At 63.2% G+C, this 56,518-nt stretch carries 52 protein-coding genes and 2 tRNA genes (1 of these 54 cut by a window edge); 25 read left to right on the top strand and 29 right to left on the bottom strand.

The genetic code is table 11. The features are described from left to right. Window positions 1–521, bottom strand: partial view of an acetylornithine deacetylase/succinyl-diaminopimelate desuccinylase family protein gene (locus tag NKH02_RS05410; RefSeq protein ID WP_352876943.1) — the beginning only. It extends 760 nt beyond the left edge of the window; only the first 521 of its 1,281 coding nucleotides appear in the window; it begins with the start codon at window positions 519–521; its stop codon lies beyond the left edge, outside the window. Window positions 522–743: 222 nt separating this feature from the next. Between NKH02_RS05410 and NKH02_RS05405 the strand changes: the two genes are divergently transcribed. Next, complete coding sequence (locus NKH02_RS05405) at window positions 744–1,172, top strand: L,D-transpeptidase (protein ID WP_352867562.1); 429 nt, start codon at window positions 744–746, stop codon at window positions 1,170–1,172. Window positions 1,173–1,242: 70 nt separating this feature from the next. On the opposite strand, the gene NKH02_RS05400 is transcribed toward NKH02_RS05405, so the two are convergent. The 10 genes from NKH02_RS05400 to NKH02_RS05355 all read right to left on the bottom strand — a co-directional run bounded on the left by NKH02_RS05400 (window position 1,243) and on the right by NKH02_RS05355 (window position 11,943). Then, window positions 1,243–2,226: a lipid A biosynthesis lauroyl acyltransferase gene (locus NKH02_RS05400; RefSeq protein WP_352877125.1), complete on the bottom strand. Its 984-nt coding sequence runs from the start codon at window positions 2,224–2,226 to the stop codon at window positions 1,243–1,245. 13 nt (window positions 2,227–2,239) lie between these two features. Next, window positions 2,240–3,268, bottom strand: coding sequence for a zinc-binding dehydrogenase (locus NKH02_RS05395; RefSeq protein WP_352867564.1), 1,029 nt, complete (start codon window positions 3,266–3,268; stop codon window positions 2,240–2,242). Between the two features lie 36 nt (window positions 3,269–3,304). Continuing rightward, window positions 3,305–4,582 (bottom strand): beta-ketoacyl-ACP synthase, encoded by a 1,278-nt coding sequence (locus tag NKH02_RS05390; RefSeq protein ID WP_352867566.1) that lies wholly within the window; start codon window positions 4,580–4,582, stop codon window positions 3,305–3,307. A 51-nt stretch (window positions 4,583–4,633) separates the two neighbouring features. After that, window positions 4,634–5,824 (bottom strand): beta-ketoacyl-ACP synthase, encoded by a 1,191-nt coding sequence (locus NKH02_RS05385; protein WP_352876940.1) that lies wholly within the window; start codon window positions 5,822–5,824, stop codon window positions 4,634–4,636. A 56-nt stretch (window positions 5,825–5,880) separates the two neighbouring features. Beyond that, on the bottom strand, window positions 5,881–6,162 hold the full coding sequence (locus tag NKH02_RS05380) for an acyl carrier protein (RefSeq protein ID WP_006335407.1): 282 nt from the start codon (window positions 6,160–6,162) through the stop codon (window positions 5,881–5,883). Window positions 6,163–6,393: 231 nt separating this feature from the next. Beyond that, window positions 6,394–7,536, bottom strand: coding sequence for a slipin family protein (locus tag NKH02_RS05375; RefSeq protein WP_352876937.1), 1,143 nt, complete (start codon window positions 7,534–7,536; stop codon window positions 6,394–6,396). Window positions 7,537–7,907: 371 nt separating this feature from the next. Then, window positions 7,908–7,975: transfer RNA gene (locus NKH02_RS05370), tRNA-Leu, on the bottom strand. A gap of 2 nt (window positions 7,976–7,977) precedes the next feature. Next, window positions 7,978–8,051 (bottom strand) — tRNA-Lys (locus tag NKH02_RS05365). A gap of 226 nt (window positions 8,052–8,277) precedes the next feature. Next, on the bottom strand, window positions 8,278–8,826 hold the full coding sequence (locus NKH02_RS05360) for a histidine phosphatase family protein (RefSeq protein ID WP_352876934.1): 549 nt from the start codon (window positions 8,824–8,826) through the stop codon (window positions 8,278–8,280). Window positions 8,827–8,922: 96 nt separating this feature from the next. Next, complete coding sequence (locus NKH02_RS05355) at window positions 8,923–11,943, bottom strand: caspase family protein (protein ID WP_352876932.1); 3,021 nt, start codon at window positions 11,941–11,943, stop codon at window positions 8,923–8,925. A gap of 145 nt (window positions 11,944–12,088) precedes the next feature. Between NKH02_RS05355 and NKH02_RS05350 the strand changes: the two genes are divergently transcribed. The 3 genes from NKH02_RS05350 to NKH02_RS05340 all read left to right on the top strand — a co-directional run bounded on the left by NKH02_RS05350 (window position 12,089) and on the right by NKH02_RS05340 (window position 15,790). Beyond that, complete coding sequence (locus tag NKH02_RS05350; protein WP_352867574.1) at window positions 12,089–13,036, top strand: AEC family transporter; 948 nt, start codon at window positions 12,089–12,091, stop codon at window positions 13,034–13,036. 189 nt (window positions 13,037–13,225) lie between these two features. Then, a complete protein-coding gene (locus NKH02_RS05345; RefSeq protein WP_352876929.1) occupies window positions 13,226–14,683 on the top strand; it encodes an NAD-dependent succinate-semialdehyde dehydrogenase in 1,458 nt (485 codons plus the stop codon). 84 nt (window positions 14,684–14,767) lie between these two features. Next, window positions 14,768–15,790, top strand: coding sequence for an aldose epimerase family protein (locus NKH02_RS05340; RefSeq protein ID WP_352876928.1), 1,023 nt, complete (start codon window positions 14,768–14,770; stop codon window positions 15,788–15,790). 145 nt (window positions 15,791–15,935) lie between these two features. Here NKH02_RS05340 and NKH02_RS05335 read toward each other — a convergent pair whose 3' ends face one another. Then, window positions 15,936–16,856, bottom strand: coding sequence for a sugar kinase (locus NKH02_RS05335; RefSeq protein ID WP_352877122.1), 921 nt, complete (start codon window positions 16,854–16,856; stop codon window positions 15,936–15,938). Window positions 16,857–17,006: 150 nt separating this feature from the next. On the opposite strand from NKH02_RS05335, the gene NKH02_RS05330 reads away from it, so the two are divergent. After that, window positions 17,007–17,456, top strand: coding sequence for a FixH family protein (locus NKH02_RS05330; protein WP_352876927.1), 450 nt, complete (start codon window positions 17,007–17,009; stop codon window positions 17,454–17,456). Between the two features lie 7 nt (window positions 17,457–17,463). Continuing rightward, entirely contained in the window at window positions 17,464–18,663 is a 1,200-nt protein-coding gene (locus NKH02_RS05325) for a cytochrome-c peroxidase (RefSeq protein WP_352876926.1), read from the top strand. Window positions 18,664–18,766: 103 nt separating this feature from the next. On the opposite strand, the gene NKH02_RS05320 is transcribed toward NKH02_RS05325, so the two are convergent. Further along, window positions 18,767–19,219 (bottom strand): Lrp/AsnC family transcriptional regulator, encoded by a 453-nt coding sequence (locus NKH02_RS05320; protein ID WP_352877120.1) that lies wholly within the window; start codon window positions 19,217–19,219, stop codon window positions 18,767–18,769. A 164-nt stretch (window positions 19,220–19,383) separates the two neighbouring features. Here NKH02_RS05320 and putA point away from each other — a divergent pair, with 164 nt between their 5' ends. Then, the gene (gene putA / locus NKH02_RS05315) at window positions 19,384–22,995 is read left to right on the top strand and encodes a bifunctional proline dehydrogenase/L-glutamate gamma-semialdehyde dehydrogenase PutA (protein ID WP_352876924.1); all 3,612 of its coding nucleotides are present in this window, start codon (window positions 19,384–19,386) and stop codon (window positions 22,993–22,995) included. Between the two features lie 114 nt (window positions 22,996–23,109). On the opposite strand, the gene hmuQ is transcribed toward putA, so the two are convergent. Genes hmuQ through NKH02_RS05295 form a run of 4 tightly spaced genes read right to left on the bottom strand, consistent with a single transcriptional unit; the run spans window position 23,110 to window position 27,216 of the window. Beyond that, entirely contained in the window at window positions 23,110–23,424 is a 315-nt protein-coding gene (hmuQ, locus tag NKH02_RS05310) for a heme-degrading protein HmuQ (RefSeq protein ID WP_352867692.1), read from the bottom strand. A gap of 54 nt (window positions 23,425–23,478) precedes the next feature. Next, window positions 23,479–24,558 (bottom strand): TonB family protein, encoded by a 1,080-nt coding sequence (locus tag NKH02_RS05305; RefSeq protein ID WP_352876921.1) that lies wholly within the window; start codon window positions 24,556–24,558, stop codon window positions 23,479–23,481. Between the two features lie 34 nt (window positions 24,559–24,592). Further along, window positions 24,593–25,036 carry a hypothetical protein gene (locus NKH02_RS05300; RefSeq protein ID WP_352876918.1) on the bottom strand — a complete coding sequence of 148 codons (444 nt, stop codon included), beginning with the start codon at window positions 25,034–25,036 and terminating at the stop codon, window positions 24,593–24,595. Between the two features lie 5 nt (window positions 25,037–25,041). Beyond that, window positions 25,042–27,216: a TonB-dependent hemoglobin/transferrin/lactoferrin family receptor gene (locus tag NKH02_RS05295; protein WP_352876915.1), complete on the bottom strand. Its 2,175-nt coding sequence runs from the start codon at window positions 27,214–27,216 to the stop codon at window positions 25,042–25,044. A gap of 198 nt (window positions 27,217–27,414) precedes the next feature. Here NKH02_RS05295 and hemP point away from each other — a divergent pair, with 198 nt between their 5' ends. From hemP to NKH02_RS05270, 5 genes are all read left to right on the top strand, one after another. Continuing rightward, on the top strand, window positions 27,415–27,621 hold the full coding sequence (gene hemP / locus NKH02_RS05290) for a hemin uptake protein HemP (protein WP_023757683.1): 207 nt from the start codon (window positions 27,415–27,417) through the stop codon (window positions 27,619–27,621). Window positions 27,622–27,644: 23 nt separating this feature from the next. Beyond that, window positions 27,645–28,706, top strand: coding sequence for a hemin-degrading factor (locus tag NKH02_RS05285; RefSeq protein ID WP_352876913.1), 1,062 nt, complete (start codon window positions 27,645–27,647; stop codon window positions 28,704–28,706). Window positions 28,707–28,777: 71 nt separating this feature from the next. Further along, on the top strand, window positions 28,778–29,644 hold the full coding sequence (locus NKH02_RS05280) for a heme/hemin ABC transporter substrate-binding protein (RefSeq protein WP_352876910.1): 867 nt from the start codon (window positions 28,778–28,780) through the stop codon (window positions 29,642–29,644). A gap of 11 nt (window positions 29,645–29,655) precedes the next feature. After that, the gene (locus NKH02_RS05275; RefSeq protein ID WP_352876907.1) at window positions 29,656–30,753 is read left to right on the top strand and encodes a FecCD family ABC transporter permease; all 1,098 of its coding nucleotides are present in this window, start codon (window positions 29,656–29,658) and stop codon (window positions 30,751–30,753) included. Window positions 30,754–30,793: 40 nt separating this feature from the next. Then, entirely contained in the window at window positions 30,794–31,585 is a 792-nt protein-coding gene (locus NKH02_RS05270; protein WP_352867610.1) for a heme ABC transporter ATP-binding protein, read from the top strand. Here the strand turns inward: NKH02_RS05270 and rirA are convergent. Beyond that, window positions 31,582–32,046 carry an iron-responsive transcriptional regulator RirA gene (gene rirA, locus NKH02_RS05265; protein WP_352627958.1) on the bottom strand — a complete coding sequence of 155 codons (465 nt, stop codon included), beginning with the start codon at window positions 32,044–32,046 and terminating at the stop codon, window positions 31,582–31,584. The genes NKH02_RS05270 and rirA overlap by 4 nt on opposite strands. 199 nt (window positions 32,047–32,245) lie before the next feature. Here rirA and NKH02_RS05260 point away from each other — a divergent pair, with 199 nt between their 5' ends. The 3 genes from NKH02_RS05260 to NKH02_RS05250 all read left to right on the top strand — a co-directional run bounded on the left by NKH02_RS05260 (window position 32,246) and on the right by NKH02_RS05250 (window position 34,769). Further along, window positions 32,246–33,541 carry a DUF445 domain-containing protein gene (locus tag NKH02_RS05260; RefSeq protein ID WP_352876905.1) on the top strand — a complete coding sequence of 432 codons (1,296 nt, stop codon included), beginning with the start codon at window positions 32,246–32,248 and terminating at the stop codon, window positions 33,539–33,541. 111 nt (window positions 33,542–33,652) lie between these two features. After that, window positions 33,653–34,081 carry a phasin family protein gene (locus NKH02_RS05255; protein WP_352876902.1) on the top strand — a complete coding sequence of 143 codons (429 nt, stop codon included), beginning with the start codon at window positions 33,653–33,655 and terminating at the stop codon, window positions 34,079–34,081. A gap of 190 nt (window positions 34,082–34,271) precedes the next feature. Next, window positions 34,272–34,769 (top strand): MaoC family dehydratase, encoded by a 498-nt coding sequence (locus tag NKH02_RS05250; RefSeq protein ID WP_352867617.1) that lies wholly within the window; start codon window positions 34,272–34,274, stop codon window positions 34,767–34,769. A 219-nt stretch (window positions 34,770–34,988) separates the two neighbouring features. Here NKH02_RS05250 and NKH02_RS05245 read toward each other — a convergent pair whose 3' ends face one another. After that, window positions 34,989–36,443 (bottom strand): MFS transporter, encoded by a 1,455-nt coding sequence (locus NKH02_RS05245; RefSeq protein WP_352876899.1) that lies wholly within the window; start codon window positions 36,441–36,443, stop codon window positions 34,989–34,991. A 129-nt stretch (window positions 36,444–36,572) separates the two neighbouring features. Here NKH02_RS05245 and NKH02_RS05240 point away from each other — a divergent pair, with 129 nt between their 5' ends. After that, complete coding sequence (locus NKH02_RS05240) at window positions 36,573–37,463, top strand: LysR family transcriptional regulator (protein ID WP_352876897.1); 891 nt, start codon at window positions 36,573–36,575, stop codon at window positions 37,461–37,463. A 7-nt stretch (window positions 37,464–37,470) separates the two neighbouring features. Here the strand turns inward: NKH02_RS05240 and NKH02_RS05235 are convergent, their stop codons facing one another. Continuing rightward, the gene (locus NKH02_RS05235) at window positions 37,471–38,874 is read right to left on the bottom strand and encodes an aminotransferase-like domain-containing protein (RefSeq protein ID WP_352867624.1); all 1,404 of its coding nucleotides are present in this window, start codon (window positions 38,872–38,874) and stop codon (window positions 37,471–37,473) included. 104 nt (window positions 38,875–38,978) lie between these two features. Between NKH02_RS05235 and NKH02_RS05230 the strand changes: the two genes are divergently transcribed. Then, entirely contained in the window at window positions 38,979–39,842 is an 864-nt protein-coding gene (locus NKH02_RS05230; protein ID WP_352876894.1) for a DMT family transporter, read from the top strand. A gap of 20 nt (window positions 39,843–39,862) precedes the next feature. Here NKH02_RS05230 and NKH02_RS05225 read toward each other — a convergent pair whose 3' ends face one another. The 3 genes from NKH02_RS05225 to NKH02_RS05215 form a co-directional block, all read right to left on the bottom strand. Then, window positions 39,863–40,903: a zinc-dependent alcohol dehydrogenase family protein gene (locus NKH02_RS05225; RefSeq protein ID WP_352876891.1), complete on the bottom strand. Its 1,041-nt coding sequence runs from the start codon at window positions 40,901–40,903 to the stop codon at window positions 39,863–39,865. Between the two features lie 117 nt (window positions 40,904–41,020). After that, on the bottom strand, window positions 41,021–41,671 hold the full coding sequence (gene maiA / locus NKH02_RS05220; RefSeq protein ID WP_352876888.1) for a maleylacetoacetate isomerase: 651 nt from the start codon (window positions 41,669–41,671) through the stop codon (window positions 41,021–41,023). A gap of 4 nt (window positions 41,672–41,675) precedes the next feature. After that, window positions 41,676–42,371, bottom strand: coding sequence for a fumarylacetoacetate hydrolase family protein (locus NKH02_RS05215; RefSeq protein ID WP_352876885.1), 696 nt, complete (start codon window positions 42,369–42,371; stop codon window positions 41,676–41,678). Between the two features lie 175 nt (window positions 42,372–42,546). Here NKH02_RS05215 and NKH02_RS05210 point away from each other — a divergent pair, with 175 nt between their 5' ends. Then, entirely contained in the window at window positions 42,547–43,230 is a 684-nt protein-coding gene (locus NKH02_RS05210) for a response regulator (protein ID WP_352876883.1), read from the top strand. Between the two features lie 35 nt (window positions 43,231–43,265). Here NKH02_RS05210 and NKH02_RS05205 read toward each other — a convergent pair whose 3' ends face one another. After that, complete coding sequence (locus tag NKH02_RS05205) at window positions 43,266–44,606, bottom strand: hybrid sensor histidine kinase/response regulator (RefSeq protein ID WP_352876880.1); 1,341 nt, start codon at window positions 44,604–44,606, stop codon at window positions 43,266–43,268. A gap of 14 nt (window positions 44,607–44,620) precedes the next feature. Then, a complete protein-coding gene (locus tag NKH02_RS05200) occupies window positions 44,621–45,727 on the bottom strand; it encodes an FIST N-terminal domain-containing protein (protein WP_352876878.1) in 1,107 nt (368 codons plus the stop codon). Between the two features lie 341 nt (window positions 45,728–46,068). Between NKH02_RS05200 and NKH02_RS05195 the strand changes: the two genes are divergently transcribed. The 4 genes from NKH02_RS05195 to NKH02_RS05180 all read left to right on the top strand — a co-directional run bounded on the left by NKH02_RS05195 (window position 46,069) and on the right by NKH02_RS05180 (window position 51,216). After that, window positions 46,069–46,569, top strand: coding sequence for a (2Fe-2S)-binding protein (locus NKH02_RS05195; protein ID WP_352867644.1), 501 nt, complete (start codon window positions 46,069–46,071; stop codon window positions 46,567–46,569). Between the two features lie 106 nt (window positions 46,570–46,675). Then, window positions 46,676–49,024 carry a xanthine dehydrogenase family protein molybdopterin-binding subunit gene (locus NKH02_RS05190; protein ID WP_352876875.1) on the top strand — a complete coding sequence of 783 codons (2,349 nt, stop codon included), beginning with the start codon at window positions 46,676–46,678 and terminating at the stop codon, window positions 49,022–49,024. A 116-nt stretch (window positions 49,025–49,140) separates the two neighbouring features. After that, a complete protein-coding gene (locus NKH02_RS05185; protein WP_352876872.1) occupies window positions 49,141–49,938 on the top strand; it encodes an FAD binding domain-containing protein in 798 nt (265 codons plus the stop codon). Window positions 49,939–50,193: 255 nt separating this feature from the next. Then, window positions 50,194–51,216 carry an acyltransferase family protein gene (locus NKH02_RS05180; protein ID WP_352876869.1) on the top strand — a complete coding sequence of 341 codons (1,023 nt, stop codon included), beginning with the start codon at window positions 50,194–50,196 and terminating at the stop codon, window positions 51,214–51,216. A 42-nt stretch (window positions 51,217–51,258) separates the two neighbouring features. On the opposite strand, the gene NKH02_RS05175 is transcribed toward NKH02_RS05180, so the two are convergent. Then, complete coding sequence (locus NKH02_RS05175) at window positions 51,259–51,756, bottom strand: GNAT family N-acetyltransferase (protein ID WP_352867655.1); 498 nt, start codon at window positions 51,754–51,756, stop codon at window positions 51,259–51,261. Then, on the bottom strand, window positions 51,753–52,511 hold the full coding sequence (locus NKH02_RS05170) for a copper homeostasis protein CutC (protein ID WP_352867658.1): 759 nt from the start codon (window positions 52,509–52,511) through the stop codon (window positions 51,753–51,755). The genes NKH02_RS05175 and NKH02_RS05170 overlap by 4 nt, the downstream gene beginning before the upstream one ends. A 274-nt stretch (window positions 52,512–52,785) precedes the next feature. Here NKH02_RS05170 and NKH02_RS05165 point away from each other — a divergent pair, with 274 nt between their 5' ends. Continuing rightward, window positions 52,786–53,241, top strand: a complete 456-nt coding sequence (locus NKH02_RS05165; protein WP_352876867.1) for a carboxymuconolactone decarboxylase family protein — start codon at window positions 52,786–52,788, stop codon at window positions 53,239–53,241. A gap of 83 nt (window positions 53,242–53,324) precedes the next feature. Here the strand turns inward: NKH02_RS05165 and NKH02_RS05160 are convergent, their stop codons facing one another. Together NKH02_RS05160 and NKH02_RS05155 are read right to left on the bottom strand one after the other, a co-directional pair. Next, the gene (locus tag NKH02_RS05160) at window positions 53,325–53,756 is read right to left on the bottom strand and encodes a cupin domain-containing protein (protein ID WP_352876865.1); all 432 of its coding nucleotides are present in this window, start codon (window positions 53,754–53,756) and stop codon (window positions 53,325–53,327) included. A gap of 127 nt (window positions 53,757–53,883) precedes the next feature. Beyond that, window positions 53,884–54,162: a hypothetical protein gene (locus NKH02_RS05155; RefSeq protein WP_352876862.1), complete on the bottom strand. Its 279-nt coding sequence runs from the start codon at window positions 54,160–54,162 to the stop codon at window positions 53,884–53,886. 517 nt (window positions 54,163–54,679) lie between these two features. Here NKH02_RS05155 and NKH02_RS05150 point away from each other — a divergent pair. Then, on the top strand, window positions 54,680–55,060 hold the full coding sequence (locus NKH02_RS05150; RefSeq protein ID WP_352867668.1) for a c-type cytochrome: 381 nt from the start codon (window positions 54,680–54,682) through the stop codon (window positions 55,058–55,060). Window positions 55,061–55,141: 81 nt separating this feature from the next. Further along, window positions 55,142–56,077 carry a heme o synthase gene (locus tag NKH02_RS05145; RefSeq protein WP_352876859.1) on the top strand — a complete coding sequence of 312 codons (936 nt, stop codon included), beginning with the start codon at window positions 55,142–55,144 and terminating at the stop codon, window positions 56,075–56,077. Window positions 56,078–56,518: the final 441 nt, after the last annotated feature.

Genomic DNA, 56,518 nt, shown 5'->3' with positions numbered 1-56,518 from the left:
AAATAGCCGAGCCTGGCCAGATGGGCGACGCCGCCGAAGCCGCCGGACTCTTCGTCGACGGTACCGGATATTTCGATGGCGCCTGGAAAGTCGGGGAAGACTTCCAGGAAGGCTTCGGCGGCGATGATCGAGGCGGCAAGTCCGCCCTTCATGTCGCAGGCGCCACGGCCGTAGACCTTGCCGTCCCTGACGACACCGGCAAAGGGATCGACTGTCCAGCCGTCGCCGGCTTCGACCACGTCGATATGCGAGTTGAAGTGGACGCAGGCGCCGGGAGACCTGCCGTCGAAACGGGCAACGACATTGACGCGCGGGTAGCGGTCGGTGTCGCCGGGGGTGCCTTCGGCTCGAATGAATTCGGTCTCGAAACCGCTCTTCTTCAGCCGCGCGCCGAGATATTCGGCGCATGGCCGGTAGGCCTCACCGGGCGGGTTGATGGTCGGAAAACGGATCAGCTCGGCGGTCAGCGCGACGATATCGTCGCGCCTGTTATCGATTGCCTGGAGGAGTCGCTCGTTCATGCGGCGGAGTTGAGAGCGATCGTCCCGATTTTGCAAGCCCGCTGGTGATCGAGCCCGTGCGGCGTGTCGTTGCGGCAACTATCGCGGGAAATCGTTCAAATTGGCTGCTTTGGATTGGCGAATTGGTCAAGGAGTGTGTGCTACCCCGTTCACCTGCCATTAAAAAGATGAAAAACAACGTGATGGCAGGCGAGTAAGGGGCAATCAAAGGGGTTTGATCGCATGAAAAAGACAGTTCTCATGGCGGCCATTTTTGTCGCGATGCTGTTCGGTGCTTCGGGGCAGGGCTGGGCGGCCAGCCTCGTTGCAAACATAGACGTGTCGTCGCAGACGATGACGGTCAGGTATGGCCTGTCGGTTTACCGGTGGAGTGTCTCCACCGCCCGCGCTGGCTATTTCACGCCGCGCGGCAGCTATCGGCCGCAGCGTACGGCGCGGATGTGGTATTCGCGCAAATACCATATGTCGCCGATGCCATACTCCGTCTTCTTCCATGGCGGCTATGCCATCCACGGAACCGGCGCCGTCAGGCAACTCGGCCGCCCGGCGTCGCATGGCTGCGTGCGGCTGCATACGGCCAATGCCGCAACCTTCTATTCGATGGTGCGGGAAGTGGGTTTCGGCAACACGCGGATTGTAGTGACGAACTGAGGTGATCCAGATTCGCTGAAGTCGGCATCATCGGCTGGTGTAGGACCAATCTCCCCGCCAGCGGCGAGGCTTAAGCGTTTGCGGCCGGAGCGGGCTTCGGCCGGCGCTTTGGTCGCCCGCCGCCGATCTCCCACCTTTTGTGGAACCACATCCACTGGCCGGGATCTTCGCGTACCCAGCGTTCGACCACGTCGTTGAGACGCTGGGTGGTGGCGTGGACATCGACACTGCCGTCAGCGGTGCGCGGCAACGTCAGCTTGTCCTCGATCTCGAGCCGGAAGCGATTGCCTGGCAGCCTGACGCAGCGCGCCGGATAGACGTCGCAGTCGTAGTGACGGGCAAGGGTGGCCAGCACCCGGTTGCTCTGGCAGGGACGGCCGAAGAAGGTCGTATCCAGGCCGTTGGAGAATTTCTGGTCGACAAGGATGCCGATGTTGCCGCCATTCTCCAGGACCCCCGCCAGCGCGAATGAGGCGCCGGCCATCGATGGCAGCAAAGAGCCCATGGTCGAGCGGCGCGTCGAGAGGATGTAGTCGGCGAGATAGGGATTGTTGGGCGGGCGAAACAGCGCCGTGATGTTCATGCCGAAGGTCGCCGCCGCCACCGGCAGCAACTCGAAATTGCCGAGATGGCCGGTGAAGACGATATGCGGCTTCTGTTCGCCCGCGATTTCGACGAAATGCTCTGTTCCCTTGACCTCGACGCGGCCGGGCTTGCTGGCCGCGGGATCGTAGTCGAACAGGGCGTCGAGAAAGATGTATTCGGCGGCAAGGCGGGCCATGTTGCCCCACATGTCGGAGGCGATCGCCTGGATTTCGGCTTCGCCCTTCTCCGGATAGGCCTTGCGCAGATTGTCGACGGCGACCTGATGGCGTCCCACCCAGGGGCCGACGCGGCGTGCGACGCGGTCGGCGAAATTCAGCGCGCTGTCGGCCGGCAGCAGACGCAGGATCGAGATGATCAACATCGCCGCGCGCGCAACCAGCCAGTAGTTGAGCTGGCGCAGCTGCCTGCCGTAGCGAAATTTGAGATCCCGGCGAAACTTCTTGAACACAGAGGTCAAGGCTCTAGCCGACGCGCAGAATGATCTTACCGAACACGTCGCGGCCTTCCATGCGCTTCAGCGCGGCATCGATACCGTCGAAGTCGACTTCGGTATCGATGACCGGTGCGACTTGTCCCGCCGCCATCTTCTGCATGGCGTTGGCCATGTTCTCCATGCGGCAGCCGAAGGAACCGAGCAGTTTCAATTGCTGCTGGAACAGCTGCATCAGGTTGATCTGCGTCGACACGCCGGAAGTCGAACCGCAGGTCACCAAGCGGCCGCCACGCTTCAAGCACAGCATGGAAGCGGCAAAAGTGTCGGCGCCGACATGTTCGAACACGACATCGACGCCCTTTTTCTTGGTCAGCTTGCGCACGACGCCCTCGAAACGGTCGTCACGGTAGTTGATGACATGGTCGGCGCCGAGCGCCTTGGCCTTGTCGATCTTATCGTTGGAGCCGACCGTGGTGATGATCGTGCAGCCCATCCGCTTTGCCAGCTGGATGGCCGCCGAGCCGATGCCGGATCCGCCGGCATGGATGAGAATGGTCTCGCCGGGCTGCAGCCTGGCATTGTCGAACAGCATATGCTCGACAGTGCCGAAGGTGACGGGCGCCACCGCTGCACCGATGTCGGTCACGCCGGGCGGGGCAGGAACCAGCAGGCGAGCCGGCAGGTTGATCTTTTCCTGCGCGAAGCCGTCGAGATGGAAGCCGTGAACGCCCGAAACATGCTCGCAGAGATTGTCTCGGCCTTCGCGGCAGGCTCGGCAAAGTCCGCAGGTGCGGGCGCCATAGATCGACACCAATTGTCCGGGCAGCAGGCTGGAAACACCGGGGCCGACCGCTTCGACCTCGCCCGAGGCTTCCGCGCCGACGACCAGCGGCAGCTTGCGCTTGGCGAAGGCCATGCCGCGCCAGCCCCAGACGTCGATATGGTTCAGCGCCACCGCCTTGATGCGTAGCGTGACTTCGCCGAGTGGCGGCGGTGGGGGAGGCGGCAGGTCCACCGTTTCAAGACGGCGGTCCTCGATAAGTTGCAATGCGCGCATGGGGCCTGTCGGTTCAGTCTGGCTGAGAAAGGTCGCTTAGACCGGTTCCCGCGCCATGACAAGGCAAGTATTCTGGCCGCCGAAGCCGAAGGAGTTCGACAGAACGGTGCGAACCTCGGCGTTGCGCTTCTTGTTCGGCACCACGTCGAGCACGATCGCTGGGTCGGGATTGTCATAGTTGATGGTCGGCGGAATGACGCTCTCGCGCATCGTCATCAGTGAGAACGCCGCCTCGACGGCGCCGGCCGCCGACAGCGTGTGGCCGATCATCGACTTGTTCGACGAGACCGGCATCGAGCCGATCCGCTCGCCGAATACCGTCGACAGCGCCAGATGTTCCATCTTGTCGTTCTCCGGAGTCGACGTGCCATGGGCGTTGACATAGTCGATCTCGTCTTCACTCAGGCCGGCATCGGCGAGGGCAGCGCGAACCGCGGCGATGGCGGGCGAAGCGTCCGGTTTCGAACGGGTGCGGTGGAAATCATCGGCCTTCTCGCCGCAACCGCCCAGGATGCCGAGGATAGTGGCGCCGCGAGCCAATGCCGTCTCAAGCGATTCCAACACCAGCGCCCCGGATCCCTCGGCCAGCACGAAGCCGTCGCGGTCCCTGGAGAAGGGCTTCGACGCCTTTTCGGGAATGTCGTTGTGCGTGGAGAGCGCCGAAAGCAATGAGAAACGGATCAATGCCTCGGCGGTCGCGGAACCGTCCGCGCCGATCGATAGCGCACGGTCGCATTCGCTGCGTCGGATCGCCTCGACACCGAGCTGGATCGCGGTGGCACCTGAAGCGCAAGCCGTCGACAGCGTGATCGGCAGACCACGTGTGCCAAGGCGGTCGGCAAGGCGGCCGGCGATCGAACCGAACTGGGTGGTCTCGAAAATATCCAGCTCTTTCAAGCTACGCGCGACCCGAAGCAGACTTTCGGCGGCGGTGTCATCCTTGTCCTTGCCGGAATTGTAGAGCGAGAAGCGCTCGGCCCAGTCGAGTTCGACCGGCGGTGATGCGAGGAAGAGCGGTCCGCCGAAATCGCTGGAATCAAGACCGGCTTCGGCCACCGCTTCAAGGCCCGCGAGCTCGGCCAACTCGTAGGTGAGGGGGCTGGAGCCTTTCGAACTCGACGGCAGGAAATCGACCATGCCGGAAATGCGGGTGTTCAGTTGATCGATGGGAAAGCGGGTGATCGGGTGGATGCCTGATCTTCCCGAGGTCAACGCCGCCCAATTGTCCGTCTTGCCGACGCCAAGCGAGGTCACCACGCCGATGCCGGTGACGGCGACAATCGGCCTGCCCATATGATCGTTCAGATTGGCCATCCGGGAGCCCTCGACCTTTTATCGTTACAGCATGGATCTCGGAGCGCCGCCTCAGGCGGCATTGACCAGCGCCATGCCCTCGAATTGGTGGTAGCCGATCGCCGTTGCAAGGACGGTTGCGGGAACGCCTTCGAACGGCGTCTCGGTTGCGGCATCAAAAACAGGGTAGGCGGCCTTGCGGTCGACAGCGAGTGCCGCCAACGCCACGGCGAAGGGAAACTGCGCTTCCTTCATGTGCCCGGTCAGCGTCGAAAAACCGCGCGCGGCGATCGCCGGATTGGCATCGAGCGCTGCTTTCTCGGCTGATGTCGCCGCATGGGCGCCCGATGCGCCCGACAGGGCCAGCAATTTGCCGTTCGGCAATGCAGCCTGCTTGAGCAGCGCGGCGATCTCGGCATCGAGTTCTCCCCGTGGCCGCCTGGCGCGGCCCGAGACGATCGGCCCAAGCTCGGCATAGATTTTCCGGCCCCGGCTTGTCGCGTGTTCGCGTTGCTCCAGCACCAGGAAGGCGCCGCCGGAGCCGGTCACAACGCCGCCGCCCTCAGCGCCTTGCCGTTGCCAGACCGGCTTCCACGGGCCGCGATGCAAATAGCCGGCAAGCTCATAGCCGAGCAGCATGTCGGAATGTTCGGTCTGGAAGGCGCCGCCGACCAGGATATGCGTCGACTGGCCCGAACGGATGCGCGCGGCGGCCGTCTCGACGGCGGCGACGCCGGCACCTTCCTCACCCATGAAAGTTCTGGACGATCCCGTCACCTTGTGGACGATGGAGATGTTGCCGGCGAGCAGGTTGGAAAGCTGGGCCAGGAACAAGGTCGGCCGCAATTCGGTGGTCAATTTCTCGTTGAGCAGCACATCGCGATCGTTGCGGCTTTCCGAAGCGGCGAGAATGGCGGCATCGACCGCCTCGTCGCGCTCGCCACCGCCGGCGGCCACGACCATGTCCATGGTCGTGCAGAGTTCGTCATTGCCCTTGATGCCGGCGTCGTCCAGTGCAAGCCCGGCGGCGTAGGTGCCGAGCCTCTGCCAGGTTTCCATCTGACGCTGATCGCCGCGTTTGGCGATCTGCAGGTTCCAGTCGATCTCAGGCAATGGATGGACGGTATAAGGCGCGAAGCGTGCCGCCTCGAGCACCGGTTCGAGACCCGGCTGCGCGAGCTTCTGCCAATGGGCGTCCGGACCTTCCCCCAGCGAGGAGACAAGGCCGATACCGGTGATGACGACGTCGCGGGGGCTGCTCATGTGCGGCTTTGTGGGTCAGGCGGCAGAGCGCGTCAAGATCGCGCGCTCAACTGACGTCAGGCGTTCTTGGCTGCGACCAGCGCGTCGATCTTGGCGCACAGGTTCTTCATGACGAAGTAATCGTCGGTCGAAGCCTTGCCGTCATTGACCTCCTGGGTCCACTTTTCCAGCGGCACCTTGATGCCGAATTCCTTGTCGATGGCGAAGACGATGTCGAGGAAATCGAGGCTATCTATGCCGAGATCGTCGATCGTGTGGCTCTCGGGGGTGATGGTGTCGATATCGATTTCGCTGGTGTCGGCAATGATCTTGGCGACTTTGTCGAACGTGGTGGACAAGGGCTTTTCCTTCGGTTGCGGGCGGAATCTGTCCGCATCTTGTTTGGGCGCTGTCTAATCGGTTTTTTCCGGCAGGAAAAGGCCTCATACGCCGGGTGCAGATGGGAACCCTGCTCTGCAAAGGCAAGAAGGGCCACCGGTTGATACGGTGGCCCTTCCCTTGACGTAACGTCATCCTTTGTTTCGATGCATGTCGTTTTCCCAAGCCGGAACCACTCTGGGCGACATGCATCAGCTGTCGCGGAGCTTGACCAGATCGTTGAGCAGCCCGCCCGTTCCGTTGTGGACGGTCAGCCGCTCGACCTTTCCGGCGATGGTTTCCAGAGCCTCGAGCTCCTTCAGCCGCAGCATCACCGGGTTTTCCGCCATCACCCTGGCCGTGTTGAGCAGCGAACGCGTGGCGTTCGTCTCCTCGCGCCGACGGATGATGTTGGCCTCGGCCTGCTTTTCGGCCGACACCACCTGGTTGAGGATCTCGCGCATCTCGCCCGGCAGGATGACATCCTTGAGGGCGATATCGCTGACCTCCACTCCGATCTCGGCCATATCGGCGCGAACCTTGGCCGCCGCCTCCTCGTCGATCGTCACCTTCCTTTCAAGGATCTGGTCGAGCGTCAGCGCGCCAAGCGTCTTGCGGAAGGCATACTGCAGGGCGCGGTAGAGGGCTTCGGAGAAGTCCTTCACCATGCTCACCGCCTTGACCGGGTCGACGACCCGGTATTCGGCGGCGATGTTGACGCGGATCGTGACGCGATCCTTGGTCAGCACTTCCTGCCCGGCAACGTCGAGCGACTGGCGCTTGAGGTCGACGACCTTGATCTGCACCATGCGTCCGACGTTCCAGAAGCCATGCACGCCCGCCGTCAGCGTCCTGACCAGGACACCGTCGACGAAGAGCAGTCCGGCCTGACCGTCGACGACCGGATGGACGGACATCAATTCCGCCTTCCGCGCCTGGCGGAGCCGGCGCATGACCGCCGCATCGATCGCGAGATCGACCGATGTGTCGATCAGCGTCACCTTCCACGGGCCGGCATCCGTCCACAGCACGAGCTTGCGATCCGGCGCCAGAACGGCGTGCAAATTGCCGTCACGCTCGATGACGGCGACGTCCGTTCGCCCGGTGCGAACCACGGTGAAATGACGCGCGGCCACTTCCGGGAACTTGTCGAACAACGCCTTCTCGTATGCCGAAACGAATTCCGGGTTCTTCAGATCGTGACGGGACACTTCAAGGCTGCCGCGCCGGTTGGCGAGCCAATTTTCGCCCGGCATCAGGACAGCCTTGATCTCACCCTTGTGGAGGGCGAGGGCACGTTCGTTTTCCCTTACGAGGACGCGCTCGCGTCCAAGAACCTTGTCGAGAACAGTCATTGTCTTACTCCTGTCGGGCATGGCCCCATGCGAGGCGTCAAGTCATGCGTCGATCTTCCCTTCGTTTCTCGTTTCACATCGTCGTCTTGCGTCATCGTCCGGGCACGAATGATCCCGGGACTGGTGGCATCAATCCGTGGCGGACCTTCGGGAGCGGATCGCGGGGCAGCGAAGCGGGCTCCGGAAGCCGAAGCTTCCTTTGCCGGCTAAACTGCGCCTTGATCGTCACCGCGGGCCTGGCCGCGAGCCGATGGCGTCAGATTTTCGGGATGATCCGTGCCCGAGGGGCTTGGGCCATCCGTCCAGTCTTTCGCATTCCAGTCCCCGGACCGTTTTTCAGATAACACCTGGCAGGGTGCTGGCTTATCAGGCCAATGGAGAAGGGATCGAACCTTCGACAGTCAGATTCTCGATCTGATGCTCTTCCAGCTGAGCTATCCGTGGTGCAGACGACGGGACTCGAACCCACAACCTCCGGATAAAGTCCGGCGCTCTCCCAGTTGAGCTACATCCGCGATCCCAATCCCCAAAGCGGCGCCGTATACAGGGCGGCAAAGCCGCCTGCACGGGCGGAGACGAAAGCTCCAACCGTTGTGCTCACTTCGGTTCTCGTGACCGGGAGCGCGCCTATAGCCCCTGCGACGGGTTGTCGCAAGCAGCATTGTCGTGGCGGATTTGCGGCTTCTTTCAATGGTGGCATTTCGGCAACATCGATCCAATGCTGAAGGGAGCGTCGGAACTTCAGAAGGTGACGCGGCCGAGTACGCGCAGGCCATCGCCCTGCGGCTCTACGACCACGGCCTCGCCTTCGCGGGGCGAAACGCCGGTCAGGGCCTGGATATTTTCCAGATGGGTGACCATGACCAGATTGTCGGAGCCGGAATAGTCGCGGATCTCCTTCAGGATCGCTGCGATCTGAGCGGCTTTTTGCGTCTCGTCGCCCTTCAGGAGGTCAAGCGGCGCAAACAGCTTCGGTTCGGCCTCGAAAGCGATGCGGGCGGTGTCGAGGCAGCGGCAGTAGCGGCTGGACAGCACGCGCTCGATGGGTGCTGCACGAGCGGCGAACAAGGCGCCAATCTTGCTCGCCTGCTGCTTGCCGCGCGCCGACAGGTTGACCTGGGTGGCACAGCTGTCGATGTCGAAATTGACCGGATCGGTGGTGCCGGTGACCATGGCATGACGCAGCAGCACGACATGGCCGCCGTCGCGTAATAGCGCCCAGCCGGCGTCGGTGGCGTGGGCTGCGGCCGGGATGGCCAGCAGAAGCAAAGCCAGCACAAATCGAATCATAGGCTATCCTTCTCCGGTTCCCGGCAATGGGTTCCGGTGACCGGACATATAGGGACGTAAAGCCATCCGAAAGACAAGGCGCGGTCGGGCGGAGCCCTACTTCTTGGCCATCTGCTTCTTCGCCAGATCGATTTTCTGGTCGGTCAACGGAATGGGCATCGTGTAGCCGGCTTCGGTAAACCCCCGCTTGGCGTTCTCGAAGAATTCGATGGCTTTCAGATATTCCGGCTTACCCGCGCCGTAACTGGCGTGGTTCCAATGGACGTCGCCGAGGTTGTTCTGTTCGAAGGCCCACTGCAAGGGCTGACTCTCGCGGGTGAATACCTTCAGCGTCGCCGTGAAGGCTGCCTCTGCGTCATTGAGGTATTTATCGGTGCGTTCGAGATTGCCGAGGTTGAGAAGACTCATGCCTATGCCGTTCTGAGCGTTGGCCCAATCTATGGGGGCTGCTTCGATAGTCAGCACCTCAAGCGCTGCCCGCCGGGCCGCGATTGAATCCTGCAGGGTTTTGGGATTGGCATCGCTCATGCTCAGCCAGTGCAGCGCCGAACCGAGACCGGCCTCACTCAGCGCCCATTGCCGCGGGTTCGTCTCGCGCTTGTACTCGCGCAACGCATCGCGGTAGGCGGCAATGGCCTCGCCGTAATGTTCCGGCTTGTCGGTCACACCGCCGAGAAGCTGCAGCGTGTTGCCCAGATTGTAGTGGCTCATTGCCCAGTCGAGCGGGAATTTTCGCCTGACATAGACCCGCCGCGCGGCCTGGAAGGCGCTCACCGATTGCTCGAGCTTGGCCGTGTCTTGGGTGCGCTGGCCAAGCGTCTGGTAGATCGAACCGAGATTGTTCTGCGCCGACGCCCAGTCCATCGGAAAACGCTGCCGGGTAAACACCGTCAGTGCATCGTCATAGGCCGCCGCCGCCTCTTCGAGCGCGCCGGTTCCCATATCGAAGCGGGCGACACCGCTTAGCGCGTTGCCGAGGTTGAGCCGGCTGGTTGCCCACGAGACCGGGAAGGTTTCACGGGTTCGCACCTCTAGCGCGGCCCGGAAGGCGTCGGCCGCCTCGTTGATGGTTGCGTTGTCGTTGAGCTGGATGCCAAGCGACACAAGCGTGTTGCCGAGATTGTTCTCGACCATCGCCCATTCCACCGGTGCTTTTTCGCGCGTGTATTCCTCAAGCGCCAGCCGGTAGGCGGCTTCGGCTTGCGTCAGATGCTCGCCGGCGGTCTCACGCTCGGACAGTGCATAGAGCGCCAGGCCGAGGTTGTTTTGCGAAGCCGCCCAGTCGAGCGGCACCTTGTCGCGCGGCCGCTTCTCAAGTGTAGCGCGCATCGCCACCACTGCTTCATTCAGGCGCTTAGGATCGCTCTCGCGTTCGCCGATTTTCAACAGCACATTGGCTAGGTTGTTCTGCGCGGCGGCCCAGTTGAGATCGTCCTTCTCGCGCTCGAACACGACAAGGGAATCGCGAAAGATCCGCGCTGCCTCTTCAAGGCGCGCGGTCTCCGTCTCGCGCTCGCCGATGGTCTGCAGCACAACCGCCATGTTGTTGCGGGTGATCGCCCAGTCGCGATTCTGTTCGCCATTGGGGATGAAGTTCAGGATGGTTCGATAGGCCTCGATGGAATTTTGCAGCGCATCCAGGTCACCAGTGGCGTAGCCGTAAGCGTTCAGCGCCTCGGCCTCCTGGTTTTTGTAGTTCCAGCGCAGTTTGTCGTCCCATTTTTCGGCCAGCGAGAAAGCCTTGGCATAATCGGCGGCGGCGGATCTGTAGTCGAAGACCAGCCCCGAGGCATCGGCGCGTCTGGCGTAGATCGCGGCATCGGCAAGACGCTTCTGCTTGACGAGATCCTCGGCCTCATCAACCGCATCGTTCGTCTGCTCGACCCGGCCGACGGCGTCGTCGAGGAATTTCCGCGCCGTCACGATGGCGCCCTGGCCGATCGCCTTGTCGGCGGAGGCGACCAGCCGTTTGATCTCCGGATCGTCGGTGCGCAGCGCGGCGCGCTCGGACATCATCTTCTTCAGGCGTTCAGCCTGCGCGTCGAGCACTTTTTGCAGGTCGGTCGGATCTTCGGGGATCCTTTCCGTGCCGAGCGCCTTCAGCACGCCATAGAGTGCATCGAGCGACACGCCTTCCTGCAGCGAGGCCAGTTCCACTTGCGCCCGTTTCGGGTCGGGCAGCTCGGAAATGGTCAAGAGCAGCTGGCGGCGCTCGCCCGTGATCAGCCCGTCGTCGCCGGTCGGCTCCGCTGGCGCGACGCCGAAATAGAGCAGTCGGCGCAGGCTTTCATTGACCCAGGGGCGCTGCTTTGCCTTGGTGTCGAGATAGACCTCCTCGGTCACCATGCGCATGACCGAGCCGAACTCGGTGCCCTTCATCGCCGCGAGGTGGCGCAGCAGGGCGGACGCGTAAGGGCTGTTTTCGCCGGCGGTGCCATCGAGCGCTGGACGGCCCGGCTCGGCGGCGAAGCCGACCACGGTGCCCAGGCTCGCATCGGCCGCCGGCGTATTGCCGAGCGCCTTGGCGCCGCGTACCGGCTCCAGACCGCCGGCACCAATCGGCGAGGCGGAGGCGGTCGGCGCGCGCCGCACCACGGCATCCGCGGGGAACGGATTGGTGCGGCAGGCATCGAGCAGCACGATCGTCACAGGCACGGTCGCTTTCAGCGCGTCCATGACGGCGGAAATCGGCACAAGCGCCTGGTTGGCATCTCCGAGGGACGATACGTCGGCATCGACTGGAACCAGATAGTTCTCGCCGCCGGCCTCGATGCCGTGGCCGGAATAATAGATGAAGGCGACATCGGCGCCTTCGGCATCTTCCGAGAAGCGCTCCAGGTCGCGCTTCAGCTTCGCGGCGTCGCGATCGGTGACGCTGCGGGCATCGAAGCCGAGATCGGTCAGCATCTTGGCCATGTCGCGGGCGTCATTGGCCGGGTTGGGCAGCGCGGCTATGTGCTCGTATTTCGACTGGCCGATGATCAGCGCCACGCCCTTGAGGCTTTTGGTTTCGGCTATAGCAAGCGCCGTCACGGCAAGGCAAATCAGTGCGGCGACGAAAGCCGTCAGCCACGCCTGCCGCAAAAGATTGCGCTTCAAGGTTTCGACAAAGGCCATTTGTCGTTAGGTGTCCGCCCTGATGATCCAAACCCTCTACAATGCTGCCAGTCTACCATGATCAAATTCGGGCATGATCAAATTCGGGCATGATCAAATTCGGGCGCGATTGCGCCGCGAGCGTGGCTCGCCTATCACGGGAAAAATGTCTCCGCTCACCGAAACCGTCCTTTTCGTCTTCAGCCTTGTCGCGCTCGGCTACCTCGCCGGGTTCACCGGCTATCTGAAGCCGGCGAGCGGCGAGGGCATAGCCGATTTCGCGGTAAGCGTAGCGATGCCGCTGCTGTTGTTCCAGACCATGGTGAACGCGGATTTCCACGGAGTGGCACCTTGGTCGCTGTGGGGCGCCTATTTCGCGGCCGTGGCAATCACCTGGGCCGCCGGCCATCTCGTCACCACGCGGATATTTGGGCGAGATGCACGCGCCGGCGTCGTCGGCGGAGTTTCATCGGCCTTTTCCAATATCGTGCTGCTCGGCGCTCCCTTTATCCTCGGCATATTCGGAGCGGATGGTTTTGAAGTGCTGTCCTTGCTGGTTTCGGTGCATCTGCCGATCATGCTGATGGCCTCGATCGTGTTGTTCGAAGCCTTCGGCCGCGCCAGCGGCGATCCGGTGCATCCCTTGCGCGTTATCCATAGCTTCCTCAAGCGGCTTTTCATGAATCCGTTGATCATTGGCATTCTGGCAGGGCTTGCATGGCGCATCACCGGTGCCCCGCTGCCTGATGTCGCCATGCGCCTGGTCGATGCGCTGGCCGGTACGGCGGGGCCGGTGGCGTTGTTCGCCATGGGGCTCAGCCTGCGCCGCTTCGGCATTTCGGGCAATGTCAGGCCGGCGCTGGTGCTTTCGGCGCTGAAGCTGTTCCTGATGCCGGCGCTGGTCCTCGCCTTCGTCTGGTTGCTCGGCCTGCCGCCCTTGACCGCCAAGGTGGCGGTGATGGTGGCCGCGATGCCATCCGGCGTCAATTCCTATCTGATCGCGGTGCAGTTCAACACCGGCCAGGCGCTGGCGTCGAACCAGATGACCATCGCCACCGCCTGCGCCGCCGTCACCACCGCTTTTTGGCTGACGGTGGTGCTCCACGTTTTCTGATAGGTCAGGATGCACACCGGCCTGCTCTCGCCTCGGGCTGGTCCAACCCCTATATGCCATGTAGCGATTGCTTGCGGGCCTTGCCCTAGGTAAAGAGCAGTGGCTCCGGCGTGCCGGCCCCAGTCCATGGCGCACGCTCACCGAAGACTTCACAGACCGGCCGTCAGCGCGCCGAACGGAGGATAGACCATGCTTCAGAAAACCAGCCATTTCATGCGGCAGGCCAATCTCATCAATGGCGAATGGGTGCAGGCCGACAGCGGCCAGACGGTCGACGTCAACAATCCGGCCACCGGCCTCAAGATCGGCACCGTACCGAAGTCGGGCAAGGCCGAGACGCGCCGCGCCATCGAAGCCGCCGATGCCGCCTTCAAGTCGTGGCGCAAGACCACCGCGCTCGAGCGCTCGAAGCTGCTGCGCAAGCTGCACGACGCGATGATGGACAATCAGGATGTGCTGGCCGAGTTGCTGACCATCGAGCAGGGTAAGTCGCTGTTCGAATCGAAGGGCGAGATCGGCTCGGCCGCGTCCTACATCCTTTGGTTCGCCGAGGAAGGCCGCCGCACCTATGGCGACGTCGTACCGTCGCCATGGGCGGATCGCCGCATCCTCGTCACCAAGGAACCGGTCGGCGTCATCGCCGCCATCACCCCGTGGAATTTCCCGTCCTCGATGCTGGCCCGCAAGCTCGGCCCGGCGCTCGCCGCCGGCTGCACCGCGGTCGTAAAGCCCGCCTCGCAGACGCCTTACTCGGGCCTTGCCTGGGGCGCGCTCGCCGAGGAAGTCGGCTTCCCCAAGGGCGTCATCAACATCCTGACCGGCTCGGCCAGCGAGATCGGCGACGAGATTTGCGCAAATCCGCTGGTGTCGAAGATCACCTTCACCGGCTCGACCGAGGTCGGCAAGCTTCTCATTCAGAAGTCGTCCGTCACCGTCAAGAAGGTGTCGATGGAACTCGGCGGCAACGCGCCGTTCATCGTCTTCGACGACGCCGATCTCGAGCGTGCCGTCGCCGGTGCGATCACCGCCAAGTATCGCAATTCCGGCCAGACCTGCGTTTGCACCAACCGCTTCCTGGTCCAGGCTGGTGTATATGACAAGTTCGTCGAGAAGCTCGCCGCCGCCAGCGACGGGCTTAAGGTCGGTTCCGGCCTCGAGGACGGCGTGCAGCAGGGACCGCTGATCGACGAGAAGGCGGTCGAGAAGGTCGAGGAACTGATCGCCGACGCGACTTCCAAGGGCGGCAAGGTCGTCGCCGGTGGCAAGCGCCATGCGCTCGGCGGTTCGTTCTTTCAGCCGACTGTCATCGCCAACGCGACACCCAAGATGCGATTCATGAAGGAAGAGATCTTTGGCCCGGTAGCACCGGTGTTCAAGTTCGAGACCGAAGAGGAAGCCATCTCGCTCGCCAACGACACCGAATTCGGCCTCGCCTGCTATTTTTACACCGGCGATCTCGGCCGCGCCTTCCGCGTCATGGAAGGGCTCAGATACGGCATGGTCGGTGTCAATGAAGGCCTTATCACCACGCCGGAGGCGCCGTTCGGCGGCGTCAAGGAATCGGGTCTCGGCAAGGAAGGCGGGCATCAGGGCATCGAGGATTACCTCGACACCAAATATGTCTGCATCGGCGGCCTCGGCCTCTGATTAGCTACCTGAGATGGGGAGGCCAATGGCCTGCCCATCTTGCATGGTAAAACCAGCCGACTGGATCAACTGGCATTTGCGGGCATGGCGATGAAGGACGGCGAGGTTTTCGGTACGACGCAGGCAGGCGAGGCGGTGCGGCGCTTCACGATCAGGGGCGGCGGTATCACCGCCAACATCCTTGGCCTGGGGGCGATCATCCAGGATCTGCGCCTGACTGGGCACGATGCGCCGCTGGTGCTCGGCTATGACAATCTGGGATACTATGAGACCGATACGGCCTTCTTCGGCGCGGTCGTCGGCCGCTATGCCAACCGCATCCGCGACGGCCGTTTCACCATCGCCGGCAGTCGCTATCAGACCGAGCAAAATTTCCTCGGCAAGCATACGTTGCATGGTGGCTCGCAGGGCTATTCTCACAGGCCGTGGGCGGTTTCGCTGCATGGCAGGGATTTCGTCACGCTGACGCTGCATGACCCCGATGGCACGATGGGCTTTCCCGGCGCGCTCGACGTCACCTGCACCTATCGGCTGAAGATTCCTGGCACGCTCAGCGTCGAGCTGACCGCCACCTGCGAGGAGCCGACGCTGTGCAACCTCACCCAGCATTCCTATTTCAACCTGGATGATGGTGGCGCTTCCGACATTCTCGACCACAGGATGATGCTGAATGCCGGTGCCTATCTGCCGGTCGATGGCGACATGATCCCGACAGGGGTAGTCAAGCCGGTTGACGGCACGCCGTTCGATTTCCGCCAGGCGCGGCTGCTACGCATGGAGACCGAGGGCGAGCAACTGCCCTATGACCAGAATTTTTGCCTCGCCTCGTCACGTGGACCCCTCAAGCAGGCGGCATGGGTTCAAGGCGCCAGTTCCGGTGTCGAGATGGAGGTCTGGACCACCGAGCCCGGCGTTCAGCTTTATACGGGTCAGTATGTGACGCCGCGCACCGGACTGGAAGGGCGCAGCTACAAGGCCTTTTGCGGTTTCTGCCTGGAGCCGCAGATATGGCCGGATGCGCCGAACCGGCCCTATTTCCCGCAGGCAACGCTGTGGCCGGGCGCGATCTACCATCATGTGACTGAATATCGTTTCCGGCTGCCTTAAGGTCCGCCGATATTCAGGTGAGGCCGGCCTGCAAACAGCAGTTTCCTGGGCTTCCGGTGCTCGCGTACCCAAAGTACGCTCCGCTCCGGTTCTCGGAATCTACTGTTTTCGGCTCGGCCTGACCTGAATCTCGACAGACCTTAGCTTAGCCTTCGAAAGCCGCTCGCAGCGTCTGGAACGGCGCCAGTGCGCCGCGCACCTGGACAACGGCGGCGGCGACGCGATGGGCACGGCGCGCGGCTTCCAGCGGGTCGTGCCCGGCAAGTCGAGCCGCAAGGTAGCCGCCGTTGAAGGAATCGCCAGCGCCGGTCGTATCGACGGGGTCGGCGACATGGATCGCCGGGACCTCACACAGCGTTTCTCCCTGGGCAATCAGTGCCGGCGCTTCACCATTCTTGACGATGACCTCATCGACCAGTTGCCCGAGCCGCTCGGCGGTCGCTTGCGGTGTTGCATCGCCGAACAGCATCTGCTCGTCGGGGAAGGTCGGCAGTGCAATGTCGGTGACGGCAAGAGCTTCGACGATCGCTGCCTGCGCCTCCTCGCGATTGCGCCAGAGCCGCGGCCGATAATTGGGGTCGAAGGCGATTGTCGAGCCGGCTGAGCGCGCCTTGCCGACGGCCGCCAGCAATGCGGCGCGCGCGGTCTCGTCCAGAATTGCCAAAGTGATTCCGCTGAAATAGACAAGCGCCTGATTTTCCAGGTTTTTCGACAGTGCAACCGGGTCCGAGGCGAGCTGCCGCGCGGCGGCATCGCCACGCCAATAAGTGAAGGAACGCTCGGCCCCGGTGAGCGTGATGGCATAGAGGCCGGGCCGCGCGCCCGCTATGACCGGGCTAGAACCGATGCCGATGCCGTTTTCGGCGAAGAAACCGATCTGGCCTTGCGAGAACGGATCATCGCCGAAGGCCGAGACATAGGTTGCCGGCCGCTCAGTGCTCAACGCGTGCAGCGCCCACAGCGTGTTGAACGTGTCGCCGGCAAAGCCCATGCGCCAGTTCGGTCCCGTCTGGCCCGACAGTTCGAGCATGCATTCGCCGATCGAGGCGACGCCGTTTCCCGCCATCTGCAATCCTCCAGTGATCTCGGTGCTGTAGCTTTTTGCCATCGGCAGCGCCATGCTTGGCAAGCAGGGTTTTTTCCGCCATGGCGTTTTTTCACAGCTGGCGGGATGCGATCCGTCCGGCAGAGCGTTGTCCGCAGAAGAGGAAACGGTTTGGCATCGATATGGCGCTATCTCCTGGCAGGTCTTGGTCTGGCTGCCTTGCTGGTCGGCATTCTCGCGGTCGTCTATCTGACGGCGCCGCGGTCGTCGCATTCTGCCGGCCCCGATATTTCGCGGACGAAGAACACCGACAACGGGCTGTTCGTGGCAAGTTTTTTGCCGGAGCGGGGCGTTGTGCGGCCAGGCCAACTGCAATCCTGGCTGCTGACGCTGAAGACAAAGTCTGGAGCGCCGGTGGAAGGGGCCGCGATCGCGATCTCCGGCGGCATGCCGCTGCACAGTCACGGCCTGCCGACCAGCCCGCAGGCGACCGACTATCTCGGCGACGGCCGTTATCGGATCGAAGGGATAAAATTCACCATGAGCGGCTGGTGGCAGCTGCATTTCGCAATTTCGGCCACCGCCGGTTCCGACACCGTGCTCTTCAACGTGGTGCTGTGAGCAAGAAATGAGGCGGCTTTCACGTTTTCTGGCGCTGATGGTTGCCGTTATCCTTGCCGGTTGCGGCAAGCCTGACTTTTCCGACGCAGAGAAGAAGACCATCGCCTCGCTGGCGCTGTCGGCACTGCCGCCGCTGAAACCCGACACCACCAACCGTTTTGCCGATGTGCCGGCCGCCGCCGCACTCGGTTCGACGCTGTTCTTCGATCAGGGCATGAGCCGTGACGGCACGGTATCCTGTTCGACCTGCCACAAGATCGACCGGCAATTCCAGGACGACCTGCCACAAGCCGTCGGCGTCGGCCACACCAACCGGCGCACAATGCCGCTGGCCCGCGTGGCGCGCGATCCCTGGTTCTTCTGGGATGGCCGCCGCGACAGCCTGTGGGCGCAAGCGCTGACGCCGCTCGAAAACCCGCTGGAGCAGGCAGGAAACCGCACCGCCTACGCCCATTACATCAAGGCGCGCTTCGGCGAACGCTATGAGCGCATCTTCGGGCCGCTGCCCGATTTTTCCGGCATGCCGGCGAATGCCAGCCCGCTTGGAAACGATGCTGAGAAGGCTGCCTGGGACGCGATGAGCGGTGCGCAGCGTGACGCCATCAACGGCGTCTTTGCCAATATCGGCAAGGCGATCGCCGCTTTCGAACGGTCGATCGAGCCGGCGCCGACGCGCTTCGATCGGTTTGCGCTGGACCTCGTCACCGGCGCCGGGCCGAAGGGCGATGCCGTCTTCTCGAAGGAGGAAATCCTTGGGCTGAAACTGTTCATCGGCAAGGCCAACTGCGTGACCTGCCACAACGGCCCGCGCTTCACCGACAACGGCTTTCACAACACCGGCGTGCCCCCCGTTGCGGGCCTGCCGCCGGATCGCGGCCGCATCGATGCCGTGGCCCAAGTCGAGGCCGACCCGTTCAACTGCTTCGGCGCCTATCGCGATGGCGACGCCGGCGCCTGCGGCGAGTTGCGCTTCATGGTCAAATCCGCACCGGAACTCATCCGCGCTTACAAGACGCCGTCGCTGCGCGGAGCGGCAACGCGGCCGCCCTATATGCATGCCGGACAGTTTTCGTCGCTCGACGAGGTGGTGGCGCACTACGCCAAGGCGGCGCCCAGCGTCGAGGGAACGTCCGAAGTTCACCCGCTGGAGCTTTCAGACCGAGAGCGCGCGGCGCTGGTGGCTTTCCTGAAGACGCTTTCGGAGTGAGTTAGAGCCCGATCCATCCCGATGTATCGGGATGGGGCTCTATTTTTCTTTTTGTTTGACCATGATCTTGTCCGAAAACGGCTTCCACTTTTCGGGATCATGGTCATCGATCCTTGACCGTCTCCATTGCCACGAAAGTCGAGGTCTGGGCGACGTGGGGCAGGGCGGAAATGCGCTCGCCCAAGACGCGGCGGTAGGCGGCGATATCCCGGGTGCGGACTTTCAGCAGATAATCGAAGCTCGACGCCATCATGTGGCATTGTTCGATCTCCGGCACGGCCTGCACGGATCGGTTGAAGGCGTCGAGCGCGGCGGATCGGGTGTCGGACAATTTCACCTGGACGAAGGCGACATGGCCTTCGCCCATACGCTCGCGGTCGATGATCGCCTGATAGCCCCTGATGTAGCCGTCCTTTTCCAGTCGCTTCACCCGCGCCTGGACCGGCGTCTTCGACAGGCCGACCTTTGCGGCCAGTTCTGACATGGAAAGCCGGCCATCGCTTGCCAGCGCCGCCAGGATATTCCTGTCGATGCGGTCCAATTGGTCTTCTATCATCGGAGTTTCAGTCCATATGTCAACTTCTAGGTGCTCAAGATAGGGCAAATGAGCTGCAATGTCGATTTCTTTGGACCGGCTGAAATTTCGAACTTGTGCTAGCTTGCGCCATTCGGTCCGGTGACCGCCGGCCCGATCCCCTTTGTTCGATCCACGGAACCGCCATGCCATCGCTCGATGCCATCCGCCAGCAGATCCGCGCCAACTACCTGCCCGACGAAGACGAGGCCGTGAAGCGACTGGCCGAGGCGACAGGGCTTTCCGCGAAAGACCGCAAGGCGATCTCGGCCCGCGCCGCCGATCTGGTGCGGGCGGTGCGCGGCTCGTCGGATCCAAGGCTGATGGAAGTCTTCCTCTCCGCCTACGGTCTCTCCACCAAGGAAGGCGTGGCGCTGATGTGCCTGGCCGAGGCGCTGTTGCGCGTGCCCGACACCGAGACGATGGACGACCTCATCGCCGACAAGATCGCGCCGCACGACTGGTCAGCGCATTCGGGCGGCTCGAGCTCCATTTTCGTCAACGCCTCGACCTGGGCGCTGATGCTGACCGGCCGTGTGCTTGACGAAGGCGAGGGCGGCATCGAAGGCACGCTGCGCTCCATGGTGAGGCGGTTGGGCGAGCCGGTCATCCGCAAGGCGGTGGCCGCGGCCATGCGCGAGATGGGCGAGCAGTTCGTGCTCGGCCGCACCATCGCCGAGGCAGTCAAGCGCGGCCGGTCAATGACGCAGAAGGGCTATCTCTATTCGTTCGACATGCTTGGCGAGGCGGCCCGCACCGAGGCCGACGCCTTGCGCTACCACAAGGCCTATGCCGACGCGATTTCCTCGCTCGACGCCGGTTCCAATGGCCCTGATATCCGCCAGAACCACGGCATCTCGGTCAAGCTGTCGGCGCTGCATCCGCGCTATGAGGTGGCGCAGAAGGACGAGATGCTGCCTGTGATGGCCGAGCGTCTGCTGTCGCTGGCGCTTGCCGCGCGGCATTCGCGCATGGGTCTCAACATCGATGCCGAGGAGGCGGATCGCCTCGATCTGTCGCTCGACGTCATCGAGCGGGTGCTGGCCGAGCCGGAACTCGCCGGCTGGAACGGTTTTGGTGTGGTGGTGCAAGCGTATGGGCCACGCGCGGCCTACGCCATCGACTGGCTCTACGCATTGGCCAGGAAATACGACCGCAACATCATGGTGCGGCTGGTCAAGGGCGCCTATTGGGACACCGAGATCAAGCGGGCACAAGCGCTGGGGTTGACCGGCTACCCCGTTTTCACGCGCAAGGCCAACACCGATGTCTCCTATATCGCTTGCGCGAAAAAACTGCTTGGCATGACCGACCGCATCTATCCGCAATTCGCCACCCATAATGCCCACACCGTCGCCGCCATTCTGTCGATGGCGGACAATCGCGATACCTTCGAGTTCCAGCGCCTGCACGGCATGGGCGAGGCTCTGCACGAGACGGTGCGCCGGGCCGAAGGCACGCGCTGCCGCATCTATGCACCGGTCGGTGCGCATTCCGATCTGCTCGCCTACCTGGTCCGCCGACTGCTGGAGAACGGTGCCAACTCCTCCTTCGTGCACCAACTCACCGACGAGGACGTCGAGCCGGAGGACATTGCCCGCGATCCGCTCGAAACCGTCGAAAGCCAAGGCCCCGCCGCCAACCCCGCGATTCCCCGGCCGTCCCAGATTTTTGGCGACGGCCGTCGCAACTCGAAGGGATTTGATATCACCGACACGGTGACGCTGGCGGCGATCGACAAGGCCAGGGCTGCATTCGCTGGTCCCGACCGCTGGCATGCCAAGCCGATCACGCGGGCTGCCGGCTATGGCAAGCAGCGCCCGATCGTCAACCCGGCAAAGCCCTCCGAAGTGGTCGGCACCGTCAGCGAAGCCGCCGCCAAGCAGGTGGCGACCGCCGTGCGCTTTGCGGTGGAAGCGCAGCCGGCCTGGGCGAAACGTCCCGTGACCGAGCGCGCCGCGATCCTCAACCGCGCCGCCGATCTCTACGAGGCGAATGCCGTCGAGTTCTTTGCGCTCGCCACCCGAGAGGCCGGCAAATCGCTGGCCGACGGCGTAGCCGAAGTGCGCGAAGCCGTCGACTTCCTGCGCTACTACGCCACTGAGGCGGCCAATGCGGAGGCCGGCACGCAAGCGCGTGGCGCCATCGTCTGCATTTCGCCGTGGAACTTCCCGCTCGCCATCTTCACCGGCCAGATCGCGGCGGCACTCGTCACCGGCAATTCGGTCATCGCCAAGCCGGCCGAGCAGACGCCGCTGATCGCCTTCCGCGCCGTCGAGCTGCTGCGCGAGGCCGGCGTGCCGCAAGACGTCATTCAGCTTCTGCCGGGCGACGGCCCATCGGTCGGCGGGCCGCTCACTGCCGATCCGCGCATTGCCGGCGTCTGCTTCACCGGCTCGACCGAGGTCGCGAAGCTGATCGAGAAACAACTGGCCGAGACGGCCGCGCCCGACGCCATGCTGATCGCCGAGACCGGCGGTCTCAACGCCATGATCGTCGATTCCACCGCGCTGCCCGAACAGGCGGTGCGCGACATCCTGGCCTCGGCCTTCCAGAGTGCCGGCCAGCGCTGCTCGGCGCTGCGCGTGCTCTATGTGCAGAAGGACGTCGAAAAGAAGATGCTGGAGATGCTGAAGGGCGCCATGGAAGCGCTCAATATTGGCGATCCCTGGCGGATTTCGACCGATGTCGGGCCTGTCATCGACGACGAGGCGCAAAGCTCGATTCGCGAGTACTGCACGAAAATGGGCCTGCAGGGCCGGCTGATCGCCAAGCTTGAAGCGCCCAAGGAGGGCCGCTTCGTCGCGCCGCACGTCTTCCGGGTCAAGGGTATCGAGGACATGGAGCGCGAGGTGTTCGGGCCGGTGCTGCATGTCGCCACGTTCGACGCCGACGAGATCGATGCGGTCATCGCCGCCATCAACCGCAAGGGCTATGGCCTGACCTTCGGCCTGCACACCCGCATCGAGGGCCGCGTGCAGCATTTCGTCGACGGCATCCATGCCGGCAACATCTATGTCAACCGCAACCAGATCGGCGCCGTGGTCGGTTCGCAGCCGTTTGGCGGGGAGGGGCTGTCCGGCACCGGACCCAAGGCTGGCGGTCCGCACTATCTCAGGCGCTTCCGCAAAGGGCCGGAGGCCGGAACCCATGTGCAGGATGGCCATAAGGTGACGGCGACCGAACTTGCCGATAATCTGCCTGATCCCACACTTGGCGGCTGGTCGACGCGCCCGGACCGGATCGCCATTCTGAGGAAGCATCTGCGCGGCAAGGGTGCCGCGGCCATTGGCGCTGCCTCCGGGATCGACTTCGGCCAGGTCGACCTGCCGGGACCGACCGGCGAAGCCAACACGCTCTCGCTGTCGCCACGCGGACGAGTGCTATGCCTTGGTCCCGATGGCGATACGCTGCTCGCGCAGACGATCCAGGCACTCGCCGCCGGCAATGCGGTGCTGGCCGTGGCGCCCGGCGCCCCGGCGGCGCTCTCCCCGCTGACCGGCAAGGGCCTGCCGTTGGCAGCTATCGACGGCCGCCCTGATCCGGTCGAAGCGCGTTCGCTGCGCGTCGATGTCGTCGCCTTTTCCGGCACGCCCGAGGCCGCGCGCATCGTTCGCAAGGTCATCGCCGACCGCTCCGGCCCGATCATACCGCTGGTCAGCGAGGTGCTGAACCCAGCGGCCTATGCGCATGAGCGGGCCGTCTGCGTCGATACGACGGCTGCCGGGGGCAATGCGAGCCTGCTGGCCGGAGCCTGACCCGGCCAGAGTTAGAGCCATTCACCGTTTCGTGGAAACGATGAATGGCTCTAACTCTTTTGTTTTTATGCATGTCGTTGTCCCAAAACCGGGACCACTTTTGGGCGACATGCATTACGCGCCTTCGACGACCGAAAACCCCTCGAACTGGGGGTGGCCGAGATAATGGACCTTTGTCGTGCCGACATTTCGGTGGGCGGCCCGAAAATTCTCCGATTTGGTCCAGGCGATAAAATCATCATGGCTCGCCCACACCGTGTGCGACGCAAACAGCGTGTAACCTTCGGTCTCGTTGACCGGGCCACGCAGCAGATGGAATTCCCTAAACCCCTTCATCTCCGCGAGGCTGGAGTCGCGGTTCTTCCACACGGCCTCGAAATCGCTCTCCGAGCCGGCCTGCACCTTGAAGCGATTCATGGCGATGTACATCGTGATTCCTTTCATGCTTGACGATCGATGGATGGCATAACGGTCGACGGAGACTCAGAATGGGCCGATTGGTGCTTTGAACCGCCAGCTTAACATTCCGGTCTCCGGCGGAATGGGAGGGAAGGGTGCCTGCTTTCGCACCAGCTCCAACGCGAATTGATCGAGTTCCGGAGAGCCTGAGCTTTTGGCAAGTTGCAAGTCGCTGATGTTTCCATTGGCCAGCACCACAAATACCACCATAGCGTTGTTGCGGGCTGTCGACTGCGCGGCTTTCGAAACGCGGCGATTGGCGCGAGCCAATTTGTTGGCCACCTCGCCGCTATAGCGAGACGTTGCCGCGTTGCCGGCATCGGTTTGTTTTCTGCCTTTGCTGGCAATTGCCGCTTCTATTTCGCGGCCGTCCGCTGTGCCGCGCTTCTCGTATGGTTCGCTTGCAGTTGCTGGGGCAACTGCCGGAGTTGGCCTGGCGCTGGGGATCGGCGGCTGCTCCGGAACGGCCACAGGCGCCTCGGTCCTCTCGGCCTGAACCGTCGGCTGTGCCGGCGGTTCGGTCTTGGGAGACACGCTCTGGTCATCCGGGCGTGGGGCGCCGGCCACCAATATGTCCGGGGTGATCGTCTGCTGTTTGACAGGTTCCGGCAAAGGCTTGAGCGGCGGCTTCGCCGCTTCCCGGGCGGGCTGCGCAGGTTCTGTTGGCGGCGCCGGCTTGGCCGGCTTTGCTGGCTCTGGTTTGGCCGGTTGCGGGTTCGGCACCAGCGCGACATTTATTGCCGCGGGGTCCTTATCCAGCGCGTTGCCGACCACATTGGTGCCGGACTGATCGCTGCCTTCCGCATGCATTGCGTCCTGGAAACTGGATGTCCCTGAGGGCGAGATCAGAAAAGCCGCTGCCACCGCGGCGTGGAGAGCGCAGGAGATGACAACCGCCGCCGTCCATTTGCGGTTCCAGTCCGATAGGCGCGGCGCCGCAAGCGGCTCGGTTGACTTCATGGCCAGCTCGGCGCTGGCGTCGGGGAGCGGGCTGATGTCCTGCATGTCTCGTGACGAGACCTGCAGCGACAAGAGCAGAATTGTCAAATCAAGATCGCTTGGTCCAAACGACAATGCATGGGAGGCGGCCAGCGGCCATGCCACGGTGTTTCGCGTGATTGCGGGATGCAATCCCACCTCAGACGCCGAAAGCGACACCGGTCTTGGTGCCCGTCTTCAGCTTGCGCATGCAGGCATTCGGTTCGACGCCGGTTCCGGTGCATTCGGTCGCGCTGTTGATCAGCACGCGGCTGACTTTCGAGCACTCGGTACCGGCCAGATCAAAACGCGTCACCTTGGTCTTGCCCGCCGGCAATTCCTTGAAATCGAGCACGGTCAGCCTGTCGACGACGCCGGCCTCGTTGAACAGGGCGATCTCGAACGCCGCCTTGGACAGGTCGGCGCCGAGATTGTTGTTGACCACGAAAGTCAGGCGGCAACCCTTGTCGGAAGGTTGCGCACCGTTGAGTTCAAGGGTGAGCGCGGGGACCGGCGCGGACACTTGTGCCCACGCCGGAACCATTGCAAGCGACATCGCCAGCGTCGAGGTCAGCAGACGAAGGGATGTCGTCAAGCTTGTCATTGTCGTCAGCCTCCAAACCGCATCGTTGCCGCCAGCTTCAACGTGATGCCGGGCTCGTAGACCGCAACCGTCGTGCCGCCGTTGAGCGGGTTGGCGTATTTGACATCGAACAGATTGTCGGCGCGGAAATCGACCTTGAGATTGTCGGTCGCCTGATAGCTCGCGAAGGCATTGACCAGCGTGTAGTCCTTGGCCACCGCATTGCCCTTCGGCTTGCCATTGTACTGCACTTCGCCACCGACGGTCAGCTTGTCCTCGAGGAAGCGCAAGCCGAGCTGCGCCGTGACTTGGGAGGAGGGGATGGTGGCGAGATCTGCCCGGTCGCCTTCATATGAGATCGTGTGACCGCTGATGGTGGAGGCCGAAAGTCCGGCATAGCCCCATGCCGCGTCGTAAACGCCTTCCATCTCGAAGCCGTTGATCTTGGCCTTGGCGAAGTTCTGATACTGGAAGCAGATCGGGATGCCTGGGCCGAACGGGCAGCCGCTGGTCGGATCGAACGGCGACAGCGTCACGCCATCGATATAGTCATCGACATCGTTGTTGAAATACGCGGCCTTGAGACGAAACGCGTCGCCAGCCTCGATGATGTCGTTCTGCTTGTAGTTGATGCCGAATTCGGTCGTCTTGCCGGTCTCGGGCCGCAGATTGGGATTGGGCAGGAACGGGAAGCTGACGCCGGCCGGGTGATTGCCGCTGATCAGAGTCTCGGTAATCGATGGTGATCGATAGCCCTCGGCGTAGGTGCCGTAAAACTGAAGACCCGCAAGGCCTGCGGATTCGAATGGCGTGACACCGACGGTGATGCGCGGGGACACCTTGTCGCCAGATATATCGTGGGTGTCATCCTTGAGGCTGTAGCTGTCGTAGCGCAGCCCGGCGATGACTTCGAGCCACTCCCAGGTGAGCTTGTCCTGGACATAGGTGCCGGAGACGTTGCGCTTGCCCGACGGCGTGTAGAAGCTGTCGCCGCCGGCCGCGCCGCCCGTCTTGACGTTGTCGCCGACCCAGTCGCCGCCATATGTCAGCTCATGCGCGATGCCGCCCGTTTCGAAGCGGGATGTGTTCCAGATGTCGATGCCGGTCGTGCCGACGTCGAATGTCGACTGTGACCCCGCCGGCAAGACAATGGGAAGACCGGTGACCGGATCAAACCGGTTTTGCGGGACAAGGCTGGTCAGATCGAGGTTGGTCTTGTTGTAGGAGGTGTTGATGTGGAGATCGAGCCAGCTCTTGTCCTCGTCCGTGATGTTGTATCGGGCCGTGAAGGTGTTCGACTTCAGGTCGACGTCATTGACCGGCACGCCGCCGCTGATTTCGTTCCAGCCGTCGCTTGAGCCGACCCAGCCGAGCTTCAGTTCACTGTTGTCGGTCGGCCGGATGGTGGTCTTGAGCAGGCCGCTGAGCACATCGAAGCCGGTGCCCTTGACCGTGTCGCCACCGCCATCCTTGTAGTCGTCGTAATTGCGGTAGACGATGTTGCCCAGCGCATCCCAGTTCTCGTTGAAGCGATAGGCGCCGGATGCGCTTGATGTCCAGCCCTTGCCGTTGCTCTCATAACGTCCCGTGACGGAACCGGCCCATGTCTCGTTCGGCTTGAGGAAATCCTCGGCGTCCTTGGTGTCGAAGAAGACGACGCCGCCAATGGCGCCCGAGCCATAGGTGTTGGCGACCGGACCGCGGATCACGTCGACGGATTTGACGAGCTCGGGGTCGATGTAGAAGGTCGACTGGGTGCCGTGGTCGGAACGCTGGAAGTTCTGACGGGCGCCGTCGACGATGACCGCGACGCGACCGAAATCCTGCAAGCCGCGGATATTGATGCTGGTGCTGACGCGCCTTGCGTCGGCTTGTGCCGCGACACCGGGCACGCCGAGCAGCATCTCGTTCGGCGTCGTCGCCATGCGGCGGTCGAGCTGTTCCTGATCGACATGGCTGGCCGAAGCCAGCGATTCGATCGCCGTCTCGCCGGTGCGGCTGATGACGAGGATCTTGTCGAGCAGCGTTGCGCCCGCTGGTGCGGCTTCGTCAGCCTTCTTCATTTGATCTGTCTGCTGGTCCGCCGCCTGCTGAGCGTTGGCCAGTTGCGCCGACAAGGCAATCGCCGCCACGCTTGCCAGCAAAGCCGCCGCGCCGTTCGCCGCCGACCGGCCGCGCCATTCCCAATTCACCAACCCCATGCCCCAACTCCAAAATCCAGGTTTCATGCTGGCTGGCCCGGGGCTGGCTGGCATTTTTGATCGTGTCCGGCGTCTTAAATCTTGACTCATTTAATCCGGTATTGCACTGACTAGTAAACATGATTATTCAAGTCAAGATATGAATCGGATTACGCAACGCCTAGCCAGACGCCCGGCACAGGAAAGGGATCCATCCAGATGAACACCCACAATCCCAACGATTTTCGCTATCGCGTCCGCCGTTCCGACGATGCCTCCGCCCGTTTCGACCGGGTTCCGCTGGCGGTGCGAACCCTGTCCAGCAACACTCTGTTCCAAGGCGAGCACGAGATCGGCATCGAGCATCATGGCGCGCTCTACCGGCTGAAGATCACCCGGCAGGGCAAGCTCATTCTCAACAAGTAAGGCAAGGCAATAGGGACCGAGACATGGACCAGCGCGTAAAACCCGCCCCGCATGAAATCCGGCGGGCACGGACAGACAATCCGAAGACGCGCGAGCGTGATCTGGCTGCCCAGCTCGGCATTTCGGAGGCCGAGTTGGTCGCCGCGCATTGCGGCGATGGCGTCGTCCGCATCGAGCCGCGTGTCAACGATCTTTTGACCGGCCTCGAAGCGGTCGGCGAGGTCATGGCGCTGACCCGCAATGAAAGCGCGGTGCACGAAAAGATCGGCGTCTATGACAAGGTCGTCACCGGCAACCACAATGCCATGGTGCTTGGCGAAAACATCGATCTGCGCATCTTCCCGAAGGTGTGGGCACACGGCTTTGCCGTGGAAAAGCGCGATGGCGACGAGATCCGCCGCAGCCTGCAGTTCTTCGACGCGGCAGGCGAGGCCGTGCACAAGGTGCATCTGCGGCCGGCCTCCAGTCTCTATGCCTATCAGAAGCTGGTCGCCGCGCTCGAATCGTCCAACCAGGAACCGACTGTCGATATTTCCGGGCCTCTCCCCGATGACGAGAACCATGGTGATGAAACGACCGCCGATCTCGACGACCTGCGCGACCGCTGGAGCCGGCTGACCGACGTGCATCAGTTCTTCGGCATGCTGAAGACGCTGAAGCTCAGCCGCCGCCAGGCGGTGCGCATGGTCGGGCAGGACTACGCCTGGCAGCTCGACAATGACGCCGTCCGTGCCATGTTCCACCATGCTGCGGAGGGCGAGATGCCGATCATGTGCTTCGTGGGAAACCGCGGCTGCATCCAGATCCATTCCGGCCCGGTCAAATCGATCACGCCGATGGGACCATGGATCAACGTGATGGACGAAACCTTCCACCTGCACCTGCGAACCGACCACATCCACGAGGTCTGGGCCGTGCGCAAGCCGACCAAGGACGGTCATGTCACCTCGCTCGAGGTCTATGACGCCGACGGCAAGATGATCATCCAGTTCTTCGGCAAGCGTCATGAAGGCGAAAGCGAGCGTGACGACTGGCGGTTCCTGGCGGAAAACCTGCCGCGCATCCCAAGCCCGACGGCAGCCTGAGGACTACAGCCATGGTTTCCTTTTCCAGACTGGCGCCTGTCCTTGGCTTGGCGCCCGTTTTAAGATCGGCAATGGCACCGGCGATCGGTCTGTCCCTTGCTTTCGTCGCGCTGCAACCTGTCAGCGCCGCCGAAGGCACGGCCGTGTTTGCCGATCCCTCGAGGATAGCGGCCATTGGCGGCTCGATCACCGAGATCGTCTATGCGCTCGGCGAGGAGAAGCGTCTGGTGGCGCGCGATTCCACCAGCCGGTATCCGAAGGCGGCGCTCGCGCTGCCTGATGTCGGCTATATGCGCGCCCTTTCGCCGGAAGGCGTCCTGTCGGTAAACCCGACCGGCATCCTGGCGCTGCACGGCAGCGGTCCCAAGGAAGCCGTCGATGTCTTGAAGAAGACCAGCATCCCGTTCATCGAAGTGCCCGAGCACTATAGCCACGAAGGCATCCTCGAGAAGGTCCGCATCGTCGGCAAGGCACTCGGCGTCGACGCCAAGGCCGAGGTGCTGGCCAAGGAGCTTGACGCCAAGCTCACCGCCGCCGAACAGCAGACGGCGTCGATCAAGGAGCGCAAGCGCATCCTTTTCGTGCTGTCGATACAGGGCGGCAAGATCCTGGCGGCCGGCAGCGAGACCGCCGCCGACGGCATGGTCAAGCTGGCTGGCGGCGTCAACGCGGTCGAGGGCTTTTCCGGCTACAAGCAAATGTCCGACGAGGCTGTTATCACCGCCAGGCCGGACGTGATCCTGATGATGAGCAATGCCGGGCCTCCGGTATCGGACGACGAATTGTTCGGCAATCCGTCGATCGCCTCGACGCCGGCCGGAACCGCTCGCAAGCTGATCCGCATCGATGGCGGCTATCTGCTCGGCTTCGGGCCACGCACGGCCGATGCCATTCACGACCTCGCTGTCTCGCTGTATGGCGCGCAGGTCACGGACTGAGCGGGCAGATCATGGTCGATCAATCGATCGCCGGTCCGGTGATGGCGAGTGCATCTGAAGGCGACCGTTCCGCACGCGCCCGCATCGTCATCCTACTGCTGTGCCTGGGGCTCGCGGCTGCCGTTTTTCTGTCGCTGACATCGGGGGCGTCGGACGCATCGGCCGTCAGCGTCATCGGCGGCTGGTTGTTCGGTACAGTGCCTGACAACGCCGCGTTGAGCGCCCGCGACAGCCTGATCGTCTACGACGTCCGCCTGCCGCGCATCATTCTCGGCATGCTGGTCGGCGCGGCGCTCGCGGTTTCCGGCGCGGTCATGCAGGGGTTGTTCCGCAATCCGCTGGCCGACCCCGGCCTCATTGGCGTTTCGGCTGGCTCCAGCCTCGGCGCGGTTGCCGTCATCGTGCTCGGCGCCACGATATTGGCTCCGGTGACAGCCTTGCTCGGCACGCTTGCACTGCCGCTGGCGGCCTTCTGTGGCGGGCTCGCCACGACGCTGGTGCTTTATCAGGTCGCGACGCGACGGGGGCAAACCTCGGTCGCCACCATGCTGCTCGCCGGTATCGCATTGGCGGCGCTCGCCATGGCGCTGACCGGCATCCTCATCTTCATGGCCGACGATCGCCAGTTGCGCGACCTGACCTTTTGGTCACTCGGATCGCTCGGCGGCGCGACCTGGGCGAAGATTGCCTCCGTCGGGCCGATCATCGTGCTGGCGCTGGCGGCGATGCCGTTCCTGGCACGCGGCCTCAACGCACTGGCGCTGGGCGAGGCGACCGCCGGCCATCTCGGCATTCCGGTGCAGCGGCTGAAATACACGGCCATCATCGGTGTCTCGGCGGCGGTCGGCGCGTCCGTCGCCGTCAGCGGAGGCATCGGTTTCGTCGGCATCGTCGTGCCGCATCTGCTGCGCCTGCTGATCGGTCCGGACAATCGCTATCTGCTGCCGGCGTCGGCGCTGCTCGGCGCCTCATTGCTGCTTCTGGCAGATGCGGTCGCGCGTACCATCGTGGCGCCGGCCGAACTGCCGATCGGCATCGTCACCGCGATCGCCGGTGCGCCGTTCTTCCTTTGGATCCTGCTGCGCAAGCGCGGCGTGATTGATTTGTGAGAGTGGTTGATTTGCGAGAGTTGGGACCTGTGAGGCTTGGATGATCGAGGCAAGGGACGTTTCGGTTGATATCGCCGGCAAGCCCATCGTCAGCGGTGTCGATTTCCACGCGCGCGCCGGTGAGATCGCCGCCATCGTCGGCCCCAATGGTTCGGGAAAGACGACCTTCCTCAAGGCGCTTTCCGGCGAACTCGCCTACACCGGGCGCGTCGCCCTCAATGGCCGTGATCTCCGCGCGATGAAGCCGATCGAGACCGCCGTCCAGCGCGCGGTGCTGCCGCAGGCGACGACGCTGTCGTTCCCGTTCACGGTGCGAGAAGTGGTCAAGCTTGGCCTTGTCAGCGGCCGCTCGGGCGTCCTGCCGGGCGAGGATGCGCGGCTGCCGGAGCGGGCGCTTACACGCGTCGATCTCGACGGCTTTGCCGGACGTTTCTACCAGGAGCTTTCCGGCGGCGAGCAGCAGCGCGTCCAGCTTGCGCGCGTGCTGTGCCAGGTCTGGGCGCCGGTGCTCGACGGCAAACCGCGCTATCTGTTCCTCGACGAGCCGGTTTCCAGTCTCGACATCAAGCACCAGCTGATCATCATGAACATTGCCCGCGACTTCGCCAGAAGGGGCGGCGGCGTGGTCGCCATCCTGCACGACCTCAATCTGACGGCCATGTATGCAGACCGGATCTTCGTCATGCATCGCGGCCGGCTGGCCGCCACCGGATCGCCTAAAGATGTGCTGAGCGATGACCTGATCGAAAAAGTGTTCGACTGCCGGCTCCGGGTCGGCGTGCTGCCGGCCGGGAACATGCCGTTCGTGCTGCCGCAATCGTCAGTCGGTTAGGCAGCCGGGGCTCGGCGCTCCATCAGCATGTCGATGCCGAGCAGGTTGCGCACATTCGGCCGCGCCGCCACGAGATCGGCGATCGTGTAGCGCTCCAGCACCGCGAAGAACGCGTTCAGTGCCTCGCGCAACGCCGAATTCAGCGCACAGCTGTCGACCAGCGGGCACTCTGCGGCGTCGTTCTCGAAGCATTCGGCCATGGCGAAGCTCTCTTCCGTCACGCGCACGACATCGAACAGGCTGATGGCTTCGGCCGCCCGGCCAAGCTTGACGCCTCCATTCCTGCCGCGCACGGTCTGGACAAGACCGTGCTCGACAAGTGGCTGCAGGATCTTGAACAGGAACAGTTCCGACACCGAATAAGCGGCGGCGATCTCGGGGATGCGGCTCAACCGGTCATCGTTTGCCGCGCAATACATCAGGATGCGCATGGCATAATTGGTCTGGCGCGTTAACCGCATTTTGTCCTCGCAAAGCAATAGGTTGAATCGAATATGGCCCATACCTTGGAATAATTCCAGACTAGCGCGCCATAATAGGTGAATATTCGCGTCAACTTATGTGCAAGACCGGAGAAAACCGTGACCGCGCGGGACAGGGCGGGCATTCGGGCAAACGAGATACTAGATTAGCCCGCAACCGACGAGGAGCAGCTCGACCATGGCACAATCGGCCCAGGCCATGACCCCTTCGCGAACCGGTAGCGACGCGAATGCCAACCTTTCGGCCCTGCGGCGCACCAAATTCGCGGCAACAGCCGCACTGGCGCTGTGCGTTCTCGTCTTCGCCATAGCCAAGTCGTTCGAGCATGGCTATCCGTGGCTCGGGTTCGTCGCCGCCTTTGCCGAGGCCGCGACCATAGGCGGCCTGGCCGACTGGTATGCCGTGGTGGCGTTGTTCAAGCGGCCGCTGGGGCTGCCGATCCCGCACACCGCCATTATCCCCGAGAACCAGAATCGCATCGCCGACAATCTCGGCCGCTTCATCGAGGTCAACTTCCTGGCGCCCGAGCCGGTGCGCGAAAAGCTTGCGGAGGTCGATTTTTCGGCGCTCGTCGCCGATTGGCTGGCCGATACCGAGCGCGCCGCCGACCTGTCGCGCTTCGTCGTGCGGCTGGTGCCGCAGACACTGGCCGCCGTCGAGCAATCCGGCCTGCGCGGCTTCGTCACCAGCCGCATGCTGGAGCAGATCGAGAAGGTGCCACTGGCGCCGCTGGCCGCCGAGCTGCTCTCCTCGCTCACCGACGATCGCCGCCACCAGAAACTGTTCGATGAATTCACCAAGGTGATCGGCCGTTTTCTCAACGACGAACAGGCGCTGGCGACGATGCGCGAGAAAATCCGCGAGGAATTGCCGTCGCTGTTCAACCTGTTTCGCGCCGACGCCTACCTCCTGAAGAAGATCGTCGCTTCGGCCGGTTCGCTGCTCGACGAGGTGAGGGCCGATCCCGACCACCCGATGCGCGCCGAATTCGACCGTTTCGCTCAAGGCTTCATCGAAAAGCTGAGGACATCGAAGCAATACGCCAAACGCGCCGAGAAGCTGAAGCGCGATTTCCTGGCACGGCCGGAGGTCAAGGGATTGGCCGGCGACATGTGGGCAAGCCTCAGCCGGTTCATCGAGCAGGACGCCAAGGCGCCGAATTCGGTTATCCGCGCGCATCTTGCCAACATGTTCGTCGAGGTCGGGCGGCATCTGGCCAGCGATGCGCAGATCCGGGCCGACATGAACCAAGGATTCGTGGTGGCGCTCGCATCGTTCGTGGAGAGCCAGAAGAGCGGCGTGTCGACATTCATCGCCGACCAGGTCAAGCGCTGGGACCTTGCGCAGCTGACGCGGCTGATCGAGATGAACATCGGCAGGGATCTGCAATACATCCGCTTCAACGGCATGATCATCGGTGGGCTCGCGGGTGTCGTGCTCTACGTGGCCGAGCGGCTGTTCCTGGTGAATTGATGCGCGGTGAGGCTGGCGCTCATTCCACAGCGCCCGAATGGACTCACGGCACGCGAGTGCTATTCTCCCGCCGAGGGCGCCCGCATCCGCGGCAAAGGGGAGCAAACGAGCATGGCAAAACAACCGGAATCCGGTTCCTTCATGGACATGTTCGGCAAGTTCGGCCGCGACCTCAAGGTGCCCAATGTCGATGTCGAGGCGATCCTCGACCATCATCGCAAGAACCTCGAAGCGCTGGAGAAAGCGGCACGAGCCGGTGCCGCCGGCGCGTCCTCGCTGTTGTCCAGGCAACGCGAGATGTTGCAGGACACGCTGCGTGAAGTCACTGAGATGGCGCAAAGCTACAGGACGCCAGGCAATCCGCAGGAATTGATGGCCAAACAGACGGAGTTTGCCAGAAAGTCCTTTGAGTCCGCGTTGAAGAGTGCCGGCGAAGTGGCTGAACTGGTCAGGAAATCCGGCACCGAATCGGTCGACATCCTGCGCACGCGGATCAAGGAGGCGATGGAGGAGATCCGCGCCGGCTACGAGAAGAAGTAGCAGATGTGGCCGGGGCCGGCTCGTTACTGCCGGATGCCCTGAAAACCGAGAAATCCCGATTTGACCTGCCGTTGCGCCGGGAGGATGGCACGATTGCTGCCGGATTCGGCGGAACGGATTCACGCAGGGCGAATTGACAGAGGCCGCCTGTTCGTGGTCGGAGGCTTTGGAAGCGATCGGGAAAGCAGGAATGACTGAAATACGGCCTAAAACGCCGCCGACCTTCGACCAGTTGAGGACGATGGCCGGGCAAGAGCTCGGTGTGTCGGAATGGACGACGGTCGATCAGAACCGCATCAACCAGTTCGCCGAATGCACGGGCGACCATCAATGGATTCATGTCGATCCTGAGCGGGCACGGCGGCAAAGCCCGTTCCGCACGACGATCGCACATGGCTATCTGACGCTGTCGATCATCGGCGCGCTGGCGCTCGGCATGGGCATCGTGCCCGAGAATACGCAGGCCGCCTTCAATTATGGCTTCGACAAGGTGCGCTTCCTGGCACCGGTCAAGGTCGGCGCGCGCATCAGGCTGCGCACCACGCTGCTGTCGATGGAGGACAGGGGTCCCGGCCAGTATCTGATGAAGGCTGCCAACACGGTCGAGATCGAAGGCGAGGAAAAGCCCGCTCTGATGGCTGAAACCCTGGTCATGCTCTATGAGCGCCGCAAGCGGGCAGGGGCCTGAGAGACTATTTGGAAATTCTACTCCGGCGGCCATCTGATGGCGTTTTCTGCGCTTCCCAGTTCTGCTGCGTCGACGCGGTAGAACTGAGCCCACGGACCAAATGTCCGCAGCGCTACGGTTCTCGAAACCACCACCATATGACTCGCCAGAGCGAATTTCGAAACAGGGCTCTAAGCGGCGTCCACCGGGGCCTCATGCCTCGATCGAACAGGTCGCGCCCTACGAAACATTGGGTTTCGCTCGGCCTACGGCGCGGGCCGAGAGCAGTGCGAGGAACAGCGCGACCAGCGCCAGCACCGTTGCCGTCTGAAATGTGACCTGCATTCCCTGGGCGGCGGCCTCGGAACTCAGAAGACCAATGCCTACGTGCCCTTCGGCCGATGCGATGGCGAATATGGCGCCCATCAACGATGCGCCGGTGATAAGACCGAGATTGCGCGAAAGGTTGAGCAGGCCGGAAACGACGCCGCGCTGGCCGGCACTGATACCAGTCATGACGGCTGCATTGTTGGATGTCTGGAACAGCGCGTAACCAATACAGGTGACGGTGATCGGGACGACATAGCCGGCAATGCCGAGTTTCGTCATGGCCAGCGACAGCAGGAGCGTTCCCGTGGCGAGGCTGAGCAGACCGGCGACCATCATCCTGTGGGCGCCGAAGCGATCAGTGAGGCGTCCGGCTACCAATGCCGACAGCGCCGAGACCAGCGGGCCGGTCGACAGCACGAGACCGACCATCGCCGCATCCAGGCCGAGCCCGCTGGACAGGTAGAACGGGGCCACCACCAGGGTCGCCATCATCACCGTGGCGACGACGAGGCTCATGGCGAGACTGGCGCTCAGCTGGAGGTCGCGGAAGCTGGCAAGCTGGATCAAGGGATTTTTCACTTTCGCCTGGACGGCGGCGAAAAGAAAAAAGACGATGCCGGCCGTGACCAGCAGGCTGATGTTGAGCGTGCCGAAATTGCCCCTGCCAAGCGTCATGGCCAGTGCATAGGCGGCCAATGTCAGGGCCAGCAGGGCCGTGCCGATGATATCGAACGTGCCTCCGTCGTCCCGCGCTGTCTTGCTACGCGCCGGCAAGGCACGCCAGGCGAGAGCGAATGTGAGCACGCCCATCGGGACATTGACGAGGAAGATCGCTCGCCACCCGAAGCCGGCGATCAAAAGGCCGCCGAGCGAAGGGCCAAGCGTCGTGCCGATCGCGGACATGGCGCCGAGCAGGCCCATGGCGCTGCCGGTCCGTTCCTTGCTCACCGTTTCGGCGACAAAGGCCAGCGTCAGCGCCATCATCAGCGCCGCGCCAAGTCCCTGTACGGCCCGCGCGGCGATCAGCAGCCAGAGCGTCGGCGCCAGGCCGCAGAGCACCGATGCCGATGTGAACAGCGCAATGCCGCCAAGCAGCAACGGCCGGCGCCCGAACATGTCGGCCAGCCGTCCGGCGCTGACGATCAGGGTGGTAATGGCGAGCAGATAGGCCAGAACGACCCATTGCACGGACTGGAATGACGCGCCGAACGTTTGCATCAGCGACGGTAGGCCGACGCTGGCAATGCTGGTTCCCAGCGACGACAGCAGCGTTGCGAGCGACAGGCTTGCCAGCGCCCAGCGGGCGGATTGCATCTGTGGCAGCGCCGATGCGCGCCCGTCCCGATTTTGCTCAGCGATTGCCACGGCGAACTCCTTTCCATCAACTCCAGTACCGGAGCTAGCGGAGATCTAGCCCCTTGGTTGATGTGGCGGAAGGCGCAGCGTTTGCATCTTATTCGTGCGTTTGGCGCCATATCATGCCATGATCCGCCGATGACATCACCCGATCTCAATCTGCTCTTTGCTCTCGACGTCCTGCTGGCGGAAGGCAGCGTGGCGCGTGCAGCCAGTCGTCTGCGACTCAGCCCCTCGGCGATGAGCCGCACGCTGGCGCGGCTGCGCGAGGCAACGGGCGATCCGCTGCTGGTTCGCGCCGGTCGCGGCCTTGTGGCGACGCCGCGTGGGGAAGAACTGCGACGGCAGGTTGGTCGTGTCGTTCAGGACGCGGAAGCTTTGCTGCGTCCTGCCACCCTGCTTGATCTCTGGAGCCTGGACAGGATCTTCACGCTGCGCACCAATGAGAGTTTCGTCGAGGAATTCGCGCCTCGTCTCGTCGCCCGTATCCAGGCCGATGCGCCCGGCGTGCGGCTGCGCTTTGCACCGAAGTCCGACAAGGACGTGACGTCGCTGCGCGACGCGGCGATCGATCTGGACATAGGCGTCGCTGGCGAGACCGGACCGGAGGTGCGCATCCAGGCATTGCTTCGCGACCGCTTCATCGGCGCCGTGCGAGCGGGCCATCCCTTGTGTGAGGGCGCGGTGACGCCAGAGCGCTATGCGGCAGGCCGGCACATCAGCGTTTCACGGCGTGGCCGCGAGAAAGGGCCGATCGACGAGGCCCTGAACCTGCTCGGGCTGCGGCGGACAGTCGTGTGCATGGTTTCGGGCTTCTCGGCAGCCCTTGCCATGGCCCGCACATCAGACCTGATCGCCAGTGTGCCCGAGCGGCATACCGAGGGCGCACGCGCCGGCATGCATAGTTTTCCCCTGCCGGTTGCCATTGAGGAGGTCACCATCTCCATGCTGTGGCATCCGCGCCTCGATGCCGATCCGGTGCAACGCTGGCTGCGCGACTGCGTGCGGGAGGTCTGCGCGGCGCGGTGACTGGCAATCAACGCTCCATCGCCGCCTCGAGCGCCTTGAAAATCCGCTCGTCCGCGCATTGGGCAACGTTGAAGCGCAGGAAGCGGCTGGCCGTTCCGGACAGGCTGAACGCGTTGCCCGGCGCCAGCACGATGTTGTCGGCCAAAGCGCGGCGGGCCACTTCGGCCGCATCAACGCCATCCGGCAGGCGGCACCACAGGAACAGGCCAGCAGGCTGGTCGATCCAGGGCGTGATGCCGATCGCCTTCAGGCGGGCGCTCGTCTCGTCCATCGCGCGCGAAAGCCGTGCCCGCAGCAAATCCATGTGCTTGCGATAGCTGCCGTCCTTCAGCAGCGTCAGCACAAGTTCGGCCGCCAGCCGGCCGCCGCCGAAGGTGGTGGCGATCTTGAGGTCGGTCAGGGGCTCGATCCAGTCGCGGGGTGCCGCGATGAAGCCGCAGCGAACCGAGGCCGATAGTGTCTTGGAGAAGCTGCCGATATGGACGACGCGGCTCAGCCCATCGAACGCCGCCAGCCTGGGGGCAGGGGCATGTTCGAAATCGGCGAAGATATCATCCTCGACGATGGTCAGATCCGATTGGTCGGCGAGCTTGAGCAGGCGGTGCGCGGTGACCGGCGACAGGACCGCGCCGGTCGGATTGTGGATGGCGGAGTTGGTGATGTAGAGGCGCGGCCGATGCTCGGCCAACGCCTGCGCGAACAGGTCGATATCCGGCCCCGACGGCGTGTAGGGGATGCTGACGACCTTGGCCCTGTGGGCGCGCAGCAGAGCGTGGAAGTTGAAATAGCAGGGGTCGTCGACCAGCACCGTGTCGCCGGGTTCGATCAGGAAGCGGCACAGCAGGTCGATGGCCTGCGTGCCCGACTCCGTCAGCATGATCTGCTCGGGGGAGGCTTCGATGCCGTGCCCGGCCATGCGCCGCGCCAGCAATTGCCGCAGCGGCGGCAGGCCGAGCGGCGTGCCGTAGTCGGCCAGCGCGACATCGTCGGCACGCGCTACCGTGCGCAGTGCCCGGCGCAGTCCCGCCTGGGGCATCCACGAGGCCGGCAACCAGCCGCAGCCGGGCTTCAGCATGTGATCGCCTGCTTCCAGCGACTGGCGCGAAATCCAGAGCGGATCGACGGCGCGGTCGAGGCGAGGCCCAATCTCGGCCAGCGACAGCGGCGCCAGCGATCCGGCGGCATAGAAGCCCGAGCCCGGCCGGGAGCGGATCGCGCCTTCGGCGGCGAGCCGCTCATAGGCTTCGACCACGGTGGATTTGGACACCTGCATCGATTTGGCGAAGGCGCGGATCGAGGGCAGTCGTGCTCCCGGCGTCAGGCTGCGCGCCGCGATCCGCTGGCGGATCGTCGCCATCACGCCTTCGACGAGCGTTCCGCTGCTCTCGCTTCCTGTGGTCTGTTTGTCCATCCGTACTGCTCGTCCGACCGTGACAGTTTTGCATAACTGTACCGCATTGTCTCTGGCAATGCCACGGGCTCCGCACGATACAGAGCCGACAAACGGAGCATAGGATGGACAAGACCGCGGGCGGCTGGATGAACGGATTCATCGGCGTGTTGATCTTCAGCGGTTCGCTGCCGGCGACGCGCGTGGCGGTGAAGGATTTCGATCCGACATTCCTGACGTCGGCCCGAGCGGCGATTGCCGGACTGCTTGGCCTCGCGCTGCTGCTCCTGTTCCGGCAGAAACGTCCGGAGCGCGGCGACCTGCCGTCGCTGGTGATCGTCGCGCTCGGCGTCGTCGTTGGTTTTCCCATGCTGACCGCCCTGGCGCTGAAGCACGTCACCACGGCCCATTCCATCATCTTCGTCGGCTTGCTGCCGCTGGCGACCGCGATCTTCGGCGTGCTGCGCGGTGGCGACCGTCCGCGCCCGGCATTCTGGCTGTTTTCATGCGTGGGCAGCGCTCTGGTCGCGGGTTTTGCCCTGACGCAGGGGGTGACCGCCTCGCTGGTCGGCGACGGTCTGATGCTCGCCGCCATCGTCGCCTGCGGTCTGGGCTACGCCGAGGGTGCCGCGCTGTCCCGCAGGCTCGGCGGCTGGCAAGTGATCTGCTGGGCGCTCGTGCTGTCGCTGCCGATCATGCTGGTGCTGACTTTTGCGACGCAGCCGCCGTCCTTTGCCGGCGTCGGCTCCAACGCCTGGATCGGTCTTGCCTATGTCTCGCTGTTCAGCATGCTGATCGGCTTCGTCTTCTGGTATCGCGGCCTGGCGCAAGGCGGCATCGCCGCCGTGGGGCAACTGCAGCTGCTGCAGCCCTTCTTCGGCCTCGCCCTGGCGGCGACGCTGCTGCACGAGCAGGTCAGCCCGCTGATGATTGTAGTCACGTTCGGCGTGGTGCTATGCGTGTTCGGCGCGAAGAAATTCGCGAGGTAGAGCGGACTCCGGCGACCGTACTAAAACTTCGTCACAACCCCGATGCCGATGCCCTCGAAGCCGCCCATCGCCATCAAGGCCGCGGGCGCCTCGTCGAGGCTCATCTTCTTGCCGACCAGCAGCTCGGGCTTGAGCTTGCCGTTGCGGATCATGTCCATCATCGCCTGGTAGCGGTAGGCCTGCATGCCGTGGCTGCCGAGGATCTCGAGTTCGAAGGCGATCACCTTATCCATCGATACCTGCGGCCGGGCATGCTCGCCCAGCATCAGGCCAACCTGCACATGGCGGCCGCGCCGGCGCAGATTGGAGATCGAGTTGAAGGAGGTGGTGGGGTGGCCGAGCGCATCCATCGACATGTGCGCGCCGCCATTGGTGATCTGCTTGACCGCCTTGACCACATTCGGCGTCTTCGACGCATTGATGGTGGCGACGGCGCCGATCTTTTTGGCGAAATCCAGCTTCTCGTCGGTGAGATCGATGGCGATGACATTGGCGCCCATGGCGCTGGCGATCATGATCGCCGACAGGCCGACGCCGCCGCAGCCATGCACCGCCACCCATTCGCCCGGTGTCACCCGGCCCTGATCGACAATGGCGCGAAACGAGGTGACGAACCGGCAGCCGAGGCTGGCGGCGGTGGCGAATTCCATCTCGTCGGGCAAGCGCACGAGATTGGTGTCGGCGTGCTCGATGGCGACATATTCGGCGAACGAGCCCCAGCCGGTGAAGCCAGGCTGCGTCTGGTGTTCGCAGACCTGATGGTTGCCCGAATTGCACTCGAAACAGCGGCCGCAGCCGACGGCGAACGGCACGGTGACGCGCTCGCCGGCTTTCCAGCGGGTGACCTGCTTGCCGGCGGCGACCACGATGCCGGCCAGTTCGTGGCCCGGCACGTGCGGCAGCGTAATGCCGTCATCATGACCCATCCAGCCATGCCAGTCACTGCGGCACAGGCCGGTCGCCTCGACCTTGATGACGACGCCATCGGCGGCCGGTTTCGGATCGGGAACGGTCTGGATGGTCGGCGCTTCGCCGAATTTCTCGAAGACGACGGCTTTCATCGGTCACTCCACCCTGCTGCGTTGCAGGAAAACGATAGCCGATTCCCTGTCCGGTCAAGCGGAAATCGATTCCACCAGCCATGCCGCTCCGGGGGGCCGCGCGTGGGCGGATGAAGTCTACTCGGCATCGATCTGGTTCTGCGGTGCGGCTTTCTGAAAAGCCGGCAGCGCCATGCAGGCGGCATTGATGCGCGCGATCGTCGGGTAATTCGTCAGATCGACGCCGAAACGGGCGTTGCTGGTGACCTGCGCGGCCAGGCAGATATCGGCCAGGCCCGGCGCGTCGCCATGGCAGAATGTACCCGTCTCGGGCGAGGAAGCCAGGATCTTCTCAAACGGCTGAAAGCCCTCGTTCACCCAGTGGCGGAACCAGTTGGTGATGTCCTCGTCGCCGGCGCCGAACAGCGTGCGCAGCGAGGTCAGCACGCGCAGATTGTTCACCGGATGGATGTCGCAGGCGATCATCTGCGTCAGCATCCTCACGCGTGCCCGGCCGGCCGCATCCCTTGGCAGCAGCGGTGGTTCGGGCTTGGTCTCGTCGAGGAATTCGATGATCGCTAGCGATTGCGTCAGCAGCGTGCCGTCGCCGAGGATCAGCGCCGGCACCAGACCTTGCGGATTGACCGCGAGATAGGCTGGTTCCAGATGCTCGCCATGGCGCAGATGATGCGGGACGTAGTCGTAGCTCAGCCCCTTCATCTCCAGCGCGATCCGCACCCGGTAGGAGGTGGAGGAGCGATAGTAATTGTGCAGGATGAGTTCGCTCATGCGCTCACTTCGGTTGGCCGATGGTTATTTCGATCGTGCCGATGCCGTCGACGCCGCCCGTCATCGTGTCACCCGCACGAACCGCGCCGACGCCGGCCGGCGTGCCGGTGAAGATCAGGTCGCCGGGCTCCAGTTCCACCGCCTCGCTGCAGATCGACACGATATCCGATATCGGCCAGATCAGCTCGGCGAGGTCGGCGTCCTGCCTGACCTGGCCGTTGACGGCGAGCCAGATGCGGCCCTTTTGCGGGTGACCGGATTTTTGTGCGGGGACCAGCGGGCCGCAAGGGGCGGAGCGGTCGACGGCCATCGCCCACTCCCACGGACCGGCGGCCATCGTTGCCGCGTCCGGCAGCTCGCGGAGGGTGAGGTCGATGCCGACACCGTAGCCCCAGACATGATCCAGCGCCTGTTCGCGACCAATGCGAAAACCCGGTCTGCCGATCGCGGCGACCAGTTCGATCTCGTGGTGCAGATTGGCCGTCAGCGGCGGGTAGGGGATTGTGGCGCCGGAATCGACCACCGCGTCGGCCGGTTTGGTGAAGAAGAAGGGCGGATCGCGCTCGTCATTGCCGAGTTCGCGGGCATGCGCGGCGTAGTTGCGGCCGACGCAGAAGATGCGGCGCACCGCGAAACGCCCGGGCGAGCCCGCAACGGCCACCGATGCGATCGCGGGCGATGGAAGGACGAATTCTGTCATGTGGGTCTCTGCCTGGTTGCCGGAACATTCGACCGATTTGGGCGCCCGGGCAAGGCGATTTGGTCGAGAAAGTGCCGGCGGCACTTTCCGCTGGAGATGGCGATATACTATTTGGCAATAATCTGGCCATGCTGGCGGGGTTATTCTAATCACCCACGAACTGAAACGAACCCCTATGACCGCAACCCACGATCGCGCCCGGTTCTTGATCATCGACGACCACCCGCTGTTTCGCGAGGCGCTGCACAGCGCGGTGCAGATGGCCTATCCGGAAGTCGACACGGTGGAGGCGCGTTCGATCACCGAGGCGCTCGACCTTCTGGCCGGCGCCAAGCCGTTCGACCTTGCGCTGCTCGACCTCAGCATGCCGGACGTGCACGGCTTCGACGGGCTGCTGCAGCTGAGGACCCGCTATCCACGCCTGCCGGTGGTGATCGTCTCGGGCCATGAGGAGCCGAAGATCATTTCCGAGGCGCTGTCCTATGGTGCCGCGGGTTTCATTCCGAAATCGGCGCGCAAGAGCGACCTGGCCGCCGCCATCCGATCGGTGATGGAGGGCGCGGTCTATGTGCCGGAAACCTATGAGAGCCGCACGCCCGACGCCGAAAGCGTCGACCGCGCCGACATGGTGCAGCGCCTGTCGACACTGACGCCGCAACAGCTGCGCGTGCTGCAGATGCTGCGCCAGGGCCTGCTCAACAAGCAGATCGCCTACGAGTTGCAGGTGGGAGAGACTACCGTGAAGGCGCATGTGTCGGAGATCCTGCGCAAGCTCAACGTCTACAGCCGCACGCAAGCGGTGATCGAGGTTTCGAAGCTGGACAATGCGGAGCTGTTTCGGGATCAGGCGGGGTTTTGAAGCTTACTCTCCTCCTTGTGGCGAGGGTATGGCCCTTAAGCCAGCAAATGCGCCAGCAGCGCCCTTAATTGTGCCGGCTTCAGCGGCTTGCGCATCAGTTCGATGCCGCCCGCGCGGGCGGCCTTGGCGACGGCTTCGGAACTGTCGGCGGTGACGATCAGCGCCGGCACGGCGCGGCTGAGATAGTGGCGGACTTCGGCGATGGTGGCGGTGCCGAGATCGCCGCCGTCGAGATGCTGGTCGGCAATGACGATGTCGGGCACCCAGTCGGTGTCGCCGAGCATGTCGAGGGCATCGTCGGTCGAGGTCGCGGTCCGCACCAGGCATTGCCAGCGTTCGAGCAGGAAGGTCATGGCCTGCAGCACCTCGACATCGTTCTCGACCAGCAGCACCTTGGTGCCGAACAGGCCATAGCCGCGCGGCCGTTCCATGTCGGCAAGGCTGGCGATGGCGTCGGCCGGGGCGCCGATGCCGACGGGAACATCGATGTGGAAGATCGTGCCGCGGCCGACCTTCGATGAGAATGTCACGGGATGGCCGAGCGCGCTGGCCATGCGGCGCACGATGGCAAGGCCGAGCCCGAGACCGCCGCCGTCCAGTTCGGCATTGGCCGACGAGGTGCCGCGATGGAATTCCTCGAACACCGCCTCGCGCTGGTCGTCGGGAATGCCGCAGCCGGTGTCGGCGACGTCGATGCGGATGGTGTCGCCGCGATGCCTGGTGCCGACCAGCACGCCGCCCGAGCGGGTGTAGCCCAGCGCGTTGGAAAGGATGTTCTGCAGGATGCGGCGCAGCAGCGTGCGGTCGGAACGGACCACGGCGTTGACCGGCCGGAATTTCAGCGACAGGCCCTTCAGCTCCGCCACCGGCTGGAAATCCGAGCGCAGTGACGAAAACAGCGCCTCCAGACTGACGTCGCTTATGTTGGGCTGAACCACGCCGGCGTCGAGCTTGGAGATGTCGAGCAGGGTGCGCAGCAGGTCTTCCATCGTCTCCAGCGAGCGCTCGACCTGCCGCACCAGCTTTTTGCCCTCGTCGCTGGTCTGTACTTCGGCGAGCGCCGAAACCGAGAGGTGGGCCGCGTTCAGCGGCTGCAGGACGTCGTGGCTGGCGGCGGCGAGGAAGCGGGTCTTGGACAGGTTCGCCAGTTCGGCGTTTTCCTTGGCGGCGCTGAGGTCGATGTTGGATTGTTCCAACCGGCGCAAGGTTGAGTGCAGTTCCTCGGTGCGCGTGCGCACTCGGTTTTCCAGCGAAATCGCGGTCTGGAACAGCGAGAAGGCGTTGCCTTGCTGGTCCATCGACCGCTCAACGCGGCTGACCAGGGCCGCGTTGATCTTCTTCAGCTTTTCAAGATCGTTTATGTCCCTGAGCGGCATCCTATTTCGCCGCCTTATTCCGCTGCCTGGCGCTCGCCAAAGGCGATGCCGGTAAAAGTCTGGTTCAGGTGCATCGACCGGTACTGTTCGCCATAGGTGCTGAAGCCGATGACATTGTTGGCCCGGTAGAGTTCCGAGATGTCGCGAAACACCTGCCGGTTGCGCGCATCCAGCCGGCGCAGCACGCAGTCGAAGCCGAGGATCATGTCGATGCCGCCAAGCCTCTCCTCGACACCGCGCAGTGCGGCGCGCGTCGCTTCGACCATATCCTTGGGTTGGGCGATCGACAGCACGACGCCATCGTCTATGGCGCAGAAGAACGACAACGAGCCGTCAGGATGCATCTTCTGGATCGACCGGCAGTAATATTCGCCGCCGACCTTCACCACCACCGGATGCGAAGCAAAGCTCAGCGGCGTCAGCGAGCGCACGACGATGCCGATGGAAGCGGCATATTCCTCCGCCGCATTGGTGGCGTTGAACTCGCGCACGATACGGTGATCTGGATCGGACGCCGTCACCACCAGCTTTTCGTCGGTGGGAACGAAATTGTCGGTCTTGAAGACATGGAACGGAATTTCGGTTGATATCAGCACGATGATGGCGCTGTCGGAGGTGACCTTGCCGTTGGAGATCAGGCGCGTCGTCTCGAACTTCAAATCATCGCCGGCCGAGCCGCCGAGCAGCGGTATGTCGTCGAGGCCCCAATGGATGGCCGAACTCACCGCTTCCTCGGCATAGGAAAGCCCGTCGATGAAGCAGAGCGCGAACGTGCCTTGGGTGCGGTCGCAACCCAGGCGCGCGCGCAGCGACCGCCGCAAGGTCTCGACCTCGCTGGTGATCCTGTCCATGCCAGACGACGACAGATTGTCGACCATCACGCTGACGGCGGTGAACACGGCGGATGGAAGCAGCATGGCGAGCACATGACCGTCCTCGAGGCCTTGCGGCGTGATCTCGCCGGCGGTCGAGCAGCCGGCGTGGTGGAGCGCCGGCGCGTGGGTCATGAGCGCCTGGGAGAGAGCGCCGGCCTCGACCAGGCTCTGGGAAAAGAACAGCAGGGCAAAGCCCGCGTCGATAGCGGCTGCTTCCAGAGCGATCGCCCTGGCGAACGCCTCCATGTCGGGCTCGTCCGTGGTAAGCGCCGACAGGCCGCATGCATAGCGCGTCCGTGAATTGGCCAGCGATGTTCTCCGCGTTTCCTCCGACGCGTTTTTGTGCGCGGCTGTTTTACATGCTTCTGGCGCGCGGGCGTCGACCAACATTGTTGCCTTCAATCGGTATTTTGGCAATGGGGCAGCCGGGACTGCACGTCTGGGCGCGGCCATGACCGAAAGTACAATGTGCGGCGTTTGCGACCTGCTGTTTTTTGTGCGTTGTGCGGTGTACGAATAACGCGTGGCCGACGTGCCAACACCGCGTCGGCAACGTGATGACCAAGGTTGATACCCAGGGAGGGACCATGTCGGACATTTCGTTGATGGTGAACGGAAAGCGGGTCAGCGGTGCTGCCGAGGACCGAACGCTTCTGGTTCACTTCCTGCGGGAAAATCTCGGCCTTACCGGCACGCATGTCGGTTGCGATACCTCGCAATGCGGCGCCTGCGTCGTCCATGTCGACGGCAAGGCGGTCAAATCCTGTACGATGCTCGCCGTGCAGGCCTCCGGCTCGACCGTGGTGACGATCGAAGGCCTGGCCAATGGCGCCGACCTGCATCCGGTGCAAGCCGCCTTCAAGGAACATCACGGGCTGCAGTGCGGTTTCTGCACGCCGGGCATGATCATGACGGCGACCGACATGATCAGCCGCCACCCCGAAGGCCTCGACGAGGCGACGGTGCGCGCCGAGCTCGAAGGCAACATCTGCCGCTGCACAGGCTACCACAACATCGTCAAGGCGATCCTCGCCGCATCGAAGACGATGTCCAAGGCGTCGAAAGGCAAGGCGAAACAGGCTGCCTAAGGGGTGAATAGTGGATGGTGAATAGTGAGTAGAGTGGCCGCGGGCTCCTCCTCCATTTCGACCATTCACCAATTCACCATTCACTATTCACCGGGAGGAATTTCTGATGGGCATTGAAGGTGTAGGCGCTCGGGTCGCGCGCAAGGAAGACAAACGATTCATCACCGGCGCCGGCCGTTATGTCGACGATATGGTGGTTCCCGGCATGAAGCACGCCGCCTTCGTGCGCAGCCCTCACGCGCATGCGCAGATCAAGAAGATCGACGTCAAGAAGGCTCAAGGCATGCCCGGCGTTATCGGCGTGCTGACCGGCAAGGAACTCAAGGCCGACGGCATCGGCAACCTCATCTGCGGCTGGATGATCCATTCCAAGGATGGCTCGCCGATGAAGATGGGGGCGTGGTCGCCACTGGCTTTCGATAGGGTCCGTTATGTCGGCGATGCCGTCGTTATCGTCGTCGCCGAGACCAAGGGGCAGGCGCGTGACGCCGCCGAAGCGGTCGAGATCACCTACAAGGAGCTGAAGGCCGTCGTCGATGCCTCCAGGGCGATGGACAAGGGCGCGCCGCAGATCCATCCCGAGGCCGACAACAATCTGATCTTCGACTGGGACATCGGCAATGCCGACGACACGGCCGCCGCCTTCGAGAAGGCAGCCCATGTGGTGAAGATGGACATCATCAACAACCGGCTGGTGCCCAACGCCATGGAGCCGCGCGCGGCCCTTGGCCATTACGACAAGGCCGAGGACCACTACACCTGCTGGACGACCTCGCAGAACCCGCATGTGGCGCGGCTGGTGATGAGCGCCTTCTACAACGTCGCGCCGGAAAACAAGCTGCGCGTGATTGCACCCGATGTCGGCGGCGGTTTCGGTTCGAAAATCTATATCTATCCCGAAGAGATCGTCTGCCTGTGGGCCTCGAAGAAGACCGGCGTGCCGGTCAAATGGGTGGCCGACCGGACCGAGAGTTTTCTGACCGACGCGCATGGCCGCGACCATCACACCCATGCCGAAATGGCTTTCGACAGGGACCACAGGATCCTCGGCCTCAAGGTCGAAACCCAAGCCAATCTTGGCGCCTACATGTCGCTGTTTTCGTCGGCGACGCCGACCTATCTCTACGCGACGCTGCTGTCGGGCCAGTACAACATCCCGGCCATCCACGCCAATGTGAAGGCGATCTACACCAACACCGCGCCCGTCGATGCCTATCGCGGGGCAGGGCGGCCGGAAGCGACCTTCGTCATGGAACGCATGATGGAGACTGCGGCCCGTCAGTTCGGCGTCTCGCCGGCCGAGTTGCGGCGCAAGAACTTCGTCACCTCGTTCCCGCACCAGACGCCGGTCATCATGTGCTATGACGCCGGCGACTACGCGGCTTCGCTCGACGCGGCGATGAAGGCGTCGGACTATGCCGGCTTTGCCAAGCGCAAGGCCGCCGCCGCCAAGAAAGGCCTGCTGCGCGGCATCGGCATGAGTTGCTACATCGAGGCCTGCGGCATTGCGCCGTCGGCGGCGGTCGGTTCGCTGGGCGCCGGTGTCGGCCTTTGGGAAAGTGCCGAGGTGCGCGTCAATGCCGTCGGCACGATCGAGGTGCTGACCGGCTCGCACAGCCACGGCCAGGGCCACGAAACGACCTTCGCGCAACTGGTCAACGAGCGCTTCGGCGTGCCGCTCGATTCCGTCTCGATCGTGCATGGCGACACCGACAAGGTGCAGATGGGCATGGGCACCTATGGCTCGCGCTCGGGCGCGGTCGGCATGTCGGCGATCGTCAAGGCGCTCGACAAGGTCGAGGCCAAAGCCAAGAAGATCGCGGCGCATCTGCTCGAGGCCGACGAGGGCGATATCGTCATCGAGAACGGCGCGCTGAAAGTCGCCGGCACCGACAAGAACGTGCCGTGGTTCCAGATGGCGCTCGCCGCCTACACAGCCCACAATCTGCCGGGCGGCATGGAGCCCGGGCTGAAGGAGACGGCTTTTTACGATCCGTCGAATTTCACCTTCCCGGCCGGCTGCTACATCTGCGAGGTCGAGGTCGACCCGGAGACCGGCATGACCGAGATCGTCCAGTTCGTCGCCGCCGACGATTTCGGCAATATCATCAATCCGATGATCGTCGAGGGCCAGGTGCATGGCGGACTGGCGCAAGGCATCGGCCAGGCGCTGCTGGAAGGCGCCCACTATGACAACAGCGGCCAGCTGCTGACCGCGAGTTACATGGACTACACCATGCCGCGCGCCGGCGACCTGCCGTCATTCAAGGTCTCGACCTCGAACACGCCGTGCCCGGGCAATCCGCTCGGCATCAAAGGCTGCGGCGAGGCCGGCGCCATCGGCTCGCCGCCGGCGGTGATCAATGCCATCACCGACGCCATCGGCAGCAACGAACTCGCCATGCCGGCAACGCCGTCCACCGTGTGGGCAGCGATCCGCGCGACGAAACATTGAAAAGCGAATAGCGAATAGGGAGTAGCGAATAGGGCAGAGACGGCGGTGCGACGGAACAGATCCTATTCGCTATTCGCTACTCCCTATTCGCTCTTTCACCCAAGGGAGAAAGACAAATGTACTCAGTCAACTATCACCGTGCCGCCTCGGTCACCGATGCCGCCAAGCTGATCAAGACGGGCGACGCCAGGCTGCTTTCGGGCGGTATGACGCTGATCCCGGCGATGAAGACGCGGCTCGCCGCGCCTTCAGACCTAGTCGACCTGTCGCGGATCAAGGAGCTGCAGGGTGTCAAGGTGTCGGGCAAGACAGTGACCATCGGCGCTGCCACCACGCATCACGCCGTTGCCAGTGACGAGAAGCTGAAGAAAGCCTGTCCGGCGCTTGCCCATCTGGCTTCGCTGATCGGCGATCCGGCGGTGCGCCACAAGGGAACGATCGGCGGCTCGATCGCCAACAACGATCCGGCGGCCGATTATCCGGCGGCGCTGCTGGCGTTGGGTGCCACCATCGTCACCAACAAGCGCCAGATCGCGGCGGACAAGTTCTTCAAGGGTCTGTTCGAGACGTCGTTGAAGGATGGCGAAATCATCACCGCCGTCACCTTCACCGCGCCGGCCAAGGCGGCCTATGAAAAATTCCGCAATCCGGCATCGCGCTACGCCATCGTTGGCGTGTTCGTTGCCAAGGGCAAGGATGGCGTCAGCGTTGCCGTCACCGGCGCCGGCGACGACGGCGTCTTCCGCTCGAAGGAGATCGAGGCCGCGCTCGCCAAGAATTTCGCGGCCTCGGCGCTCGATGGCGTGAAGGTGCCGGCGAAGAATCTGATGACCGACATTCACGCCTCGGCCGACTATCGCGCCCATCTGATCGCGGTGATGGCCAAGCGCGCGGTGGCTGCCGCCAACGCCTGACGCCAGCACTCAGGCGTAACGAAAGGGGCCAATGCGGTCCCTTTTTTGTGTGGCGACCCGCATCTGCCGGGTGGAAGACCGGCGCGCGCCAATCCTTGAAGCAATTCCGGCCGATACTTCGCCCGGAACTGATCCGGCGGCAATCTCGCACTTGCACAAATTTATCTTGCGCTGCAATATGGACTGGGCGGGAATGCGAGCCGGGTTCGGGGTCTACTGCCGTGCCCTTTCGCATGCCAATGCGAAAGGATCGGTATGACCGACACCTCCGCGACGTATGTCGTTCCGTACCGGTCCGCCGCCGACAGACCGGCCAGAACAAGACTGGCCGATCTCGACGGCTGGCGCGGCCTGTCGATCGCCCTGGTCCTGATCGGCCATTTTTTCCCCGTCCCCGGAATCAATCTCGGGGTGCTGGGCGTCGAATTCTTCTTCGTGCTCAGCGGCCGGTTGATGGGCGAGATCCTGTTCATCGAACGCTATCCACTGAAGAAATTCTTCAAACGCCGGTTCTCCCGCATCTATCCGGCGCTTCTGGTTTTCGTGATCGTCGCGATGATTGCGCTCTCCAGCACCTTCGTTGCCTTCAAATGGAAGGCGGCGCTGACGGCGCTGACATTCACGTACAATTATGCCGGCACTCTGGTTACGCGGGCTGGCGCGCTCGACCATATCTGGTCGCTTTGCATCGAAGAGCACGCCTATATCATGCTGGCGCTGATCAGCGTCATCGTCTCGCGTCGCTCTCGCGTCGTCGTACTGCTCCTGGCGCTGGCCTTGCTTGCCATGGCCAACGGCGCGGTTTCGTACTGGGTCTTCGGGATGGATTACGAAACCACGTACTGGCGCACCGATGTGCACATCGCATCGATCCTGCTGTCGGCTTCGATCTGCCTGCTCAAGGCCGATGGCAGGCTGCCGGCGGTCTTGAGGGGCAAGCATGTGGCGCTGGCGGCATCGATCTGCGCCGTTCTGCTGTTCCTCGATCCGGTGCCGACGCCGATCCATTATCTCTTCGCGGTGCCGCTGCTGGCCCTGGCTGTCAATGTGCTCGATTTCAGCCCCCGATATTTTTCCGGATTGCTGTCGTCCTGGCCGATGGCAACGCTGGGGCTGTGGTCGTACTCGCTCTATCTGTGGCAGCAGCCGTTCTACAGATTCGTCCATGAACAAGGCAATGCGCCGATTCCGATGCTGGCCGGCGTCTTCGCCTGCGCGCTCTGCAGCTACTACGTCATCGAGCGCCCGGCGCGCGAATGGCTCAACCGCAACTGGTGAGGCAATAGGGCCGTTCAGGCCGTCTTGTGGCGCGCTCGCCCTCTATGCGTGCAACGATCTGACGTAATAGCGCACCGCTTTCTTGCCGCCGTGGATGACGGCGTCGCCGGCCTCGACGAAGCCGAGCGCGGCGTGGAAGGCATCCGAGGCGGGATTGGGCGGGTCGGTGTTGACCTCGCAGGTGACCAGCGCGTGGCCGGCGCGCTCAACATGGCCGAACAGGTCCTGATAGAGCCGGCGGGCATGGCCGCGGCCGCGCGCCTTCGCCGCCACGACCACACGGTCGACATAGACGAAGCGCTCGTAGCGCTCGCGAAACCACAAGAAATTCGGGCTGTCGTAACGAGCGGCCTGGTCGAAGGTCATGATGAAGGCTTCGAGGTCCCCAATGCGGCGCGCGTAAAATGCTTCGCCGAGCAGGAAGGATAGCCGTTCTGGCTCCAGCCACGACAATTCGGCGGCGTGCTCGTTGTTGAGCGCCAGGATCGCCGCTTCGTCTTCGGCCGAGACGCGGCTGATCGGGGCGGGGGTCGCGCTCATGCCTTGGCTGCCGCGATGGTCGCCGCCGCCAGCGGTATATCGGTCAGCGTGTTGCGGTATTCGCGGTCAAGATCGGAGCCGCCCATGCCGACATGGGGATTGCGATAGGCCATGGCGCTCGGCACATCCTTGAGGGCGGCGAAATGCATTTCGGACAGGCCGGTTTTGCCGCGCACGTCGGCGATGTTACCGAGATCGAGCCCGCCGCAGCCGAGGATGACGATGCGATCGCCTGCCTGCTGCACCAGATCCGCCAGGAGTGAAGCGCCTTCGACTGCCGTGTCGCGCTGGCCGCTGGTCAGCACGCGGCCGACCTTGCTGCGGATCAGCGCTTCCAGCGCTTCTGCCGGATCGGGCGTCATATCGAAGGCGCGGTGGCAGGTGACGTTCAAGGAGCCGGCGGCCTGCGTCAGTTCGCTCATGCGCGCCTCGTCAATGGTGCCGTCGGCGTTCAGGCAGCCTAACACCACGCCGGGCACGCCGAGTTCGCGCAGTGCCGAGACATCGGCCAGCATCGAGGCGTATTCGGTGTCGCTGTAGAGAAAATCGCCGCCGCGCGGCCGCACCATGACGTGAAACGGCACGCTTGCCTGGTCGAGGGCGGCGCGCACCGTGCCAAGGCTCGGCGTGATGCCGCCTTCAATGAGGCTGGCGCACAGTTCGACCCGGTCGGCGCCGGCAGCCTGCGCTGCCAGCAGGCCGTCAATGCCTTCAACACAGATTTCGATCAGCGGCAGGCGATTTTCTCTGGTCAAGGGGCGATCCTATCCATGATGTCGCTGTCAGCCCTAGCATCGGGCCGGTTGGTGCGAAAGCGCGAACAGCGCGCCGCCATTTGGGCCAGGCGGCATTTCCCCGCTTGACAGTCTCATAACCATTGAGTTATTGGTTAATCCATAGCCGAATGGTTATTGATTGGCGTGAGCAGCGCGGCGCGGCCGACAATCGTTTCAAACTCGCAAACCCGGACGCATGGCATCCGGGGCGGCAGAAGACGCCCTGACGAAAACACTTCAAAGGAGAAAGACCATGCAAGCAAGGATCAAGAACCCGGTGATGCTCATTCCCGGCTCCGTGCAGGCGCTGCTGGCGCTGGACAAGTCGACGGAGGTGGCCGAATTGCCCTACGTGACGCGCAAGCTCATCCATCTGCGCGCCAGCCAGATCAATAATTGCGCCGTCTGCGTCGACATGCACGCGCGTGAATTGAAGAAGGCCGGCGAAAAGGATGAGCGCATCTTTGCCCTCGCGGCATGGCGGGAGACGCCTTACTTCACCGACGCCGAACGCGCTGCCCTGGCGCTGACCGAGGCCGGCACACGGCTCGCCGACCGGCCGGACGCGGTGCCGGACGATGTCTGGGACGAGGCCGCCCGGCACTATGATGAAAAGGCGCTTGCCGCGCTGGTCATCCAGATCGCGCTCATCAACGCCTTCAACCGGCTCAACGCCACGACCCGGCAGATGGTCGGCGCCTGGGGTTAAGCGCCGGGGAGGGGCGCACGACGGTGCGGCAATGCGCGGCGCATGGCTCCCCGCCTCCCGGCCGCTGGGCGCGGACCTGGCCGCTACCGGCGCAATTCCGTATTCTTGGCGCCTTCCTCGACCTGATCGATCACCAGCAGCTTGACCTCGATATCACCGATATTGGTGGCCTGATGCCACTGGCCGATCATTTCGATGATGAAATCGCCCGTCTTGTATGTGTTGCTGTTGCCGGTCTCGACATTGGTCACCTTCAGCGTGCCGGCCTGGACATAGGCGTAGCGCGGGAAGGGGTGTCGGTGGACTGGCAAGTTCGCGCCCGGCGCGATGTCATAGGTCGACACCAACACCTGCACGTTTTTCCGCGGCAGCGTGATCGGCTGGCCGGACGCGGTCGTCGTGGGTGACGCCAGGGGCGTCACGACGACGGGCGTACCGCTGCTGTCCAGCGCCCAAGCCGGGTTTACGGAAAAGGCCGCTGAGAGCAGCAGCATCGGCACCGGAATTTTTCGCATGACTCGCTCCAGCCTCGGCGACAGCATCGCGCGGTGGTCGGCCGTACGCAAGGCGTGGCCTCGGGCGAAGAACTGGCGGCTCGCGTCCCGCGGGCTTTGCAAGATCGATCCACCCTGCAACGGCCGGCTATTGTTGCCCGGCGATCATTGAGGTCGTCGTGATGAGTTTCCTCGCCTCAATCCGCTCAAGGCAATGATCGGGAATATTGGGATCGGGAATATTGGGATCGGGAATATTTGGCCACGTCGCCTTGGCGCATTCTCCCCCGGTGACCGAAACAGGGTCGCCCGGCCGCGCGTCGGCAGCTTGGTTGGCCGTGGACGCGAAAAGGACCGTTTGGGTTGTGAGAGCCGAAAAGATGGCAACCTGGACCAGCACGGCGGCGAGGGCGATTTTCTTCAGCATGCGACAGAACGCTCTTCAACGCCCCCGGTTCCTCTGGCTTCCAGTTTTTTGGCTCCCTAACGGAACAAGAGACCGGCGATCCGATTAACTGGATCATGTCCAACACGATCAAGGAACCGCCACCGAGGCACGAACCGAAGAAGGTACCTGTCTATCGTCGCGACAAAGAAGCACCGTCAGAACTTGAACATGTCGATCCGCCACCGCGAGACGTGCGAGAGGCACCGGTACCCAATCCAAACGGAGACAAGAAATCCTAACGAGATCGCCGAAGCCGAGGCAAGGCCATATGCCTGCTCCGGCGAAAACGCGGCCGCCCGGCGTCGCGACATCATTGACGATGCGCTGGATCAGCCCGAGGCCTCTTCTACCGGCCGGCCAGATTCTGTGGTAGATAGGTGTCGCAATCCATATGGGAGAAGCGGACAATCCGTCCTGCCGTGAAAGGCGCATTTCTGTCGGCACCGGCATGCGCGGATCATCTCAGGCACATTTGACGATAAGGGAGGAAAAAGTCATGCGCTTGGTCGCGTTTTTCGCCGTCATGTCTGTTGCAACCTTCGTCGCCAATCCATCGCAGGCTCAGGACGCTGCGGCTGGCGAGAAGGTCTTCACCAAATGCAAGGTCTGCCACATCGCGGACGAGGATAAGAACAAGATCGGTCCATCGCTGCACGGCGTCATCGGCCGGACCGCCGGTACGCATCCGGATTTCAAATATTCCGATGCCATGATTGCGGCCGGCAAATCCGGCGTCAAATGGGACGAGCCAACACTGACGACCTATCTTCACGACCCCAAGGCCATGGTCAAAGGGACCAAGATGGCGTTTCCCGGCCTCAAGAACGATGCGGACGTGGCCAACGTCATTGCCTATCTGAAAACGTTCTCCCAGTGACCTGGCTCCTCCGCAATGCGTCTAAAAACCGGGCCACTTTTGAGCGACTTGCATTAGGTTGCCTGCTTCCATCGGTCTGAAATGTCGACTAGGGAAAGCCGCCTCAAGGAGACCGGCATCCGCCTCTCGGAAGCGACGGCGGGTGATTTCTTCGCGCTTTTGAAGCCGCGGGTCATGGCGCTTGCCGTATTTACGGCTTTCGTTGGCCTGATGGCGGCGCCTGGCGTGATGAATCCGGTCATTGCCTTGATTGCGATCGGTGCGATCGCGATCGGAGCAGGAGCGGCCGGGGCCCTCAACATGTGGTACGACGCGGACATTGACGCGCTGATGTCGCGCACATCAAAGCGGCCGGTTCCGTCGGGCCGCGTCACGCCGGGTGAAGCTCTCGGCTTCGGCCTGGTGCTTTCGGCGCTTTCGGTCATCACGCTCGGCGTGCTGGTGGGCTGGCTTGCCGCATTGCTGCTGGCCTTCACCATCTTCTTCTACGTCGTCATCTATACGATGTGGCTGAAGCGATCGACGCCGCAGAATATCGTCATCGGCGGCGCGGCGGGTGCCCTTCCTCCTGTCATTGGCTGGGCGGCCGCCACTGGCGGGATCGGCATCGAAAGCGTCATCCTGTTCCTGATCATCTTTCTGTGGACGCCGCCGCATTTCTGGGCGCTCGCGCTGTTCAAGGTCGGCGACTACGCAACTGCCGGCATCCCGATGATGCCGAACGTGGCCGGCCAGGCGTCGACCAGAAAACAAATACTGGCCTATTCGCTGCTCTTGGCGCCAATCGGCGTGCTGCCCTGGGCGTTCGGATTTGCGAGCGTGTTTTATGGACTTGTTTCGGCTGCATTGGGCGCGGGTTTCATCTGGCACGCCTGGAAGGTCCTGATCGCTCCAGGCGCGGAGATGAAGACTGCCAAGGCGCTGTTCGCCTTCTCGATTTTCTATCTTTTCGCGATCTTTGCCATGCTGCTTGCCGACACCATCGCAATGCGGGCGTTCATGCCAGTCGGAGGTTGACGGCGTGACCGCTGTTCTTGGATTACTTGACGAGCCGAGAGGGACTGGTCGGTAATTGTGTATTGAAGACATTGCACGCCAGGAGCGGCTCCGCGATCACGATGGTATTGCACAGAATCCCAGGATCAGCAGGGCGACTATGCCAAGGCCGAGTATGAGAAGCGTCCTTCCGTCCATGGCTTCACCTTTGACCCGTCAGCGCGGGCAAAGCGTCCTTTGCGCGCCCAAAAAGGACGCGTGGCGCTGCGTGAGAATATCGAAAAATGACCACCAGAGCTAGCCGGCGGAGATCTCCCAGGGGAATCGGGTGAGTTAATTATCGTGAGATGACGCTTACGAGGAATTCGTCGTCCCAGGCCGCCACTTTTCGTTTCAATCGCAAGGAATCCTTTCCAGGCGCTCGTCGTATGAGATTGAGAGCCATGTGTTTTATGGTGGTGA

The sequence above is a fragment of the Mesorhizobium sp. M1396 genome (assembly GCF_040317725.1).
In the GTDB taxonomy this organism is placed as follows: Bacteria; Pseudomonadota; Alphaproteobacteria; order Rhizobiales; family Rhizobiaceae; genus Mesorhizobium.
This window is presented reverse-complemented; position numbering and strand designations above follow the sequence as displayed.

Coding starts and splice junctions, on each gene's coding strand:
- NKH02_RS05150 (WP_352867668.1), top strand. CDS start 54,680: ATGCGCTTGGTCGCGTTTTTCGCCGTCATGTCTGTTGCAACCTTCGTC.
- NKH02_RS05355 (WP_352876932.1), bottom strand. CDS start 11,943: ATGGCCTTTGTCGAAACCTTGAAGCGCAATCTTTTGCGGCAGGCGTGG.
- NKH02_RS05335 (WP_352877122.1), bottom strand. CDS start 16,856: ATGGCGGGAAACGGCGTCGCCTCGATCGGCGAATGCATGCTCGAACTG.
- NKH02_RS05385 (WP_352876940.1), bottom strand. CDS start 5,824: ATGAGCAGCCCCCGCGACGTCGTCATCACCGGTATCGGCCTTGTCTCC.
- NKH02_RS05175 (WP_352867655.1), bottom strand. CDS start 51,756: ATGAGCGCGACCCCCGCCCCGATCAGCCGCGTCTCGGCCGAAGACGAA.
- NKH02_RS05190 (WP_352876875.1), top strand. CDS start 46,676: ATGGGCATTGAAGGTGTAGGCGCTCGGGTCGCGCGCAAGGAAGACAAA.
- NKH02_RS05390 (WP_352867566.1), bottom strand. CDS start 4,582: ATGGCCAATCTGAACGATCATATGGGCAGGCCGATTGTCGCCGTCACC.
- NKH02_RS05215 (WP_352876885.1), bottom strand. CDS start 42,371: ATGACAGAATTCGTCCTTCCATCGCCCGCGATCGCATCGGTGGCCGTT.
- NKH02_RS05325 (WP_352876926.1), top strand. CDS start 17,464: ATGAGGCGGCTTTCACGTTTTCTGGCGCTGATGGTTGCCGTTATCCTT.
- NKH02_RS05155 (WP_352876862.1), bottom strand. CDS start 54,162: ATGCTGAAGAAAATCGCCCTCGCCGCCGTGCTGGTCCAGGTTGCCATC.
- putA (WP_352876924.1), top strand. CDS start 19,384: ATGCCATCGCTCGATGCCATCCGCCAGCAGATCCGCGCCAACTACCTG.
- rirA (WP_352627958.1), bottom strand. CDS start 32,046: ATGCGGTTAACGCGCCAGACCAATTATGCCATGCGCATCCTGATGTAT.
- NKH02_RS05180 (WP_352876869.1), top strand. CDS start 50,194: ATGACCGACACCTCCGCGACGTATGTCGTTCCGTACCGGTCCGCCGCC.
- NKH02_RS05360 (WP_352876934.1), bottom strand. CDS start 8,826: ATGATTCGATTTGTGCTGGCTTTGCTTCTGCTGGCCATCCCGGCCGCA.
- NKH02_RS05205 (WP_352876880.1), bottom strand. CDS start 44,606: ATGCCGCTCAGGGACATAAACGATCTTGAAAAGCTGAAGAAGATCAAC.
- NKH02_RS05240 (WP_352876897.1), top strand. CDS start 36,573: ATGACATCACCCGATCTCAATCTGCTCTTTGCTCTCGACGTCCTGCTG.
- NKH02_RS05350 (WP_352867574.1), top strand. CDS start 12,089: ATGTCTCCGCTCACCGAAACCGTCCTTTTCGTCTTCAGCCTTGTCGCG.
- NKH02_RS05185 (WP_352876872.1), top strand. CDS start 49,141: ATGTACTCAGTCAACTATCACCGTGCCGCCTCGGTCACCGATGCCGCC.
- NKH02_RS05145 (WP_352876859.1), top strand. CDS start 55,142: ATGTCGACTAGGGAAAGCCGCCTCAAGGAGACCGGCATCCGCCTCTCG.
- NKH02_RS05275 (WP_352876907.1), top strand. CDS start 29,656: ATGGTCGATCAATCGATCGCCGGTCCGGTGATGGCGAGTGCATCTGAA.
- NKH02_RS05345 (WP_352876929.1), top strand. CDS start 13,226: ATGCTTCAGAAAACCAGCCATTTCATGCGGCAGGCCAATCTCATCAAT.
- NKH02_RS05295 (WP_352876915.1), bottom strand. CDS start 27,216: ATGGGGTTGGTGAATTGGGAATGGCGCGGCCGGTCGGCGGCGAACGGC.
- NKH02_RS05210 (WP_352876883.1), top strand. CDS start 42,547: ATGACCGCAACCCACGATCGCGCCCGGTTCTTGATCATCGACGACCAC.
- NKH02_RS05320 (WP_352877120.1), bottom strand. CDS start 19,219: ATGATAGAAGACCAATTGGACCGCATCGACAGGAATATCCTGGCGGCG.
- NKH02_RS05375 (WP_352876937.1), bottom strand. CDS start 7,536: ATGACTGTTCTCGACAAGGTTCTTGGACGCGAGCGCGTCCTCGTAAGG.
- NKH02_RS05165 (WP_352876867.1), top strand. CDS start 52,786: ATGCAAGCAAGGATCAAGAACCCGGTGATGCTCATTCCCGGCTCCGTG.
- NKH02_RS05405 (WP_352867562.1), top strand. CDS start 744: ATGAAAAAGACAGTTCTCATGGCGGCCATTTTTGTCGCGATGCTGTTC.
- NKH02_RS05195 (WP_352867644.1), top strand. CDS start 46,069: ATGTCGGACATTTCGTTGATGGTGAACGGAAAGCGGGTCAGCGGTGCT.
- hmuQ (WP_352867692.1), bottom strand. CDS start 23,424: ATGTACATCGCCATGAATCGCTTCAAGGTGCAGGCCGGCTCGGAGAGC.
- NKH02_RS05340 (WP_352876928.1), top strand. CDS start 14,768: ATGGCGATGAAGGACGGCGAGGTTTTCGGTACGACGCAGGCAGGCGAG.
- NKH02_RS05260 (WP_352876905.1), top strand. CDS start 32,246: ATGGCACAATCGGCCCAGGCCATGACCCCTTCGCGAACCGGTAGCGAC.
- NKH02_RS05255 (WP_352876902.1), top strand. CDS start 33,653: ATGGCAAAACAACCGGAATCCGGTTCCTTCATGGACATGTTCGGCAAG.
- NKH02_RS05200 (WP_352876878.1), bottom strand. CDS start 45,727: ATGGAGGCGTTCGCCAGGGCGATCGCTCTGGAAGCAGCCGCTATCGAC.
- NKH02_RS05250 (WP_352867617.1), top strand. CDS start 34,272: ATGACTGAAATACGGCCTAAAACGCCGCCGACCTTCGACCAGTTGAGG.
- NKH02_RS05225 (WP_352876891.1), bottom strand. CDS start 40,903: ATGAAAGCCGTCGTCTTCGAGAAATTCGGCGAAGCGCCGACCATCCAG.
- NKH02_RS05160 (WP_352876865.1), bottom strand. CDS start 53,756: ATGCGAAAAATTCCGGTGCCGATGCTGCTGCTCTCAGCGGCCTTTTCC.
- NKH02_RS05235 (WP_352867624.1), bottom strand. CDS start 38,874: ATGGACAAACAGACCACAGGAAGCGAGAGCAGCGGAACGCTCGTCGAA.
- NKH02_RS05280 (WP_352876910.1), top strand. CDS start 28,778: ATGGCACCGGCGATCGGTCTGTCCCTTGCTTTCGTCGCGCTGCAACCT.
- NKH02_RS05300 (WP_352876918.1), bottom strand. CDS start 25,036: ATGACAAGCTTGACGACATCCCTTCGTCTGCTGACCTCGACGCTGGCG.
- NKH02_RS05285 (WP_352876913.1), top strand. CDS start 27,645: ATGGACCAGCGCGTAAAACCCGCCCCGCATGAAATCCGGCGGGCACGG.
- maiA (WP_352876888.1), bottom strand. CDS start 41,671: ATGAGCGAACTCATCCTGCACAATTACTATCGCTCCTCCACCTCCTAC.
- hemP (WP_023757683.1), top strand. CDS start 27,415: ATGAACACCCACAATCCCAACGATTTTCGCTATCGCGTCCGCCGTTCC.
- NKH02_RS05270 (WP_352867610.1), top strand. CDS start 30,794: ATGATCGAGGCAAGGGACGTTTCGGTTGATATCGCCGGCAAGCCCATC.
- NKH02_RS05395 (WP_352867564.1), bottom strand. CDS start 3,268: ATGCGCGCATTGCAACTTATCGAGGACCGCCGTCTTGAAACGGTGGAC.
- NKH02_RS05230 (WP_352876894.1), top strand. CDS start 38,979: ATGGACAAGACCGCGGGCGGCTGGATGAACGGATTCATCGGCGTGTTG.